The sequence below is a fragment of the Amycolatopsis sp. FBCC-B4732 genome (genome assembly GCF_023008405.1).
GTDB classification, from domain to species: Bacteria; Actinomycetota; Actinomycetes; order Mycobacteriales; family Pseudonocardiaceae; genus Amycolatopsis; species Amycolatopsis pretoriensis_A.
In genome coordinates, this window is the sequence record NZ_CP095376.1 from 3256817 (window position 1) to 3314072 (window position 57256).

The 57256-nt window shown below is 72.1% G+C and carries 50 protein-coding genes and 1 pseudogene (2 of these 51 cut by a window edge); 21 read left to right on the plus strand and 30 right to left on the minus strand.

The window, feature by feature from the left end:
- The 4 genes from MUY14_RS14000 to MUY14_RS14015 all read left to right on the plus strand — a co-directional run.
- Positions 1 to 557, plus strand: partial view of an amino acid permease gene (locus MUY14_RS14000; protein WP_247023426.1) — the 3' portion only. The gene continues 835 nt to the left of window position 1, outside the view; only the last 557 of its 1392 coding nucleotides appear in the window; the start codon falls outside the window, past its left edge; its stop codon occupies positions 555 to 557.
- A 31-nt stretch (positions 558 to 588) separates the two neighbouring features.
- Positions 589 to 1596, plus strand: a complete 1008-nt coding sequence (locus tag MUY14_RS14005) for a LacI family DNA-binding transcriptional regulator (protein WP_247023427.1) — start codon at positions 589 to 591, stop codon at positions 1594 to 1596.
- Between the two features lie 91 nt (positions 1597 to 1687).
- The gene (locus MUY14_RS14010; protein WP_247023428.1) at positions 1688 to 4534 is read left to right on the plus strand and encodes a glycoside hydrolase family 2 TIM barrel-domain containing protein; all 2847 of its coding nucleotides are present in this window, start codon (positions 1688 to 1690) and stop codon (positions 4532 to 4534) included.
- Between the two features lie 37 nt (positions 4535 to 4571).
- A complete protein-coding gene (locus tag MUY14_RS14015) occupies positions 4572 to 5165 on the plus strand; it encodes a hypothetical protein (protein WP_247023429.1) in 594 nt (197 codons plus the stop codon).
- A gap of 19 nt (positions 5166 to 5184) precedes the next feature.
- Here the strand turns inward: MUY14_RS14015 and MUY14_RS46865 are convergent, their stop codons facing one another.
- Positions 5185 to 5880, minus strand: a complete 696-nt coding sequence (locus tag MUY14_RS46865) for a TetR family transcriptional regulator (RefSeq protein WP_281506292.1) — start codon at positions 5878 to 5880, stop codon at positions 5185 to 5187.
- Positions 5881 to 5968: 88 nt separating this feature from the next.
- Here MUY14_RS46865 and MUY14_RS14035 point away from each other — a divergent pair, with 88 nt between their 5' ends.
- A complete protein-coding gene (locus MUY14_RS14035; RefSeq protein WP_247023430.1) occupies positions 5969 to 7105 on the plus strand; it encodes an FAD-dependent monooxygenase in 1137 nt (378 codons plus the stop codon).
- Positions 7106 to 7659: 554 nt separating this feature from the next.
- On the opposite strand, the gene MUY14_RS14040 is transcribed toward MUY14_RS14035, so the two are convergent.
- Positions 7660 to 8337 (minus strand): NUDIX domain-containing protein, encoded by a 678-nt coding sequence (locus MUY14_RS14040; protein WP_247023431.1) that lies wholly within the window; start codon positions 8335 to 8337, stop codon positions 7660 to 7662.
- A gap of 84 nt (positions 8338 to 8421) precedes the next feature.
- Between MUY14_RS14040 and MUY14_RS14045 the strand changes: the two genes are divergently transcribed.
- The 5 genes from MUY14_RS14045 (at position 8422) to MUY14_RS14065 (ending at position 12874) form a co-directional block, all read left to right on the plus strand.
- Positions 8422 to 9423, plus strand: coding sequence for an SPFH domain-containing protein (locus MUY14_RS14045; protein WP_247023432.1), 1002 nt, complete (start codon positions 8422 to 8424; stop codon positions 9421 to 9423).
- Complete coding sequence (locus MUY14_RS14050) at positions 9420 to 10289, plus strand: hypothetical protein (RefSeq protein ID WP_247023433.1); 870 nt, start codon at positions 9420 to 9422, stop codon at positions 10287 to 10289. Before MUY14_RS14045 ends, MUY14_RS14050 begins: the two co-directional genes overlap by 4 nt.
- A gap of 95 nt (positions 10290 to 10384) precedes the next feature.
- On the plus strand, positions 10385 to 10690 hold the full coding sequence (locus MUY14_RS14055; RefSeq protein WP_247023434.1) for a DUF6403 family protein: 306 nt from the start codon (positions 10385 to 10387) through the stop codon (positions 10688 to 10690).
- Entirely contained in the window at positions 10683 to 12008 is a 1326-nt protein-coding gene (locus MUY14_RS14060) for a hypothetical protein (RefSeq protein WP_247023435.1), read from the plus strand. The genes MUY14_RS14055 and MUY14_RS14060 overlap by 8 nt, the downstream gene beginning before the upstream one ends.
- Entirely contained in the window at positions 12005 to 12874 is an 870-nt protein-coding gene (locus MUY14_RS14065) for a hypothetical protein (RefSeq protein ID WP_247023436.1), read from the plus strand. Before MUY14_RS14060 ends, MUY14_RS14065 begins: the two co-directional genes overlap by 4 nt.
- Here the strand turns inward: MUY14_RS14065 and MUY14_RS14070 are convergent.
- Positions 12862 to 15084 (minus strand): glycoside hydrolase family 15 protein, encoded by a 2223-nt coding sequence (locus tag MUY14_RS14070; protein WP_247023437.1) that lies wholly within the window; start codon positions 15082 to 15084, stop codon positions 12862 to 12864. The two genes, MUY14_RS14065 and MUY14_RS14070, sit on opposite strands and share 13 nt — an antisense overlap.
- Before the next feature lie 162 nt (positions 15085 to 15246).
- On the opposite strand from MUY14_RS14070, the gene MUY14_RS14075 reads away from it, so the two are divergent.
- The gene (locus MUY14_RS14075; RefSeq protein ID WP_247023438.1) at positions 15247 to 15954 is read left to right on the plus strand and encodes a TetR/AcrR family transcriptional regulator; all 708 of its coding nucleotides are present in this window, start codon (positions 15247 to 15249) and stop codon (positions 15952 to 15954) included.
- A gap of 3 nt (positions 15955 to 15957) precedes the next feature.
- On the opposite strand, the gene MUY14_RS14080 is transcribed toward MUY14_RS14075, so the two are convergent.
- The 10 genes from MUY14_RS14080 to MUY14_RS14125 all read right to left on the minus strand — a co-directional run bounded on the left by MUY14_RS14080 (position 15958) and on the right by MUY14_RS14125 (position 26778).
- Entirely contained in the window at positions 15958 to 17052 is a 1095-nt protein-coding gene (locus MUY14_RS14080) for a glycerate kinase (RefSeq protein ID WP_247023439.1), read from the minus strand.
- Positions 17053 to 17111: 59 nt separating this feature from the next.
- Complete coding sequence (locus MUY14_RS14085) at positions 17112 to 17528, minus strand: gamma-glutamylcyclotransferase (RefSeq protein ID WP_247023440.1); 417 nt, start codon at positions 17526 to 17528, stop codon at positions 17112 to 17114.
- An 11-nt stretch (positions 17529 to 17539) separates the two neighbouring features.
- Entirely contained in the window at positions 17540 to 18991 is a 1452-nt protein-coding gene (locus tag MUY14_RS14090) for an NCS2 family permease (RefSeq protein WP_247023441.1), read from the minus strand.
- Between the two features lie 109 nt (positions 18992 to 19100).
- Positions 19101 to 19583, minus strand: a complete 483-nt coding sequence (locus tag MUY14_RS14095) for a nucleoside deaminase (protein WP_247023442.1) — start codon at positions 19581 to 19583, stop codon at positions 19101 to 19103.
- 1 nt (position 19584) lies between these two features.
- Positions 19585 to 21876: a xanthine dehydrogenase subunit D gene (gene pucD / locus MUY14_RS14100; protein ID WP_247023443.1), complete on the minus strand. Its 2292-nt coding sequence runs from the start codon at positions 21874 to 21876 to the stop codon at positions 19585 to 19587.
- On the minus strand, positions 21873 to 22343 hold the full coding sequence (locus tag MUY14_RS14105) for a (2Fe-2S)-binding protein (protein ID WP_247023444.1): 471 nt from the start codon (positions 22341 to 22343) through the stop codon (positions 21873 to 21875). Before MUY14_RS14105 ends, pucD begins: the two co-directional genes overlap by 4 nt.
- Positions 22334 to 23203: a xanthine dehydrogenase family protein subunit M gene (locus MUY14_RS14110; RefSeq protein WP_247023445.1), complete on the minus strand. Its 870-nt coding sequence runs from the start codon at positions 23201 to 23203 to the stop codon at positions 22334 to 22336. Before MUY14_RS14110 ends, MUY14_RS14105 begins: the two co-directional genes overlap by 10 nt.
- A 194-nt stretch (positions 23204 to 23397) precedes the next feature.
- Positions 23398 to 25086, minus strand: a complete 1689-nt coding sequence (gene gcl / locus MUY14_RS14115) for a glyoxylate carboligase (protein WP_281506293.1) — start codon at positions 25084 to 25086, stop codon at positions 23398 to 23400.
- Between the two features lies 1 nt (position 25087).
- On the minus strand, positions 25088 to 25975 hold the full coding sequence (locus tag MUY14_RS14120) for an NAD(P)-dependent oxidoreductase (RefSeq protein ID WP_247023446.1): 888 nt from the start codon (positions 25973 to 25975) through the stop codon (positions 25088 to 25090).
- A complete protein-coding gene (locus MUY14_RS14125; protein WP_247023447.1) occupies positions 25972 to 26778 on the minus strand; it encodes a hydroxypyruvate isomerase family protein in 807 nt (268 codons plus the stop codon). The genes MUY14_RS14120 and MUY14_RS14125 overlap by 4 nt, the downstream gene beginning before the upstream one ends.
- 130 nt (positions 26779 to 26908) lie before the next feature.
- Here MUY14_RS14125 and MUY14_RS14130 point away from each other — a divergent pair, with 130 nt between their 5' ends.
- On the plus strand, positions 26909 to 28144 hold the full coding sequence (locus MUY14_RS14130) for an SMI1/KNR4 family protein (RefSeq protein ID WP_247023448.1): 1236 nt from the start codon (positions 26909 to 26911) through the stop codon (positions 28142 to 28144).
- Here MUY14_RS14130 and MUY14_RS14135 read toward each other — a convergent pair.
- From MUY14_RS14135 to MUY14_RS14150, 4 genes are read right to left on the minus strand one after another with little or no spacing between them, the layout of a single operon-like run.
- Complete coding sequence (locus MUY14_RS14135) at positions 28141 to 28998, minus strand: 2Fe-2S iron-sulfur cluster-binding protein (protein ID WP_247023449.1); 858 nt, start codon at positions 28996 to 28998, stop codon at positions 28141 to 28143. The genes MUY14_RS14130 and MUY14_RS14135 overlap by 4 nt on opposite strands.
- The gene (locus MUY14_RS14140) at positions 28995 to 30740 is read right to left on the minus strand and encodes an NAD(P)H-dependent oxidoreductase subunit E (protein WP_247023450.1); all 1746 of its coding nucleotides are present in this window, start codon (positions 30738 to 30740) and stop codon (positions 28995 to 28997) included. The genes MUY14_RS14135 and MUY14_RS14140 overlap by 4 nt, the downstream gene beginning before the upstream one ends.
- A 1-nt stretch (position 30741) precedes the next feature.
- Positions 30742 to 32661 (minus strand): molybdopterin oxidoreductase family protein, encoded by a 1920-nt coding sequence (locus MUY14_RS14145; RefSeq protein WP_247023451.1) that lies wholly within the window; start codon positions 32659 to 32661, stop codon positions 30742 to 30744.
- Between the two features lie 14 nt (positions 32662 to 32675).
- Positions 32676 to 33671 carry a 2-dehydropantoate 2-reductase gene (locus MUY14_RS14150; protein WP_247023452.1) on the minus strand — a complete coding sequence of 332 codons (996 nt, stop codon included), beginning with the start codon at positions 33669 to 33671 and terminating at the stop codon, positions 32676 to 32678.
- A gap of 182 nt (positions 33672 to 33853) precedes the next feature.
- On the opposite strand from MUY14_RS14150, the gene MUY14_RS14155 reads away from it, so the two are divergent.
- Entirely contained in the window at positions 33854 to 34591 is a 738-nt protein-coding gene (locus MUY14_RS14155) for a GntR family transcriptional regulator (protein WP_281506294.1), read from the plus strand.
- A 31-nt stretch (positions 34592 to 34622) separates the two neighbouring features.
- On the opposite strand, the gene MUY14_RS14160 is transcribed toward MUY14_RS14155, so the two are convergent.
- Genes MUY14_RS14160 through MUY14_RS14175 form a run of 4 tightly spaced genes read right to left on the minus strand, consistent with a single transcriptional unit; the run spans position 34623 to position 41140 of the window.
- Entirely contained in the window at positions 34623 to 35999 is a 1377-nt protein-coding gene (locus MUY14_RS14160; protein ID WP_247023453.1) for an OFA family MFS transporter, read from the minus strand.
- Positions 36000 to 36014: 15 nt separating this feature from the next.
- Positions 36015 to 38159: an acetate--CoA ligase family protein gene (locus MUY14_RS14165; RefSeq protein WP_247023454.1), complete on the minus strand. Its 2145-nt coding sequence runs from the start codon at positions 38157 to 38159 to the stop codon at positions 36015 to 36017.
- Entirely contained in the window at positions 38160 to 39389 is a 1230-nt protein-coding gene (gene frc / locus MUY14_RS14170) for a formyl-CoA transferase (RefSeq protein ID WP_247023455.1), read from the minus strand.
- A 14-nt stretch (positions 39390 to 39403) separates the two neighbouring features.
- Positions 39404 to 41140, minus strand: coding sequence for a thiamine pyrophosphate-binding protein (locus MUY14_RS14175; protein WP_247023456.1), 1737 nt, complete (start codon positions 41138 to 41140; stop codon positions 39404 to 39406).
- A 285-nt stretch (positions 41141 to 41425) separates the two neighbouring features.
- Here MUY14_RS14175 and sucC point away from each other — a divergent pair, with 285 nt between their 5' ends.
- From sucC to MUY14_RS14190, 3 genes are read left to right on the plus strand one after another with little or no spacing between them, the layout of a single operon-like run.
- Entirely contained in the window at positions 41426 to 42571 is a 1146-nt protein-coding gene (gene sucC, locus MUY14_RS14180) for an ADP-forming succinate--CoA ligase subunit beta (protein ID WP_247023457.1), read from the plus strand.
- A gap of 3 nt (positions 42572 to 42574) precedes the next feature.
- Positions 42575 to 43453, plus strand: coding sequence for a succinate--CoA ligase subunit alpha (sucD, locus tag MUY14_RS14185; RefSeq protein WP_247023458.1), 879 nt, complete (start codon positions 42575 to 42577; stop codon positions 43451 to 43453).
- Positions 43453 to 44448 carry a LysR family transcriptional regulator gene (locus tag MUY14_RS14190; RefSeq protein WP_247023459.1) on the plus strand — a complete coding sequence of 332 codons (996 nt, stop codon included), beginning with the start codon at positions 43453 to 43455 and terminating at the stop codon, positions 44446 to 44448. Before sucD ends, MUY14_RS14190 begins: the two co-directional genes overlap by 1 nt.
- Here the strand turns inward: MUY14_RS14190 and fdhD are convergent.
- The 3 genes from fdhD to MUY14_RS14205 form a co-directional block, all read right to left on the minus strand.
- Positions 44436 to 45269 (minus strand): formate dehydrogenase accessory sulfurtransferase FdhD, encoded by an 834-nt coding sequence (gene fdhD, locus MUY14_RS14195; RefSeq protein WP_247023460.1) that lies wholly within the window; start codon positions 45267 to 45269, stop codon positions 44436 to 44438. The two genes, MUY14_RS14190 and fdhD, sit on opposite strands and share 13 nt — an antisense overlap.
- Position 45270: 1 nt before the next feature.
- Positions 45271 to 46581, minus strand: coding sequence for an OFA family MFS transporter (locus tag MUY14_RS14200; protein WP_247023461.1), 1311 nt, complete (start codon positions 46579 to 46581; stop codon positions 45271 to 45273).
- 377 nt (positions 46582 to 46958) lie between these two features.
- Positions 46959 to 47372: an Lsr2 family protein gene (locus MUY14_RS14205; protein ID WP_247023462.1), complete on the minus strand. Its 414-nt coding sequence runs from the start codon at positions 47370 to 47372 to the stop codon at positions 46959 to 46961.
- 95 nt (positions 47373 to 47467) lie between these two features.
- On the opposite strand from MUY14_RS14205, the pseudogene MUY14_RS47285 reads away from it, so the two are divergent.
- A pseudogene (locus tag MUY14_RS47285) lies at positions 47468 to 47926 on the plus strand (class I SAM-dependent methyltransferase); the annotation flags it as partial.
- Positions 47927 to 48214: 288 nt separating this feature from the next.
- Here MUY14_RS47285 and dinB read toward each other — a convergent pair.
- A complete protein-coding gene (gene dinB, locus MUY14_RS14215) occupies positions 48215 to 49405 on the minus strand; it encodes a DNA polymerase IV (protein WP_247023464.1) in 1191 nt (396 codons plus the stop codon).
- A gap of 154 nt (positions 49406 to 49559) precedes the next feature.
- On the opposite strand from dinB, the gene MUY14_RS14220 reads away from it, so the two are divergent.
- Positions 49560 to 49979 (plus strand): hypothetical protein, encoded by a 420-nt coding sequence (locus MUY14_RS14220; protein ID WP_247023465.1) that lies wholly within the window; start codon positions 49560 to 49562, stop codon positions 49977 to 49979.
- A 16-nt stretch (positions 49980 to 49995) separates the two neighbouring features.
- Positions 49996 to 50508: a 2'-5' RNA ligase family protein gene (locus MUY14_RS14225; protein WP_247023466.1), complete on the plus strand. Its 513-nt coding sequence runs from the start codon at positions 49996 to 49998 to the stop codon at positions 50506 to 50508.
- A gap of 4 nt (positions 50509 to 50512) precedes the next feature.
- On the opposite strand, the gene MUY14_RS14230 is transcribed toward MUY14_RS14225, so the two are convergent.
- The 4 genes from MUY14_RS14230 to MUY14_RS14245 all read right to left on the minus strand — a co-directional run bounded on the left by MUY14_RS14230 (position 50513) and on the right by MUY14_RS14245 (position 53816).
- Complete coding sequence (locus MUY14_RS14230; RefSeq protein WP_247023467.1) at positions 50513 to 51592, minus strand: hypothetical protein; 1080 nt, start codon at positions 51590 to 51592, stop codon at positions 50513 to 50515.
- A 9-nt stretch (positions 51593 to 51601) separates the two neighbouring features.
- Positions 51602 to 52192, minus strand: a complete 591-nt coding sequence (locus tag MUY14_RS14235) for a hypothetical protein (RefSeq protein WP_247023468.1) — start codon at positions 52190 to 52192, stop codon at positions 51602 to 51604.
- Between the two features lie 19 nt (positions 52193 to 52211).
- Positions 52212 to 52646 carry a helix-turn-helix domain-containing protein gene (locus MUY14_RS14240; RefSeq protein WP_247023469.1) on the minus strand — a complete coding sequence of 145 codons (435 nt, stop codon included), beginning with the start codon at positions 52644 to 52646 and terminating at the stop codon, positions 52212 to 52214.
- Positions 52647 to 53024: 378 nt separating this feature from the next.
- Positions 53025 to 53816 carry an AraC family transcriptional regulator gene (locus MUY14_RS14245; RefSeq protein WP_247023470.1) on the minus strand — a complete coding sequence of 264 codons (792 nt, stop codon included), beginning with the start codon at positions 53814 to 53816 and terminating at the stop codon, positions 53025 to 53027.
- A 110-nt stretch (positions 53817 to 53926) separates the two neighbouring features.
- Here MUY14_RS14245 and MUY14_RS14250 point away from each other — a divergent pair, with 110 nt between their 5' ends.
- Positions 53927 to 54277, plus strand: coding sequence for a VOC family protein (locus MUY14_RS14250; RefSeq protein WP_247023471.1), 351 nt, complete (start codon positions 53927 to 53929; stop codon positions 54275 to 54277).
- A gap of 42 nt (positions 54278 to 54319) precedes the next feature.
- Here MUY14_RS14250 and MUY14_RS14255 read toward each other — a convergent pair whose 3' ends face one another.
- Complete coding sequence (locus tag MUY14_RS14255; RefSeq protein ID WP_247023472.1) at positions 54320 to 56446, minus strand: discoidin domain-containing protein; 2127 nt, start codon at positions 56444 to 56446, stop codon at positions 54320 to 54322.
- Positions 56447 to 56672: 226 nt separating this feature from the next.
- On the opposite strand from MUY14_RS14255, the gene MUY14_RS14260 reads away from it, so the two are divergent.
- On the plus strand, positions 56673 to 57256 hold the 5' portion of the coding sequence (locus MUY14_RS14260) for a DUF1996 domain-containing protein (RefSeq protein WP_247023473.1). Its footprint extends 349 nt past the window's final position; 584 of the gene's 933 nt are visible here — the first part of the coding sequence; its start codon is at positions 56673 to 56675; its stop codon lies beyond the right edge, outside the window.

Genomic DNA, 57256 nt, shown 5'->3' on the forward strand with positions numbered 1-57256 from the left:
TCTTCAGCAGGCTCGGGATCCCGGGCATCGGCGACGTGATGAACGCGGTCGTGCTCACCGCGGCGCTGTCCAGCGTCAACTCCGGGCTCTACTCCACCGGCCGGATCCTGCGGTCGCTGGCCGAGAAGGGCGAGGCGCCGTCGTTCGTCAGCCGGATGAGCGGCCGCCACGTGCCCTACGGCGGCATCCTGTTCACCTCGGTCGCCTACCTGCTCGGCGTGGTGCTGAACTACCTGGTGCCGAAGGACGCGTTCGACATCGCCATCGCGATCGCCTCGCTCGGCGTGATCACGACGTGGGCCACGCTCGTCTTCTGCCAGCTGCGCCTGCGCCAGGCCGCGCTGCGCGGCGAGCTGGAACGGCCGTCGTACCGGATGCCGTGGGCGCCGTACTCGGGATGGGCGACGCTGGCGTTTCTCGTGCTGGTCGTCGTGCTGATGGGCTTCTCCGACGGCGCCGAGAAGATCGCGTTCTACTCGATCCCGGTGCTCGCGGTGGTGCTCGCGGTGGGCTGGCGGTTCGTCTCGAAGCGGCGCGAACGCACCCCGGCCGGGTAGCGGCCCGGCCGCGGGCGGGCATACTCGAGCGGTGTCCACGAGCAGCACCGAACCCCGGCGGGTGACGATCCACGACGTCGCCCGCTCGGCCGGGGTCTCCCGGCAGACGGTGTCGCGCGCGCTGAACGACAAGGCCGAGATCGACGGCTCGACCAAGCAGCGCGTCCTCGACGCCGCCCGGGAGCTCGGGTACCGCCCGAGCCGCTTCGCCCGCGGCCTGGTCCGGCAGGACACCACCACGATCGGCCTGGTCGTGCCGGACCTGCTCAACCCCTTCTTCACCGAGGTCGCCTCCGGCGCGCTCGAGGCCGCCCGCGCCCGCGGCTGGCACGTCGTCGTCTACGACACGGCCGGCGATGCCGAGCAGGAACTCGCCACGCTGCGGGTGATCGGCACGCAGGTGGACGCGGTGGTCGGCTACTTCAGCCGGTCCGACGCGGACCTCGACCGCTTCACCCCCGGCATCCCGGTGGTGCTGCTCGGCCGCGAGCCGCACGTCGCGCGGTTCAGCGGCATCGCGATCGACGGCGAGGACGGCGTCCGGGAAGCCGTCGCCCACCTGGTCGGGCGTGGGCACCGGCGGATCGGGATGCTCGACCACGACGGCCGCCCCGAGCCGAGCGTCCGCCAGCTCTGGTTCCGCCGCGCCGTCGCCGAGCACGGCATCGCGCCGGCGCCCGGGTGGATCGTGCGCACTCCCCAGAGCGTCGACGGCGGGGGTGCCGCGCTCGCCACCCTGCTCGCCGCGCACCCCGACGTCACCGCCGTGTTCGCCTTCAACGACGTCATCGCCATCGGTGCCCTGCGCGAGGCCCGCCGGTTCGGCCTGCGCGTGCCCGCCGACCTCGCGGTGATCGGCTTCGACGGGCTCGCGCTCGGCACGCTCGTCGAGCCGGAGCTCTCCAGCGTCGCCCTCGACACCCGCGCGCTCGGCGCCCTCGCCGTCGAGCAGGCCGCCCGGCTCGTGACCGGTGCCGCGCCCTTCGAACCCGGCGAGCTGATCGTCCGCGCCGCCCTCCACCTGCGCGAATCCGCCTGATCCCTTGACACGCCGACGCGGCGCCACGCACACTTCCGACCGTCCCGTGAACGTTCACGGGAGCGTTCACGGACCCGGTGCGAGGGGACTCATGTCGTACGTCGAAGACCCGGGCCCCGGCCGCGGGGCGGTCCCGCCGCGCGCGGCCTTCACCTCCGACGCGCCGTCGTTGCCGCTGAACGGCACCTGGCGGTTCCGGCTCTCGCCGAGCCTGGCGGCCGCTCCCCCGGACGTCGCCGATCCCGAGTTCGACGACGCCGCGTGGGACGAACTGCCGGTGCCGTCGCTGTGGCAGCTGCACGGCCACGGCGAGCCCGTCTACACGAACGTGCACTACCCGTTCCCGGTCGACCCGCCGCACGTCCCGTCGGACAACCCGACCGGCGACCACCGGCTGCGCTTCGACCTGCCGCACGCCTGGCCGGCCGGGCCCGCGCTGCTGCGCTTCGACGGGATCGACTCGTGCGGCCGGATCTGGCTCAACGGCACCGAACTCGGCGTCACGAAGGGCAGCCGGCTGACCTCGGAGTTCGAGGTCGGGCCGCTGCTGCGGCCGCGGGACAACGTCCTGGTGGTGCGCGTGCACCAGTGGTCGGCGGGCAGCTACCTCGAAGACCAGGACATGTGGTGGCTGTCCGGGATTTTCCGGGCGGTCACGCTGCTGTCGCGCCCGCCCGGCGGGATCGGCGACTTCTGGGTCCGCGCCGACTACGACCACACGACCGGGCTGGGCACCGTCCGGGTCGAGACCGGCGCCGACGTCGTGCTGGACATCCCGGCCCTCGGCGTCGCCGGGCACCCGGCCGCGGAGCCGCTGGAGCTGCCCGTCGAGCCGTGGAGCGCCGAGACGCCCCGGTTGTACGAGGGCACGTTGTCCACCGTGGCCGAACGGGTGCCGGTGCGGATCGGCTTCCGGACGGTGTCCGTCGAGGACGGACAGCTCAAGGTCAACGGACGGCGGCTGCTCCTGCGCGGGGTGAACCGGCACGAGCACGACCCCCGCACCGGACGGGTCGTCTCACCGGAGACGGCACTGGCCGACGTCCTGCTGATGAAGCGGCACAACGTGAACGCCGTCCGGACCAGCCACTACCCGCCGGACCCGGCGTTCCTCGAGCTGTGCGACGAGTACGGCCTGTGGGTGATCGACGAGTGCGACCTGGAGACCCACGGTTTCGGCCCGCTGGGCTGGGACCGCAACCCCGGCTCCGAGCCGATGTGGGCGGACGCGTGCCTCGACCGGATGCGGCGCACGGTGGAGCGGGACAAGAACCGGCCCAGCGTGATCCTCTGGTCGCTGGGCAACGAAAGCCACACCGGGGACAACCTGGCGCGGATGGCGGAGTGGGTGCGCCACCGCGACCCGACCCGGCCGGTGCACTACGAGGGCGACCACGAGTGCTCCTACGTGGACGTCCACAGCAGGATGTACGCGACACCCGGCGAAGTCGACCGGATCGGCCGCCGCGAAGACGACAACGCGCGGCGCCGGGACCTGCCGTTCCTCCTCTGCGAGTACGCGCACGCGATGGGGAACGGGCCGGGCGGGCTGCTGGAGTACCGCGAGCTGTTCGAGAAGTACCCGAACTGCCAGGGCGGCTTCGTCTGGGAGTGGATCGACCACGGCATCGCCGTCCCGGGCCACTTCGCCTACGGCGGCGACTTCGGCGAGCCGATCCACGACGGCAACTTCGTCATCGACGGCCTGCTCTTCCCGGACCGGACGCCGTCGCCGGGTCTGACGGAGTTCGCGAAGGTCATCGAGCCGGTACGCATCTCCGCCGATCCCGCCGGCATCCGCGTGGCGAACCACTACGACTTCGCCTCGACCGGGCACCTCGACTTCACGTGGCTCCTGGAAGAGGAGGGGACCGCCGTCGCGCAGGGAGTTCTCGCCGTGCCTACTGTCCTTTCCGGACAGACGACGTCGGTGCCGCTCCCCTCGCTGCCCGCCGCTTCCGGCGAGTCTTGGCTGACGGTCTCGGCAACGCTGGCTTCGGCGACGGCGTGGGCGCCGGCCGGGCACGTCGTCGGCTGGGGCCAGCTCCCGGTGTCGGCCGCCCCGGCCCGCCCGGCGCCGCCGGTGCGGGGGCCGGTGTTCCGCACGGCCGGGCAGCTCCTCCTCGGCGCCGGCGAGTTCGACGCCGTGACGGGCGTGCTGACCGCGCTCGGCGGGCACTCGCTCCACGGGCCGCGGCTCGACGTCTGGCGCGCGACCACCGACAACGACCGCGGTTCCGCACCCGGGCCGTCGGAAGCTTCGCGGTGGCTCGAGGCGGGGCTGCACCGGATGCAGCACCGGGTCATCGAGGTCGACGCCGACGGGGACGAACTCGTGGTGCGCACCCGGGTCGCCCCGCCGGCGCAGGCGTTCGGGCTGTTCGCGGACTACACGTGGACGGCGTTCGACGGCGGCCTGCGGCTGCGCGTGGACGTGACTCCCGACGGTCCCGTGCCGGCCACGCTCCCCCGGCTGGGCCTGGCGATGGCGCTCCCGGGCACGTTCGGCTCGGCGGAGTGGTTCGGCGGCGGCCCCGGCGAGGCGTACCCGGACAGCTGCCAGGCGGTGCGGATCGGGCGGTTTTCGAGCAGCGTCGACGGCCTGCAGACGCCGTACGTCTTCCCCCAGGAGAACGGCAACCGCACGGCGGTGCGCTGGGCGGGTTTCACGGCCCCGGACGGCACGGGCCTGCGCGTCGACGGCGAGCCGGAGTTCGGCTTCACGGCCCGCCGCTGGACGGCCGCGGCCCTGGAAGCGGCGCGGCACACCGACGAGCTGGCGTCCGGTTCACTGGTGCACCTGACGCTGGACGTGGCCCAGCACGGCCTCGGCACGGCGGCCTGCGGGCCCGGGGTCCTACCGCGGTACCGGCTCGAGCCGCGGAAGACGTCGTTCGCGCTGACGCTGCGGCCCGTGGCGGGTGGTGTCGCAAATTGAGACCCCGGGACGCGCCCGGATGCGGTGTCGTTGGAGGATGTCCGCTGCCACGACGACCCCTTCGAGCGCCCGCCGGCTGGCCACCCCGGGTGCGCTGGGCCTGGCCGACCTCGTCGCGATCTTCGACGACCTCCAGTTCACCCTCAAGTGCTGCGAACGGCTCGTCGCGGAACTGGCCCATCCCCGCGTCGATCCGGTGCTCGTCGAGGCGCTGTGGGTGTCGGCGCTCAACTCCTACGCCCGCTGCTTCCGCACCGGCGACCGCGGCATGGGCCTGACGGTGGCCGACGTCGAAGCCACGGAGGTGCCGGGCGAGACCGCCGAGTGGCACGCGCTGCTCGGCCGGATCCGGGACTTCTCGCTCGACGGGGCGGTCAACCCGCGCGAGACCTACTCGGTGGGCGTCTCACAATCCCCGGACGGAGCGGCGTCCGGCGTGGTCATCACGTCGGCCGCGCGGCCGCTGGTGGACGACGTCACGGTCCGCCAGACCGGGCGGCTGGCCTTCGAGCTGAGCCGGCTGGTGGACGAGCGGATCAAGGAACACCAGCGGAAAGTGTTCGAAGCGGCTTCGAAACTGACCTCCGCACAGCTCGCGGCGTTGCCCGCTATCGAGGTCACGTCTCAATAAGTCTCATTAATGCGTCTCATTATTCGGCGCCGGGCAGGTGCCGATAGATCGTCGCGCGGGAGACGCCCAGCGCCGTCGCGATGTCGGCCGGGGCGTGGCCGGCGTCGTACAGGCGCCGGGCCGCCTCGATCGTCTCCGGGCTCATCACCGTCGGCCGGCCGCGGCGGCCGCGGGGGCGGTCTTCGGGCCCGGCCGCCGCGTACAGCCGGTCGACGCCGTCGAGGACCGCGGCGCGCAGCTCGGCCACCGGGGCGTCGGCGAACAGCACCACCGGGTCGCTGAGCATCGCGATCGCCTGTGCGGCTCGGACCCGCCCCGCGAGGTCCGCGTCCGGGCCCGCCACCAGGTGGTTCGCCTTGAGCATCCCGTCGCGGAAGCGCTCGAACACCGTCTTCGACGCGGTCAGCCCGAGGTCGCGCAGGTTCATCCGCAGCAGGTAGCGGTGGCCGAGCCAGACGCCGAGGAGACCTTCGATCGCCGCCGCGCGCGGGTCGGCGGCGTCCGCGGCCTTCGCCATGGCCGCTTCGAGGCCGTCCAGGAGCGGTTCGGCGAGCGCCGTGACGATGTCGGCCTTGCCGGGGAAGTGGTACAGCACCGCGGTTTTGGTGACGCCGACGCGTTCGGCCAGCTCCCGCACCGACGTCGCGTGGAAGCCGCGCTCGGAGAACTCCTCGAGCGCGGCGCGCAGGATCCGGGCGCGGGTGTCGTCGGTCATCGCCCGAGCCTAGCTCCTTGCCTGACCGCCGGACAGGAGCGTACGGTCGGGACTGACCGATGGTCAGGACCTTGATGGGGGTAGCACCATGACCGAACAGACCGCACTGATCTCCGGCGCGGGCGTCGCCGGGCCGACGCTGGCGTACTGGCTGGCCCGCGCGGGCTTCCGGCCGACCGTGGTCGAGCGCGCCGCCGGGCTGCGCTCGAGCGGCAGCCCAGTGGACGTACGCGGGCTGGCGTCGCGCGTCGCCGAGCGGATGGGCATCACGGCGAAGCTGCGCGCGGCGAGCACCGACGCGACGGCGCTGACGTTCGTCGACGACGCGGGACGGCGCACCGGCCGCATCGCGCTGGGCGGCGACGGCGGCATCGAGTTGCCCCGCACCGACCTCGCGGCGATCCTGCACGAGGCCGCCGCCGAAGACGCCGAGTTCGTCTTCCACGACTCGATCACCGAACTGCGCCAGGACGGCGGCGGCGTGGACGTCACGTTCGAGCGGGGTGCGCCGCGGCGCTTCGACCTGGTGATCGGCGCGGACGGCCTCCACTCGAACGTGCGGCGGCTGGCGTTCGGGCCGGAGCACGCGTTCGTCGAGCACATGGGCGTCTACATCGCGACGCTGCCGCTGGCGGAGCCGCCGGCCGACCGGACGGAGCTGGTGATGTACAACTCGCCCGGCCGCGCGGTGGCGGTCCACCCGTCCCGCGGCCACGGCATCGCGGCCTTCATGTTCCGCGGTGACGCCGTGCCGGGGTTCGACCACCGGGATTCGGCGCTGCACAAGCGCATGCTCGCGGAGGCGTACGAGGGTGCCGGCTGGCGGGTGCCGGAGCTGCTGGAGCGCGTGCTCGAGGCGGACGACCTGTACCTGGACTCGGTGAGCCGGGTCCGGATGGACACCTGGGCAGCGGGCCGGATCGTCCTAGCGGGTGACGCGGCATCGTGCGTGTCGTTGTTCGGCGACGGTTCGACGTTGGCGATGGCGGGCGCGGACACGCTGGCCGAGGAGCTGGGCCGGACTCCGGGCGACGTCGTGTCGGCGTTCCGCCGGTACGAGACCGCGCACCGCAAGCTGGTGGAACCCAAGCAGCGCAACGTCTCCACGGCGGCAGCCCTGCTGATCCCGGCCACGCGGCGCGGCTTGGCGGCCCGCAACTTCGGCACGCGGCTGCTGCCCCTGGTCACGGCGGCCCGGAAGCTGGTGCCGGCCCGGGCGGCCTGAGCCCGACACCTCCGACGCCGGGCCGGCGGGCGCCGACCTGCCCGACACTGGATCAGCGACGTCGGCTCCGACGCCGGTCCGACAACCCCGCGGCCCACCCAACACCGGACCGGCAGCCCGCGGCCCACCCAACACTCAGCCCGCAGCCCGCAGCCCACCCAACACCGGTCCGACAGCACGCGGCCCACCCAACACTGGGCCGACAGCCTGCGGCCCAGCCCAACACTGGACCGACAGCCCGCGGCCCAGCCCAACACTGGACCGACAGCCCGCAGCCCACCCAACACCGGTCCGACAAGCCCGCGGCCCACCCAGCAGCGGACCGACAGCACGCGGGCCGGTCCACTCGCGGGCCATCGGACCGGCGGTCACCAGCCGGTCCGATGCCGGCCTCGCCCGCCCAACGCTGAGCCGGTGGCCCGTCACAGGTGCCCCGCCGGCCAGCGGCAGACGCGGGTTCAGCGTGGATCCGGTCTGCCGCACGGCCCGCACGGCGGCTGCCGGCCTGCTCCGGTTCCGGCGGAGCAGCCCAGCCTCAGCCGGCTCCATCCCGGTCAAGCCCGCAGCATCGGCGGGTACAGCAGCTCCGCCCTCCCCCGCCGGTACAGCTGCGCCGGCCGGCCACCGTCGCGGGTCGTCGTGCGGCCGGTCGGGGTCAGCAGACCCTCCGTCCCCGTCACCTTCCGGTGGAAGTTCCGCGGATCCAGCCGCGTGTCCCAGACCAGCTCGTACACCCGCCGCAGCTCGGCCACCGTGAACTCGGCAGCGCAGAAAGCCGTGCCCAGCGGGGAATACTCCAGCTTCGCCCGTGCCCGCTCGAGACCGTCCGCCAGGATGCGGTCGTGGTCGAACGCCAGCCGCTCGGCCGCCAGCGATCGGACCGGGGCCCACCGGGCCTCCGCCGCGTCCGTTCCGGCGAGCGGTGTCGGCAGGTCCGGCGCCAACGCCAGGTAAGCGATGGTGATCACGCGCATCCGCGGATCCCGGTCCGGTGCCCCGTACCCCGCCAGCTGTTCGATGTGGACGGTCCCCGCCGCCAGCCCCGTCTCCTCCGCCAGCTCCCGCCGCGCCGCGTCCGACAGGTCCTCGTCGGCGCGGACGAACCCGCCCGGCAACGCCCACTCCCCTTCGTACGGCGGGACTCCGCGGCGCACCACCAGCGCGCACAGCTCGTCCCCGGTCAGGGTGAGCACGACGAGGTCCACGGTGACGGCGAACGGAGGGTGACCCATGCCACCACCCTACCTCTTAATCGTCATCTTGACGATTACACTCGCCACCCCATATCGTCATCACGACGATAAGAGGAGGTCCCCATGGCCGACATCGACCGCCGCTTCGGGTTCCGGCACCTGCGGGGTGCGCCCACCGTGCACATCCGGCACTTCCGCCGCGGCCAGCTCGCGCACGACGGCGTCGGGCTGTCGTTCTGGTACCGGCCGCTCACCGCGGTCGTCTCGGAGGTGCCGGTCGACGACCGGGAGCTGCCGCTGCTGTTCCACGCCCGCACGGCCGACTACCAGGACGTCACCGTCCAGCTCGCGCTCACCTTCCGGATCGAAGACCCGACGCTCGCCGCGCAGCGGATCGACTTCTCCATCGACCCGGACACCGGCCGCTGGCGGGGCGATCCGCTCGCGCAGATCAGCGGGCTGCTCACCGAGAACGTCCAGCAGTACGCCGTCGAGGTCCTGACGCGCACGCCGCTGGAAACCGCGCTGGTCGACGGCGTCCAGGCGGTCCGCGACCGGATCCGCGCCGGGCTCGCCGAGGAGGACACCCGGCTCGCGCAGACCGGCTCGGCGGTCGTCGACGTCCGCGTCGTCGCCATCCGCGCCGAGCCGGAGGTCGAGAAGGCGCTGCAGACGACCGCGCGGGAGAAGGTGCAGCAGGAGGCCGACCGGGCGACCTACGAGCGGCGCGCCCTCGCCGTCGAACGCGAGCGCGCCATCGGCGAAAACGAGCTGCAGAACCAGATCGAGCTGGCCCGGCGTGAGGAGCAGCTGCTCGCCCAGCGCGGCGCGAACGCCCGCCGGCAGGCCGAAGAGGCCGCGGCGGCGAACCGGATCGAGACCGAGGCGCAGGCGTTGCGCCGGGAACGCCTGACGCAGGTCGAGGCCGACGGCAAGCGAGCGCTCGGCGAGGCCGAAGCCGCGGGTGAGGCCGCCCGGCTGGCGGCGTACCGCGACCTGCCGGAAGGCGTGCTCACCGGGCTGGCGCTCAAGGAGCTGGCCGGGAACCTGCCGAAGATCGACAGCCTCACGGTCACCCCGGACCTGCTCGCCCCGCTGCTGACCAAGCTCGGCGTGCGGTCGTGAGCCTCGCCCCGCGCGTCGTGCTCGTGCACCGGCGCACCGAACTCGACGAGCTGCTGGCCCGGCACGGCACGCGCGGCCAGGCGGAGTTCTTCCTGCGCACGCGCGGCCGCGACCTCGCCGAGGTGACCGAGGCGGACGCCGCCCTGCGCGCCGCGCTCAAGACGGCGTCGGCGGCCATCCCGCTGGACTGGCGGCGCGGCGAGGTCGAACGCGCGGACCTGGACCGGTTCCTGTTCACGCCGGAGGACGTCGTCGTGGTGGTCGGCCAGGACGGCCTGATCGCCAACGTGGCCAAGTACCTCGACGGGCAGCCGGTGATCGGGGTGACGCCGGGCCGGCCCGGTGTCCTCGTCAAGCACCCGCCGGCCGCCGTCGCGGAGCTCGTGCGCGCCACCGGCGACGTCGAGCACCGGACGATGGCCGAGCTCACCGCGGACGACGGCCAGCGGCTGCTGGCGCTCAACGAGATCTACCTCGGGCACGCCGGGCACCAGACGGCCCGCTACCGGCTGGGGGTCGGTGGCGGGCCGCTGGAACGCCAGGCGTCGTCGGGGATCCTCGTCGGGACCGGCACCGGGGCGACCGGCTGGTGCGGCTCGGTGTGGCGCGAACGCCACAGCGGGCTGCGCCTGCCCGGTCCCGGCGAGGCCCGGCTGGTCTGGTTCGTGCGCGAGGCGTGGCCGTCGCCGTCGACCGGCACCGAGCACACCGAAGGCGAGCTGACCAGGGCGCCGCTGACGGTCGAAGTCGAATCCGACCGCCTGGTCGCGTTCGGCGACGGCCTCGAAACCGACATGGTCGCCCTCACCCGCGGCCAGACCGCGACGTTCGTCCCGGCCGCGAAGACTGTCCACTTGGTCCGGTGACCGGCCGGGACACGATGCGGCAACGTTGTCACATTCCCGGGCTCCGGCCGTCAGAATGACGTCCTCGCCGAAGATCGAAGTGCGAAGGTGGCCGGATGACGTGGCTCGTGTGGGTGCTCGGCGCGGTGGTGCTCGCCGCCGCCGGGGCCGGGGTCGTCGCGCTGCCGTGGTGGCGGAACCGGGACCTGCGCCGGCGGACCGCCTGGTCGGCCGCGCGGGCGGCGATCGACGCCGCCGCCGTCAGCCGGGACGCGGCGGCCGTGCCCCATCCGGAAGCCGAGCAGCTGCTGACGCGAGCCGAGACGATCGCGGCCGCCCGCGGCGGCGAACGAGCGGCCCGGGCGGCCGAGGACCACGCGCGCCGCGCCGACGCGCTGTGGCGGGAGGCGGCCCGTGACTGACCGGATTCGCTGGGTCCTGCTCGCCGCGGCCGTCGCCGTGCTGGTGACGTTCCTCCTGGTGCAGAAGCAGAGCACCGACGTCAGCTACGGCCAGGCACCGGCGGCGAAGGACCCGATCCCCGAAGGCTCGGCGGGCGAGCTGAGCGGCGCGACCCTCCCGTCGGACGAACAGCTCACGGCGATGGTCGGCGCCGCCCCGGTCGTGCGGCTCCCGGGTGCGATCGCGACCTGGGACGACCAGGCCGTGCGGGCCGCGGCCGGCGGCACCGGCTACCGGATCCTCGTCGTGCCGCCCGGGCTGAAGAAGGCGGACGCGCAGCGGGTGCACGAGGTCGAAGCCGCGACCGTCCGCATCGTCGGCACCGAGGTCAGCGGCGGGATCTACCAGGCTTCGGCCGACCGCGCGAGCGAGTGGATCCACCAGTTCGCCACCGGGGACGTCACCGGGTCGCTGACCACCCTGATCGCCCGCCTGAACCACCGGCCCGAGCCGCCGGACCAGCCCGCCATCGCCCGGCGCGACCCGACGGCCGGGGAGCTCACCGCCGTCACCACGGCCCTGCGCGGCACCGGCCGGTACCTCGCCCCGGGCGCCACGCTGAACGACGCTCCCGCGACCACCTCCGCGTTCCCCGGCGCGCAGCCGCTGTACGTGGCGCTGCCGCGGCAGCCGGCCGGTCAGCCGCTCGTCCACTTCGGACCGGCGCTGGCGAAGGAGTTCCCCGGCCGGCCGATCGTCGCCGTGTACGGCCAGTGGATCGAGTACGACGGCCCGTCGGCCGCCGCGTTCTCCGAGGTCGTGACGGCCAGCTTCTACGGCCAGTTCGCCGACCGGCTCAGCGAGTACGCCTACCCGCAGCGCAACGTGCTGGGCGCGTGGCTCGACCGCGTCACGGCCATCCGCTACGCCGGGCTGTTCGACCGCCCGCTCCCCTACACCCCGTTCGACCCGCTCCGGGTCGCGCTGCCCGCGCTGCCGTGGCTGTTCGCCGCCTGCGCGGTCGGGTTCCTCGCGCTCTCGGCCCGCCGGGTGGTGCACCGGGACCGGCCGGCCACGACGGGCGTACCCGCGCGCCTGGCCGGGCTGACCGCGCTCGCCGTCGAGGTCTCCGGGCTCACCGACGGCGCCTCGGCGGCGGCACTGACCCGCGGGATCACCCAGCTGACGGCGGCCGGGGAAGCGTTCACCGAGAAGCTTCCGGACCGGCACGTGCACAGCCTGCTCGACGCGGCCGAGTCCGATTTGGACACCACCGCCGACCTCATCGGCCGCCCGGACTACCGGCCGGCGGCGTTCCTGCGGGGGAGGCTCGCGTGACCCGGTTCTTCCGTTCGGCGTTCGGGATCGCGGTGCTCGGCTGCCTCGTGCTCGCGGGGTGGGCGGTGTGGTCGGCGGGCGTGTTCGACGGCCCGGTCGCCCGGCAGCTGCGCGCGGCGTCGGTGTACGCCGCGCCCGGGGTCACCCTCGACCGGCCGGCCGCCGAGCGCGTGATCGGCAACCGGCGGCTGGTGGTCGCGTTCCTCGAACCGGGCGCGGACCTGAGCGACGCGTGCGACAGCCTGGGCAGCGCGGCCGACGGCACCCTCGCCGTGATGCTCGGCCGGGACGGCGACGACTACGAGAAGTACGGGTGCTCGCGGCTGCCCGGCCGCGACGACGAGAACTTCGGCAAGGCGTTCGTCGCGGAGTCGATGATCGGCAACGGCATCGACGCCTTCGCCGACCGGCCCGTCGAGGCGCTGAAGGTGCTGGTCATCAACTACGACCTGCTCGTGCGCTCCGGCGCGATCCCCGACGGCGGCCGCACGGTCAGCCCGTCGCTGCCGCGGTACCTGATCGCCGCCGCCGCGGCCGGGGCCGTGCTCCTGGGCTCGTCGGCGCTCTACCTCACCGCGCGCCGGGCCACCCGGACGGCGGTGGCGCGGCGCGAACGCCGGGACGCCGAAGCGGACGAGCGGACCGAACTGGCGGCGGCCGCGGCCGTGCTGGCCCAGGAGATCATCGACCTGGACGCCCGCTACGCCCGCCAGACCGGCAAGAGCAAGTTCGCGCGGAACTACCGGACCCTCGTCGCGGCCTACGCGAAGCTCCTGCCGGACCTCGGCCGGGACACCCCGGAGCTGCGGGCCCGGGTCGAGAAGCTGCTGACCCGGGCCCGCGAGCTGGCCGCTCAGGTGCCGTAGCGGGACTTGACGATCGACGGCGTGTCGAGGTTGCGGCCCGCGTCCATGTTCTGCGCCAGCCGGAGGTACTGGCCTTCGGCCCACATCAGCGGGCCCGCGCTGCCGGTCGGCCGGCCGAGCCCGAAGCACCCGGCGTCGCCGCGGTCCCAGACCTGTTCGGGCACGAAGTACCCGTCGTTGGCCGAGTCCGCCATGGACTTGAGGTACACCGCCGCCGAACGGCCGTTGGCGAGTTCGTACTGGCCCCGCTCCCCCGACAGCACCGGCCAAAGCCGTCCGAACCGCTGGTTTCCGCCCGCCGGCCAGCCACTGCAGTTCGCGGTGCTCTCGCCGTAGTTGTCGTGCGGGTAGCGGTGGAAGTAGACGTCGCCGTTGGGCAGCGTCACCTGCATCGGCGCGTTGCCGTCGGAGGCTGCCGCGGTCGGGGCGACCGAGTTCGCGATCGTGGCGTCGCCGGCCGGGCGGATGCCGAGGCGCACCAGGTCGAGGAAGCCGAAGTCGGTCACGTCGTGTTCGTAGAAGCAGCCTTCGTCGAAGCAGATCGTCGCGCCGTCGTTGGGGTTCCCGGCCCGGTCGAGGCGTTCGTAGTAGGTGTGGCCGCCCCAATAGCCGGACGTCGTCACCGTCCAGCCGACCAGTGAGTTGCGCCAGGAGTCCGCTGTGGACTCCCACGAGGTCGCGCTCGCGGTGTCGCCGTTGGCCCGGGCGATGGCGCCCGCGGCGATCAGGCCGGCGACCTCGGCCGCGATCGACGACGGCGACTTGCCGTACTGCTCCTCCCACCGCTCGGTGGTGTCGGGGCCGGTCGAGACGATGTGGTTCGCCGTCGTCTTGACCTTGGCGTAGGTCGAGCCGTCGGTGAGACCGGTCAGCCACGCGAGCAGGATCGCGTCGGCGTCCTGGTCGAGCTGTTCGCAGCAGCCGAGCTGCTGGGCGCTCGCGCCGGCGACCCCGGAGACCGGGCTGTAGCGCGGGAACGACCCCGCCGGGTAAGTCGTGCCGTCCCCGGCGGTCGGGCTGCCGATCCACTGGGAGTTCCAGAGGAACTGCGCCATCCGCTTGGCCTGGGCGCTGTCGCCGGCGGCCAGCAGACCGGTCGCCTGCTGGTAGAGGTCGCGGCCCCAGACGCGGTGGTAGCCGTCGTTGAGGTGGTCGCCGTTGGTGAAGTTGCCCCACGGCGTCGCCAGGCCGGCGACGCTCGCGCCCGGGTGCTGCTTGTCCTCGGCGGTCTTCAGTGCCATCGCGGCGACGTAGTAGGCGCGCCGCCGTTGCGTGTCACCGGAGACGCTGGCCGGGGCGGGTTTCAGGCTGCCGACGTAGGAGTTCCAGCCGCTGCGGTAGGACGCCGAGACGCCGGCGAACCCGCTGCTCAGCGACCCGCTCGCGGCCGAGGTCGCGGCCGCCGGGGTGGCACCGAAGCCGAGCGCGACGGTGAACGTCGTGTCGCTGCCGACCGGGATCTGCCCACATTGGACGACGTTGCCGGTGCCGGAGACGTTGTCGAACTGGTTGTTCAGGTTCTTGTCGGCGCGCAGGTCGGTCAGGCAGTCGCTGCCCGCACCGGTGTAGCCGTTGTCGTGCGCGGTGAAGCCGGTCGAGACGCGCAGGGCTTGGACGACCGTGGTGGCCGAGCCGCCGAACAGCGTCTCGGTGCCACTGGCGAGCAGGCCGCTGCCGTCCCACCAGGCGTTGTCGTTCGCGCCGCCGCCCGCCATCGACGGGTTGGCCAGCAGGTAGAGCCGGTAGCTGCCGCCGTCGAGGGACTGGAACCGGGTGTTCGTGACCAGGGTGGCGCGGGCCGGGTCGGTCACGTAGTCGGTGGTGATCCGGTACTTCCCGCTCTTGGCGGTGTTGGTGACGGTGTACTGCAGCGCCTTCTCGTCGGGCATCGTGACGACGTGGTTCGTGGCGTCGCGTTCCAGGTCGACGAAGGTCGAGCCGTCGGTGACGACGTACTGCACGTCCTGCGTGTTCGGGACGTCGGCGCGGGGGTAGAAGACCTCGGACGTGACGCCGTCGGCGACGGTGAACCACACCGGGCTGCCGGCGGTCGTCGAGGTGCCCAGCGCGGACTTGTTGCCGGTCGCCCAGGACGCCCCGCCGCCGCAGCAGTCGGTCGCGGTGCCGCTGGCCAGCGCCGTGCCCTGGGCGAGCCCGGCGAGCAGGACCCCTGCTCCGGCGCAGGCCAGGACCGCTTTCCACCTGATCATTTCCGACCTCCGACGGCGTTGTCGTCAATATGTTGCGAGCGGCAACATATTGAGCCACCAGCAGGTGACAAGCAATGTCCGATCGGGCTGAACCGATCCAGCCCTCCGCCGGACGGCCCAGCGTCGAACTAGTGCTACCCAAGATTTGTTACCATTGGAACCATGGTGACGAAGACTCCGGTCAGCCCGGCGGCGGAGACCCGCGAGCGAATCCTCAAGGCGGCGGCCGAGCTGCTGGTGGCGGAGGGCCGCGACGGGCTCTCGACCCGTGCGGTCAGCGCGGCCGCCGGTGTCCAGCCACCCGCGCTGTACCGGCTCTTCGGCGACAAGGACGGCCTGCTCGACGCGGTCGCCGCGTACGGGTTCGACGAGTACCTGACCAGCAAGCGCGCGCTGGGCTCGACCGGCGACCCGGTCGAGGACCTGCGGCGCGGCTGGGACCTGCACCAGGAGTTCGGGCTGTCCCGCCCGGAGTTCTACGTGCTCATGTACGGCGACGCCCGCCCGGGCCGCACGTCCCCCGCCGCGCGCGAAGCCGAAGGGATGCTGCGCGAGATCATCGAACGGGTCGCGGCGGCGGGCCGGCTGCGGGTGAGCGTCGACCGCGCGGCCCGGCTCGTGCACGCGACCGGCATGGGAGTCGTGCTCTCGCTGATCGCGACCCCGGAGGCGGACCGCGACCGCGAGCTTTCGGCGACGGCGCGGGAAACGGTGCTGAGCCGCATCCTCACCGACACCGCGGAACCGGCGTCGTCCGGCCTGCCCGAACGGGCGATCGCCCTGCGCGCCGGGCTCGGCGGCACCACCACGCTCACCGACGCCGAGCGGGTGCTGCTCGCCGAGTGGCTGGACCGCATCGCCGACGCCTGAGCCTCACCGGCCCAGGTGGTCCGCCCCCACCCGGCGGGCCAGGCGGCGCAGCAGCGGTCCCGCCTCCGCCATGCAGCGGGCCGGGTCCGGCTCCAGGTCCGTCAACGCGTACGCCGCCGCGATCCCGGCCCCCGCCAGCTCGGAGGCCGACAGCTTGCAGCGCCCGGAGACCGCGACGCACGGGATCCCCGCGGCAGCCGCGGCCCGTGCGACCCCGGCGGGAGCCTTGCCCGACAGCGTCTGATGGTCGAGTGACCCCTCACCGGTGATCACCAGCGAAGCTCCGGCCAACGCCGACTCGAAGCCCAGCAAGTCCAGCAGCAGCGAGATCCCCGGCCGCATCCGCGCGCCCAGCACCGCCATCGCGGCGAACCCCACTCCCCCGGCGGCTCCGGCACCGGGCCTCGAGGCGAACTCCGGACCCGCGATCGACGCCCAGTGCCGCAACGCCGAATCGAGCGCTTCGACGTCCGCGGGGGAAGCGCCTTTCTGGGGTCCGTAGACGAAAGCCGCGCCACTCGGCCCGTACAGCGGATTGTCCACATCGCTCGCCAGCTCGATGTCCACTTCGGACAGACCGGACAAGTCCAGTGAGGACAGCCGGGCCAACGCCGCGCCACCGAGAGGGAGTTCGCGGCCGGCGTCGTCCAGCAGCCGGGCGCCCAGCGCGGTCAGCAGGCCCGCGCCGCCGTCGGTGCACGCGCTGCCGCCGACGCCGAGCACGATCCGGCGGCAGCCCGCGGCCACCGCCGCCGCGATGACGTCCCCCGTTCCCGCGCTCGTCGCCGTGAGCGGCGCGGGCGCCCCGGGCAGCCGGTGCAGCCCGGACGCCTCGGCCAGCTCGACGACCGCGGTGTCCCCGCGGACCGCGTACGACGCCGTCAGCGGCGCCCCCGTCGGCCCGCGGGCCGGGACGCGCACCCGCTCGTACCCGGCGGCGACGGCGGCGTCGACCGTGCCGTCGCCGCCGTCCGCCACCGGCAGGGTCTCCACCGTGACCGACGGGTGGCCGTCGGCGAGGCCCGCCGCCACCGCCGACGCCACCTCGGCCGCGGTCAGCGAACCCTTGAACTTGTCCGGCGCGACGAGGACTTTCACGCGCTCGCCTTGTACCAATCTGGCCGAAAGTAGGCGGACACGGCCCGGAGTCGACCGGCTCACTGGCACGCGTTCCGCCGTGGCTGCCGGTCAGATTGGTACTTTTCGACACAGTAGGCCCGCCAGTCGCCTACCTCGGTGATGTCCCGCAGGGCGACGTGCGAGGTGTACGGCCGCCGCAGCAGCATCGCGAACGCCGAACTGCCGTCGGTCAGCTCCACCACGCCGAGCTCCAGCTCGTGCGGTTCGGACGGCAGCACCTTGTCGCGCAGGTCGTCGAGCGAAACGTCGTAGACCTCGCCGACCACCTCCGCACCGCCGTGCGACACCGGGTACAGCGCCGGGCACTGCTCGCCGACGGCGTAGAACCGGTACTTCGCCGCGGTCCGCGCGGTGTCCACGAACGGTGAGCCGTCCAGGAGGTGGTGCAGCGGTTCGCCGCGCATGGCGCCGCCGTTGAAGAACATCAGGGCCACGGGATTTCTCCTTAGCGGAAGAGGGCTTCGACGCCGTCGACGGCGAAGTACACCGCGAACACCAGCGCCAGCACGGAAAGCAGCCAGCCGGCCTCGCGCCACTTGCCACGGCCGATCTTGATGAGCACGAACGCGATCAGGCCGGCGCCGACGCCGTTGGTGATCGAGTAGGTGAACGGGATCAGGGCCGCGGTCAGGAACACCGGGATCGTGTAGTCGGGGTCGTTCCACGGGATGGTGCGGCACTGCGCGACCATCATGCCGCCGATGACCACCAGCGCGGGCGCCGCGGCCTGCGCCGGCACCACGCCGGCGAGCGGGGTGAACAGCAGCGTCCCGGCGAACAGCAGCCCGGTGACGACGCTCGCCAGCCCGGTGCGGGCGCCTTCGCCGACGCCGGCCGCGGACTCCAGGAACACCGTGTTCGGCGACGAGCCGGTGACGCCGCCCGCGATCGCGCCCGCGCCGTCGACCAGCAGGATCCGGCCCATCCGCGGGACCTTGCCGTTCTTCGACAGCCCGGCCTCGTCCGAGACGCTGGTGATCGTGCCCATGGCGTCGAAGAACCCGGACAGCACCAGCGTGAACAGGAACACCGTGGCCGCGAGCGCGCCCGCCGAGGCGAACCCGCCGAACAGGTCGATGTGGCCGAAGAGCCCGAAGTCCGGTGCGGCGACGACGTGGGCGGGCAGCGCCGGGGTGGTGAGGCCCCAGCCGCCGACGCCGAACCCCTCGTGCAGCACGACGGCGAGCACGGTGGACACCCCGATGCTGATCAGCACCGCGCCGGGGACCTTGCGGGCCATCAGCACGATCATCAGCAGCAGGCCGAAGCAGAACACGACGATCGGCCAGCCGTGCAGGTGCCCGCTCGCCCCGAGGCGCACCGGGACCGTGGTCTGGGCCGCGTCCGGCACCCGGGTCACGAACCCGGCGCTGACCAGCCCGACCAGGGCGATGTAGAGCCCGATCCCGACGGTGATCGCCATCTTGAGCGGCCTGGGAATGGCGTTCATGATCCGTTCGCGGACGCCGCTGACCGCCATCAGCACGATGCACACGCCTTCGAGCACGACCAGCCCGAACGCCTGCGCCCACGTCATCGACGGCGCCATCTGGAAGGCGACGATGCCGTTGATGCCCAGCCCGGCGGCCAGCGCGAGGGGCGCGTTGCCGATGAGTCCCATGAGGACGGTCATCACGGCGGCGGCCAGCGCCGTCGCGGTGGTCACCTGCGCGGCGGAGAGCCGGGCGCCGGTGATGTCGGCGGAGGCGCCGAGGATGAGCGGGTTGAGCAGCACGATGTAGGCCATCGCGACGAACGTCGTGACGCCGCCGCGGACTTCACGGCCGAGGGTGCTCTGCCGGGCCCGCAGCTCGAACAGCCTGTCGAGCAGGGATCGGCGCTGCGGTGGTTCGGGTACTCCGTCGACCACTGGTGCGGTGACTTCGGTCTGGGTCATGCGTCCTGCCCTTGCCGGTGGGTGTGCTCGGCCAGGCCGAGGCACAGCGCCGTGCCTGGGCGAGCGGGACGTTCGATTCGGTTGTGCTCCGGTCAGCTGGCCTTGTGGGTCAGTAGTCGGTGCGGTCGGCCTTGTCGAGCCAAGCCGCGAAGGGGGCGAAACCGTCCTTTGCGGACAGTCGCGTGACGGGGACCGTCCAGGTGTCGCGGGGACGGTCGAAGAGTTCGTAGAAGGCGCGGTCGTCGAAGCCGGCCTTGGCCGCGTCGTCGCGGTCGGCGGCGAAGAGGACCTTGCCGACGCGCGCCCACAGCGCCGAGGACAGGCACATCGGGCACGGCTCGCAGCTGGACACGAGCACGCAGCCGTCGAGCTTGAAGGTACCGAGTGCCTGGCAGGCCGCCCGGATCGCGACCACCTCGGCGTGCGCGGTCGGGTCGAGGTTGGCGGTGACGCGGTTGACGCCGGTCGAGACGATCTCGCCGTCTTTCACGATCAGCGCGCCGAAGGGGCCGCCGCCGTTCGCGACGTTGGTCTCCGCGATGCGGATGGCCTGGTCGAGCCACTCCTGCTCGACGGAAAGCGACGTGGTCATCTCAAACTCCTGTGATGTGCTCGGGGCGGATCGGGACGCGCGGCAGCTCGAGGCCGGTGGCCGCGCGGATGGCGTTGGCGATCGCGGGGGTCGCCGAGATGGTGGGCGGTTCGCCGACGCCGCGGACGCCGTAGGGCGCGTGCGGGTCGGGGCGTTCGAGGACGTCGACGCGCATCGGCGGCATGTCGAGGATCGTGGGAATGAGGTAGTCGGTGAACGACGGGTTCCGCACCTTCCCGTCCTTGACCAGGATCTCCTCCATCACGGCGAGGCCGAGGCCCTGGGCCGAGCCGCCCTGGATCTGGGCGACGACGGCGTCGGGGTTCATCGCCTTGCCGACGTCCTGGGCGCAGTCCAGCTGCACGACCTTGACCAGGCCGAGATCGAGGTCGACGTCGACCACCGCGCGGTGGGCCGAGAAGCCGTATTGCACGTGCGCGTCACCCTGCCCGGTCTCCGGGTCCAGCGGGTAGGTCGGGCGGTGGTGGAACTCGCGGGTCTCCTCGATCGCGGTGTCGCCGAGCAGTTCGGCCAGGTCCGCGACGACTTCGCCGTCGGCCGCGACGACCTTCCCGCCCACCAGGGACATCCCTTCGGCGGGCACCCCGAGCCGGGCGTACACCGCTTCGGCGACCGCGCGGCAGGCGTTGCGGACCGCGCCGCCGGTGACGTAGGTCTGGCGTGACGCCGAGCTGGACCCGGCGTCACCGACGCTCGTGTCGGCCGGGTGCACGCTGACCCGCGTCAGGCCCAGCTCGGTGCGCGCGATCTGCTGCTGCAGGGTGACGAGTCCCTGGCCGACCTCGGCCGCGGCGGTGTGCACCATCGCGACCGCTTCGCCGCCGAGCACCTCCAGGCGGACGCGGGCGGTCGAGTAGTCGTCGAGCCCCTCGGCGTAGGAGATGTTCTTGATCGTGACGCCGTAGCCGACCCCGCGGACGACGCCTTCGCCGTGCGTGGTGTTGGACGCGCCGCCGGGCAGCTCGCGGATGTCGCGTTCGCCGGCCGGCTCGGGCGGCAGCGGCAGGTCCCGCACCCGCTGGACCAGCTCGGCGACCGGCGCCGGGAAGTCCACCACCTGACCGGTGACCACAGTGGACCCTTCGCTCAGCGCGTTGCGGATCCGCAGTTCCGCCGGGTCCAGGTCCAAAGCGGACGCCAGTTTGTCCATCTGGGACTCGTAGGCGTAGGTCGGCTGGACCGCGCCGAGACCGCGCATCGCGCCGCAGGTCGGGTTGTTGGTGTAGACGCCCCAGCCCTCGATGTGCGCGTTCGGCACGTCGTAGGGACCGACGCTCAGGGTGGTGCCGTTGCCGACCACCACCGGGGTCTTGGACGCATACGCGCCGCCGTCGAAGTACATCCGCGCCCGGACGTAGACGAGCTTGCCGTCGCGGGTGGCGCCGTGCTCGTAGTACATCTTCGCCGGGTGGCGGTGGACGTGCCCGAAGAACGACTCCAGGCGGTTGTAGCTCATCTTCACCGGACGCCCGGTGCGCAGCGCGAGCATGCACGAGTGGATCTGCATGGACAGGTCCTCGCGGCCGCCGAACGCGCCGCCGACGCCCGACAGCGTCAGCCGCACCTTCTCCAGCGGGAGACCCAGGGCCTTGGCCGTCTGGCGCTGGTCGACGTGCAGCCACTGGGTGGCCAGGTAGAGGTCGACGCCGCCGTCCTCGGCCGGCACGGCGAGCCCGGACTCCGGGCCGAGGAACGCCTGGTCCTGCATGCCGATTTCGTACACGCCGGAGACCACGACGTCCGCGGTCGCGGCCGGGTCGCCCTTGACGATCCGCTGGTGGCGGACCAGGTTCCCGTCCGGGTGCAGCTTCGGCAGGGTGTCGTCGTGCGCGGCCCGCTCGGGGTCGGTGATCGGCTCGAGGACGTCGTACTCGACGACGATCTCCTTGAGCGCCTGCCGCGCGATCTCCGGGTGGTCGGCGGCCAGGATCGCGATCGGCTCGCCCTGGTAGCGCACCAGGTCCGCGGCCAGCGCCGGCGTGTCCTGGTACTTGAGGCCGTAGACGTTCTCCCCCGGTACGTCCTCGTGCGTGAGCACCGCGTGCACGCCGGGCTGGGCGAGCGCGCGGGAGACGTCGAGGCGGACGATCCGGGCGTGCGGGTGCGGGCTGCGCAGCGTGGCGCCCCACAGCATGTCCTCGTGCCACAGGTCCGAGGAGTAGGCGAACTCGCCGCGGACCTTGAGCGTGCCGTCCGGGCGCAGCGGGCTCTCGCCGATGCCACCGGCGATCGTGTCGTGCAGCTCCTGCGGGGAGCGGGCCGGCGCGCTCATCGGACGGCCTTCTTCGCGGCCGCGTCGCGGACGGCGTCGAGGATCTTCTCGTAACCCGTGCAGCGGCAGAGGTTCCCGGCGAGGGCCTCGCGGATCTCGACGTCGCTCGGGTCCGGGACCCGCTCGATCAGGTCGTGCGCCGCGACCAGCAGGCCGGGCGTGCAGAACCCGCACTGGACCGCGCCGCGCTCGACGAACGACTCCTGCACCGGGTCGAGCTCGTCGCCCTCGGCCAGGCCCTCGACAGTGACGACGTCGCGGCCCTCGGCCTGCCCGGCCGCGACCAGGCACGCGCACGCCGGGACACCGTCGAGGTAGACCGTGCACGAACCGCATTCCCCCTGTTCACAGGCGTTCTTCGAGCCGGGAAGGCCGAGCCGCTCGCGCAGCACGTAGAGCAGGCTCTCGCCTTCCCAGACGTTGTCCGCCCGGCGGTGCTCGCCGTTGACGGTGACATTCACGCGCACTTCGCGCTCCCTTCGCAGTATTCGGTCCAGGCCCAGGTCAGCGTCCGCCGCGCCATGACCCCCAGTGCGTGGCGCCGGTAGGCCGCGCTGCCCCGGACGTCGTCGATCGGCGAGGCGGCCCCGGCGACCAGGTCGCCGAAGCGGCGCTTGACCGAGTCGTTCAGCGCCTTCGGGGCGTCCCAGTCCAGCTCGCCGGCCAGGAACTCCTCGGCTTCGACGGCCCGGCGCGGAGTGGGCGCGGCCGAGCCGACGCCGGTGCCGACCCGCCGTTCGGCCGGGTGCAGGGCCAGCCCGAACGCGGCGACCGCGATGACCATCGCGTTGCGCGTGCCGATCTTGCTGAACTGCTGGGGCCCGGTGGCCGGCTCCAGCAGCACCGCGGTGATCAGCTCGTCTTCGGCCAGGACGTTGCGCTTGACCCCCAGGTAGAAGTCCTTCGCCGCGACGACCCGGGTGCCGCGGACCGAGGCGATTTCGACCTCGGCGCCGGCCGCCAGCAACGCCGGGTGGGCATCACCCGCGGGCGAAGCCGCGCCCAGATTGCCGCCCACGGAACCGCGGTTGCGGATCTGCGGCGACCCCACGGTCCGCGCGGCCATCGCCAGGCCGGGCAGCTGCGTGCCCAGTTCGGCGATGATCCGGGTGTAGGGCACTGCCGCACCGATGCGGATCCGGCCGCCGTCGGTGCCGTGCTCGTGGAGCTCGGCGACGCGGCCGAGGTCGAGCAGGGCGCCGGGACGGCGGTGGTCGAAGTTGATCTCGACCATCACGTCCGTGCCGCCGGCGATCGGGACCGCACCGGGGTTCGCGGCACGCGCGGCGAGCGCGTCGGCCAGCGAGGCGGGTCGGAGGAATTCCACTGTGGACGTCCTTTCGGGGCTGCTTCGTCAAGAAGTACACACGCTCGGGTGTGGCCGGGACCACGGCAAAACCCCTGAAAGGCGGGTGAATTTACCGCCCGCGTTTGTACTTTCCGACAACCGCCTGACCCAGGGCGCGGAAAGGCCGCCGCACGAGGTCAGGGTCTCGCGCGGCGGCCGTGGTCACGCGGGTGTTACGTGGGTTCGAACTCGCGGACGGCGTCGAGGGCGGCACCCATGGCGGCGTTGCCCTCGCGTTCGATCATGATCTCCACCAGGACCGGGCGGCTGGTGCGCTCGGCCTCCTTGCGCGCCCACTCCAGCGACGTCCGGATCTCTCCCGGCTCGTGCACGCGGGTGCCGGAGCAGCCGTAGGCCTCCATGATCTTGACGTTGTCCGTGCCGTTCGCGTCGTAGTGGATGTCGACCTCGAAGTTCATGTCGTACCCGGTCTCGGCCTGGCGGATCAGGCCGAGGTACTCGTTGTTGAGCATGATCAGCACGAACCCGACGTCGTACTGGGCCGCCACCGCCAGCTCCTCGACGAGGAACTGGAACGAGTAGTCGCCGACCACGCCGACGACCTCGGCTCCGGGCCGCGCCTTCTTCACGCCGATCGCGGCGGGGATCTCCCAGCCGAGCGGGCCGGCCTGGCCGCACACCTGGTAGTGGCGCGGCTTGTGCGCCTGCTGGAACTGGCCCGACCAGATCTGGTAGAGCCCGATCGCGGTGACGAAGTACGTGTCCTCGCCGAAGGTTTCGTTGATCTCCTTGAAGACCCGCGGCGCCTTGATCGGCAGGGCGTCGAAGTCGTCGCGGCGGGGAAGCGCTTCCTTGAGCTCCGCGATCCGGCCGACCCACGCACGCCTCTGCGAGACTTCCCGCTTCTCCAGCGCCGCCAGCAGCGCGTCGAGGAACTCCCGCGTGTCCGAAACGATCCCGAGGTCGGGCCCGAACACCTTGCCCAGCTGCGTCGGCTCGATGTCGACGTGGATGAACTTCCGCTCACCCCGGTACACCGACAGCTCACCGGTGTGCCGGTCGCCGAACCGAGCGCCCAGCGCCAGCACCAGGTCCGACTCCAGGAAGGCCGCGTTCGCCCAGCGCTGCGACGTCTGGATGCCCGCCATCCCGGCGAACAGCTCGTGGTTCTCGGGGAAGCTGCCCTTGCCCATCAGCGTCACCTGCACCGGCACGTCCAGGCGCTCGGCCGCGGCGCGCAGCTGCTCGCTCGCCTCGCCGAGGACGACGCCGCCACCGGCCAGGATGATCGGGCGTTCGGCGGCCAGGAGCATTTCGAGGGCCCGCTCGACCCGCGCGGCCGCGGGCTTCACGGCGGTCACCGGCAGCGGCGAGTCGATCGACGAGTCCCACTCGATGTCCTGCTTCTGGACGTCGATCGGCAGGTCGATGAGCACCGGACCGGGCCGGCCGGACCGCGCGACCCGGAATGCCTCGCGGAAGATCCACGGCAGCTGCGCGGCTTCCTTGACCTGCACCGCCCACTTGGTGACCGGCTTGGCGATCTCGACGATGTCGACCGCCTGGAAGGCTTCCTGGTGCAGCTTCGTCGTGGCCGCCTGGCCGGTGATGCAGATCATCGGGATCGAGTCCGCGTGCGCGGTGTAGAGCCCGGTGATCATGTTGGTCCCGGCCGGGCCGGACGTGCCGATGGCGACGCCGACGTTGCCGTTCGTCCTCGCCCAGCCGTCGGCCATGTGCGTCGCGCCCTCTTCGTGGCGGACGATCAAGTGCTCGATCGCCCGTCCTTGCAGGGCGTTGTACAGCGGGAGGATCGCGGCGCCGGGGCAGCCGAAGACGGTGTCGACGCCTTCGCTCTCCAGGACGTCGACGACCGCCTGCATCGCGGGGATTCTGGGCATGTCACACCTCCGCCGGGACGCGGCCCGACAACTGTTCGGCGACCTTCAGCAAGGCCGAGTGGTCCAGGGAGCCGTACCCCATGGCGCGGCCGGCGGCGACGAGCTGGGCGACCAGCCCGGTGAGCGGGAGCGCGACGTCGGCCTGCCGGGCGGCGGCCAGCGCGATCCCCATGTCCTTGTGGTGCAGGTCGATCCGGAACCCCGGCGCGAACTGACGGTCCACCATGGACCTGCGCTTGAGCTCGAGGATCCGGCTGCCCGCCAGTCCCCCGGCGAGCACGTCGAGGCCGGTGGCGGCGTCCACACCGGACGCTTCGAGCAGCACGATCGCTTCGGCGACGAGCCCGTAGATCCCGCCGACGACGAGCTGGTTCGCGGCCTTGACGACCTGGCCGGCGCCGTGCGGGCCGACGTGCACGACGGTCTTGCCGACGGCGTCGAGCACCGGCTTGGCGGCCTCGAAGTCCTCCTCGGAGCCACCGACCATGATGGACAGCGACGCCTGCTCGGCGCCCGCCTGGCCACCCGACACGGGAGCGTCGAGCACGCGGATCTTCCTGTCCCGCGCGGCTTCGGCGACCGCGATCGACGTCTCGGGCCGGATGGTGCTCATGTCGATCAGCAGCGCGCCGGGCTCGGCGGCGTCGAGGACGCCACCGGCGGCCAGCACGACCTCCTCGACCTGCGGGTGGTTCGGCAGCATCGTGATCACGACGGCCGCGCCGGCCACCGCGTCGGCGACACCGGTCGCGGCGCGCCCGCCGGCGGCCGCGAGCTTCTCCCCCGCCGCCGCGTGGACGTCGTAGCCGGCGACGTCGTGCCCGGCCGCGACCAGGTGCGCGGCCATCGGGGCGCCCATCACGCCCAGTCCGATGAATCCCAGTTTCATGCTCGTCCCCTTCGGGTGATCGGCAGCCAGTCCAGCGACGCGAGGGTGTCGGGCTCCGGGACGTACTCGATCCCGACGAACCCGTCGTAGCCGGCGTCCTGCAGCTTCGCGAGGTGTCCCTCGATGTCCAGCGAGCCGGTGCCGGGCTGGTGGCGCCCGGGCGCGTCGGCGATCTGCACGTGCCCGATCCGGGCGATGTGCGTCGTCGGCAGCGCGTCCAGGTCGTCGCCGTTGACTGCCAGGTGGTACAGGTCGGCCAGCAGCCGCACGTTGTCGCGCCCGAGGTCGTCGAGCACGGCCACGGCGTCCGCGGCGGTCTTGAGCGGGTAGCGGTCCGCACCGGAGAGCGGTTCGAGGACCAGCTGCGCACCGATCTTCGCGGCGGCTTCCGCGGCGGTGGCGAGGTGCACCAGCGCCAGGTCGTCCTGCTTGACGGGGTCTTCGCCGTCGAGCCGGTTGCCGTAGAGCGCGTTGAAGCTGCGGCACCCGGTGCGCTCGGCGATGTCCAGCGCGACGACGAGGCTGTCGGCGAACTCGGCTTCGCGCCCGATCCAGGACACCAGGCCCCGCTCCCCCGCGGCCATGTCCCCGGCGTAGAAGTTCAGCCCGCGCAGCCGGACACCGTCCAGGCTCCGCACGAAGGCGTCCACCTCGTCCCGCCCGGGCACGGCGGACTCGAACGGCCACCAGTACTCGACGTCGCTGAAGCCCGCCGCCCGCGCGGCCGCCGCGCGCTCGAGGAGGGGAACTTCCTTGAACAGCAGCGACAGGTTGACGACGTACGGCAGGGAGTGCTCGGGCATCGCTACCTCAAATTTCGCTATCCGGAATTTTTCTTTCGCATATCGAGAATAGCTGCCGGACAGGCCCAAGGTCAACGCTCGCGTCGGCGACCGCTCGTTACGCTGGCGCCGAACCACGGGGGGAAAGACCATGACCGGAACGCGTGCCGCGGTCGTCGAGAAACTCGAGCGGGCGGCCGCCGATCCGCGGCTGCGCGACTCGTTCGGCGCCGGCCACCACCGCTACCGGCTGAACGCGGTTCTGCCCGAGCACGAGGTCGCGGCGTTCGAGGCGGCGCACGGCATCCGCTTGCCCGAGAGCTACCGCGCGTTCCTGCTCGAGGTCGGCAACGGTGGTGCGGGCCCGGGTTACGGGCTGCTCCGGCTCGCCGACGCATACGCGGAGGTGTCCGACTCGTTCCCCGGCCACCTCCGCGCACCGAGCCCGTTCCGGCCGGGCCAGTGGTACGAGAACGAGTGGTGGGACGCCTTCTGGGGGCCGGACGACCGGCCCGACCCGGTCCAGGGCACGCTCGCGCTCGTCCACCACGGCTGCACCGGGTACACGCACCTCGTCGTGTCCGGCCCGGGCCGCGGGCGGCTGGTCAACCTCGACCTCAACGGTGTGCCCGCCCCGTACGTCCTGGAGGACGAGAGCTTCCTCGCGTGGTACCACCGCTGGCTCGACGAGTTGCTGGCCGGGTGCTCCGTGTCGGCGTTCGGCCACAAGCTCCCCGGTGGCGAAGCCGCCCTGCTCACCGTCCTCACCGGGGATCCGGACCCGCGACGGCGAGCCAAGGCCGCGTATTCGGTGGCCTGCTTGCCCTCGACCGGCCACGAGGCGGCCGTGGCGTTCGCCGCCGCATCCGCCGATCCGGATGCCCGGGTGCGCGTGGCGGCACTGGCGGCCGCCCGGGCGGCGAAGGCGGCGGTGGCGCCCGCTGCCCGCGCCGCGCTGACCGACTCCGACCCCGCCGTACGGGCCGAAGCGATCCACGTCCTCGCCGCACTGGGCGTCCCGGATCTCGCTGCCCGGGCCCGGGCGCTCCTCGCCGACCCCGACCCCGGCGTGGCCTGGCAGACGATGCGGGCGTTGACCGCTTCCGGCGAACTCCTCGTCACGGACCTGGCACCCCTGCTCGCCCGGCCCGATCCGGGCACCCGCGCGTCCGCCGTCTGGCACCTCATCGATGCCGGCGGGGACGCGACAGTGCTGCTGGAGTCGGCGCTGGACGACGAGGACGCCCACGTGCGGATCCAGGCCGTGCAGACCGTGGACCGCCGGAACGAACGTTCCCTCCTCCGGGCGTTGCGCCGCCGCAAGGCCGTCGAGCGGCACCCCACCGTGCTCCTCAACCTCGACCGCGTGACTTCGGCGTGGTCCTAACGGTTCTGGACGTGCTGCCAGCCGAACCGGCCCTTGATGCAGAGGTTGCCGTGCGTCACCGAGCTCTCGTGTGGTGAAGTCACCTTCACGATCTCGTTGTCCTGGACGTGCAGCGTCAGGTTGCAGCCGACGCCGCAGAACGTGCAGACCGTCGTCGTCGCCGACTGGCGGGACTCGTCCCAGGTGCCGTCCGCGCGCTTGTCGTACTCGCGCTTGAAGCTGAGTGCCCCGGTCGGGCACACCTCCACGCAGTTGCCGCAGTAGACGCACGCGCTCTCGGGGAGCGGGTTCGAGAACTCCGTCGAGATCCGCGCGTCGAAACCCCGGCCCGCCACGGTGATCGCGAACGAGTTCTGCCACTGCTCGCCGCACGCGTCGACGCACTTGTAGCAGAGGACGCACTTCCCGTAGTCCCGCACGTACAGCTCGTTGTCCACAATGGCCGGCTGGGCGACCGTCGCCGCGTCCGGGCCGAAGCGGTCCGGGTCCGCACCCGTTTCCGCCAGCCACTCCGCGACGCCGGGCGTGGTCGAGAGGTCGGTCGCGGAGGCCAGCAGTTCGAGGACGACCTTGCGGCTGGTGCGCGTCCGCTCGGAGCCGGTGTGCACGACCATGCCCGGCTCGGCCTTGCGGGAGCACGACGGCACCAGCGTCCGCGAGCCCTCGACCTCCACCATGCAGACGCGGCAGGCGTTCGCCGGTTCCAGGGTGTCGCCGTAGCACAACGTCGGGATGTCCGTGCCCGTCGCCGTACACGCGTCGAGGATCGTCAAGCCCTCGGGCACGCGGACGGTCTCACCGTCCACAGTGAACTCGACGAGCCGTCGCGGGATCCCGATGTCCACGATGGTCATCCCAGTGCCCCCAGCCGGTCGATCGCGGATTCGATGGCGTTCCACGCGGTCTGGCCCAGACCGCAGATCGACGAGTCCCGCATCACCCCGCCCACTTCGCGCAGCAGCGCCCGTTCGTCCGAGCCCGCCGCCAGGTAGCGGTGGATCGCCTCCTCCTGCCGGACCGTCCCGATCCGGCACGGGACGCACTGCCCGCACGACTCGTCGCGGAAGAACTCCGCGATCCGCAGCAGGAAGCCACCGAGGTCGGCCAGGTCGTCGAGGACCAGGACGACGCCCGAGCCGAGCGTCGTCTTCGCCGCCCGCGCGTCCTCCATGGTCAGCGGCAGGTCCAGCTCGTCGGGCCGGACGAACCCGCCCGCCGCGCCGCCGAGCAGGATCGCGCGCAGCGACCGGCCTTCGGGCACGCCCCCGGCCAGGGCGAGCAGCTCCCGCAGGGTCGTGCCGAACGGCACTTCGTAGACGCCGGGCCGTTCGACGTTGCCGGACAGGCAGAACAGCTTCGGCCCCGCCGATGCCTCGGTGCCGATCGCCCGGTAGGCGGCCGCGCCCCCAGTGAGGATCAGCGGCACGTTCACCAGGGTCTCGACATTGTTGACGACCGTCGGCTTGCCGAAGAGCCCCTTCTCGACGGGGAACGGCGGCTTCGTGCGGGGCTCGCCGCGGAAGCCCTCGATGGAGTTGAAGATCGCCGTCTCTTCGCCGCAGATGTACGCGCCGGCGCCGCGGCGGATCTCGATGTCGAACGAGAACCCGGGGTGCCCCATGATGTCCGTGCCGAGGAGGCCGCGTTCCCGGCAGACCGCCACTGCGTTGCGCAGCAGCCGCAGCGCTCGCGGGTATTCGCCGCGCAGGTACACGTAGCCCTGCCGGGCGCCGATCGTGAACGCGGCGATCGTCATCGCCTCCACCAGCGCGAACGGGTCGCCTTCGAGCAGCACCCGGTCCTTGAACGTGCCGGGTTCGCTCTCGTCGGCGTTGCACACCAGGTAGTGCGGCCCGGCGGGCTGCGCGGCCGTGGCGGCCCACTTGCGCCCGGTCGGGAACGCCGCCCCGCCGCGGCCGAGCAGGCCGGCGTCGGTGACCTCGCGCAGCACCGCGGCCTCCCCCATCCGCAGGGCGTTCCGCAGTGCCGCGTAGCCCCCGGTCGCGCGGTAGCCGTCCAAAGTGGACGGATCGACGACGCCGACGCGGCGCAGCAGCCGGAGGCCGTCCTTCTGGTGGATCAGCGGCGGCGAACCGTCCGAAGGGGACGGTTCGCGCTGGGCGGCCAGCACGGCCGACGCCCCGGTGGCCGGGGCGACCAGCTCGGTGGTGGCCGGGTCGCCGGCCTGGAACGTCAGCGCCGCGGGGGCCCGTTCGCACACGCCGAGGCACGGGCCGCGCAGCCACGTGACCCCGCCGCGCGCCTTCCCCGCGGCGCCGACGTGCTCGGTGAGTACCTCGCACACGGTTTCCGCGCCCTTGACCCGGCAGGCCAGGTCGGTGCACACGTGCACGACCCGCTCCGGGCGTTCTTCGAGCGCGAACAGCGAGTAGAAGCTGGCCACGCCGTACGCGTCGGCGGGCGGCACGTGCAGCGTCTCGCAGATCAGGTTCAGCGCGCCCTGGCTGAGCCAGCCGACCCGGTCGTTGACCGCGTGCAGCGCGGGCAGCAGCTGGTCGCGGCCGCCGCCCGCGAACCCGGCGACCGCCTCCTCCTCTTCACGCGACGCCACGGCGTCCAGGAGCTTGAGGTCCACTTCAGACCTCCACCGTGAGCTTGTCGACGCGGATGGCCGCGGCCTTGTACTCCGCGGTCCCGGCGATCGGGCAGGTCGCCTCGATGGTGATGACGTTGACGTCGACCTCGTCCGGGAAGTGGAAGGTCATGAACGCCAGCCCCGGCTTCAGGCCCTTGTCGAGCCGGACGGGCGCGACGATTTCCCCGCGCCGCGAGGAGATCCGGACCAGCTCGTCGGGTTCGACCCCGAGTGATCGCGCGTCCTCCGGGCACAGGTCGAGGGTCTCGCCCTGACGCAGCGGCGACGGGAACCCGCCCGACTGGACACCGGTGTTGTAGGAGTCCAGCCGCCGCCCGGTGGTGAGCCGGATCGGGAATTCCTCGGACAGCAGGTCGACCGGCGGGCTGTGCTCGAGCACCGTGAACGGCGCCGGCCGCCCGCGCTCGGCCGGGTCCTCGGCCCACAGCCGCCCGTGCAGGAACGTCGGTTCCAGGGTGTCCTCGGAGAAGCACGGCCACTGGATCCCGCCGAGTTCTTCGAGGCGTGCGTAGGACATCCCGGCGTGCATCGGCGAGAGTGAACGCAGCTCGTCCCAGACCTCTTCGCCGCCGGTGTAGTGCCAGTCGTGGCCGAGCCGGCGGGCCAGCTCCGACAGCAGCTCGATGTCGTCGCGCGCGCCTTCCGGCGGTTCGAGGGCCTTGCGGACGCGCTGGACCCGCCGTTCGGAGTTGGTGAACGTGCCGTCGCTTTCGCACCAGGCCGCCGACGCCGGCAGCACGACGTCGGCCAGCTGCGCGGTCTTGGTGAGGAAGATGTCCTGCACCACGAGGTGATCGACGTTGGCCAGCCGCTTGATCGTGTGCTCGCAGTCCGCTTCGGACTGGACCGGGTTCTCGCCGATGATGTACACGCAGGTCAGGTCGCCGCGTTCCCTCGCGTCGAGCATCTGCGTGAGGTTGAGGCCCTGGTGCGGCGGGATGGCCGAGCCCCACGCCGCGTCGAACTTCGCCCGGACGCCGGCGTCGAGGACGTCCTGGAAGCCGGGCAGCCGGTCCGGGATGGCGCCCATGTCGCCGCCGCCCTGGACGTTGTTCTGCCCGCGCAACGGGTTCAGCCCGGCCCCGTAGCGGCCCACGTGACCGGCCAGCAGGGACAGGTTGATCAGCGACAGGACGTTGTCGGTGCCGTTGTGGTGCTCGGTGATCCCGAGCGTCCACGACAGCTGGCCGCGATCGGCGCGGGCGTAGGTGTGGGCGAGCTCCTCGATCAGCTCGGCCGGCACGCCGGTGGTCTTCTCGGCGACCTCCAGGGTCCACGGCTCGACCGACGCGGCGAATTCTTCGAACCCTTCGGTGGCCCGCTCGATGAACGCACGATTCGCCAGTCCGGAGTGGATGATCTCCCGCGCGATCGCGTGCGCGAGCGGGATGTCGGTGCCGACCTCCAGCTGCAGCTGCCGGTGCGCCCAGCTCGCGGTGCTCGTCCGGCGCGGGTCGACGACGAATAGCTTCGCTCCCTTGTGGACGGCCTTGAGCACGTGCTGGAAGAAGATCGGGTGCGCCTCGCGCGGGTTGCCGCCCCAGATCACGATGACGTCGGCGTCCTCGATCTCCTGGTACGACGACGTCCCGCCGCCGCTGTCGAACACCCGCGCCAGGCCGGCCACGCTCGGCGCGTGACACGTGCGGTTGCACGAATCGACGTTGTTCGTGCCGATCACCGCGCGGGTGAACTTCTGCGCGACGAAGTTCATCTCGTTGGTCGCGCGGGCGCACGAGAACATCCCGAACGCCTCGGGCCCCTTGGCTTCGAGGGTCCGGCGGATCCCGGCGGCGGCCCGGTCGAGGGCCTCCTCCCAGGTCGCCGGCCGCAGGACGCCGGAGTCTCGCACGAGTGGCCGGGTGAGCCGGACGTACGGCTCGGTGTTCTTGCGCTTCACGGGGTACCTCCGGTTCAGTGCGACCCGACGGGGACGGGCGTCGTGCTGGTGTGGCCGAGCAGGCCGATGGCGGCGTGGACGTGGCGCAGCGCCGGCGCGGGGACGCCGGTCAGCGCCGCCAGCTCGACGACGGCGCCGATGATCGCGTCGGTCTCGAGCGGCTTGCCGGCTTCGAGGTCCTGCAGCATCGACGTCTTGTGGTGGCCGACGCGCCAGGCGCCGTCGATGCGCTTCTCGACCGAGACCTGCGGGTCGCTGCCCGCGGCGCGGGCGATGGCGAGGGTTTCGGTCATCATCGTGGCGACGAGCGCGCGTGTGTCGTCGTGCTCGCACATCTGCGCCATGGTCGCCCGGGTCAGTGCGGACAGGGGGTTGAAGGCGACGTTGCCCATCAGCTTGACCCAGATGTCGGTGCGCAGGTCGGGTTCGACCGGCGCCTTGAGCCCGCCGGCGATCATCGCCGCGCTGAGCACCTTGCAGCGCGCGGAGATCTCGCCGTCCGGCTCGCCGAGGGAGAACCGGGTGCCTTCGAGGTGCCGGATCACGCCCGGCTCCTCGATGACCGTCGAGCAGTAGACGACGCAGCCGATGGCGCGACGCAGCTCGAGCACCTCGGTCACCGAGCCGCCGGGGTCGACGGTCTCGACCCGCCGTCCTTCGAGCGGGTGGCCGGTGAGGCCGTGGAAGTACCACCACGGGATGCCGTTCTGCGCGGCCACGATCGCCGTCTCGGGACCGAGCAGCGGTGCGAGCAGCGGCCCGCACGAGGCGTAGGAGTTGGCCTTGAGGCCCAGGAAGACGAAGTCGACTTCGCCGACTTCGGCCGGGTCGTCCGTGACGTGGGGGTGCGCGGTGAAGTCGCCGCGCGGGCTGAGCACGCGGACGCCGTGCTCGCGCATCGCCGCGAGGTGGGCACGCCGGGCGATCAGGTGCACCTCGGTCCCGCCGCGGTGCAGCGCGGCCCCGACGTAGGCACCGATCGCCCCGGCCCCGAGAACAGCCACCTTCATGATGTGCCTCCCGCTTCGGTCGAGCACGTGATTGCATACAGTATCCTGGATCCACAGCGCTGAACAGGCTTTGTGCTCCTCGCGGTGAAAACTCCCGAGCGGGTGAGAGTCTGGGATTTTGCATACCAAAACCTGTATCCTGATCGCAGAAGATCGCTTTCCTCTCCCCTTCGAGGTGTCCCGTGAGCCAGCCCGCATCCCCGCTTCCAGAGCGCGGCCCGTCCGGCCGCCGCACGGCCAAGGGCTCGCTCAGCTCGACCGCCGCCAAGCGCGTCGAACGGCCCGCGCCCCTGCGGCAGGTCGTCTACGAAGCCCTCGCCGAGCTGATCATCAACCGCACCCTCGAACCCGGGCAGCACCTGGTCGAAGCCGACCTGGCGGAGTACCTGGGCGTCAGCAGGCAGCCCGTCCGCGAAGCCCTGCAGCGGTTGCAGAGCGAGGGCTGGGTGGACCTCCGCCCGGCGCAGGGTGCGTTCGTGCACCTGCCGACCGACGAGGAGGCCGACCAGCTGCTGAGCGTCCGCAGCGTGCTGGAGACGCACTCCGCGAAGCTCGCCGCCGGCAACGCGACCCCGCAGGACGTCCGGCGCCTGTGGGACCTGCAGCAGGTCGGCGTCCAGGCCCTGCACGCCGACGACACCGAAGGCCTGGTCGCGGCCAACGCCGCCCTCCACGCGTTCATCACGCAGCTGTCGGGGAACGCCGTGCTGGCGGAACTGATCGGCCTGGTCGACCGCCGGGTCCGCTGGTACTACACGCCGATCGCCCGGCCCCGCGGCCGCGACGCGTGGAACGAGCACGACGAGCTGATCCACGCGATCTCCGACGGGGACACCGAAGCCGCGGAGCAGATCATGGCCAAGCACACCGAACGGACGCGCCAGGCCTACCACGAACGCCCGGAGGCTCCCCGGTCCTGATGGCCGCGGGACCGGGGAGCGAACCGGGTGCTCAGCCGCTGGCGGCGGCTGAAGGCCGCGCCACCAGCTCGGTTTCGGCGAGCTGGTGGCGCGGCCGGCCGGGCTGGCGCAGGAAGAGGGTCAGCACCGCCGAAAGGAGCGCGATGCACCCGGCGAGGACGTACGCACCCGTGTAGCCCCACGCGCTGATGACGCCCGCGGCGAGTCCGCCGCCGCCGACGCCGCCCACGAGCTTCGCGCTGTAGACCAGGCCGTAGTTCGACGCGTTGTTGTTCTCGCCGAAGTAGTCCGGCACGAGCGCCGCGAACAGCGGGTAGAACGCCCCGCCGCCGAACCCGGTCAGGAACGCGAACACCATGAACAAGAACAGGTTGTGCGTGTTCCCGGCGTACAGCACGCCGAACTGCGCGCCGGCCGCGATGACCAGCACCACGGAGAGCGTCTGCCGCCGCCCCATCTTGTCCGACGCCCAGCCGACGACCGCGCGGCCGGTGCCGTTCACGATCGCCAGCACGCCGGCCGAGGAAGCCGCGACGAACGCGCCGAAGTGGCTTTCCCTCGCGAAGGGCACCTGGAAGTTGATACCGAACAGCGAGACCCCGCCGATGATCACCAGGCACACCCACATCAGCGGGAGCATGCCGGTCCGGATCGCCTCGACCGGGGTGAACTGCCGGACCGCCGGCGGGTTCTTGGCGAGGCTCTTCACCCCGGACTTGTTCTTCGCCCAGGTGAGCGGGTCGATCTCCTTCGGCCACCAGCTCTTCGGCGGGTCCTTGAACAGGAACCCGCAGACGCCGACGACGATCAGCATGTAGAGACCGATCCCGTCCAGCACCCCGGTGACGTTCTCGTGCCCGAGGAACGCGCTGAACAGGTAGATGAACGGCACCGAACCGTAGGCGAAGCCGCCGTTGACGAACCCGGTCCGCGCGCCGCGCTTCTCCGGGTACCACTTGCCGACCATGTTGATGCAGGTCGCGTACACGAGCCCGGCGCCGGTGCCGCCGAGCACCGAGTAGCCGATGAACGCCACCGTCAGGTTCCCGCTGTGCGCGATGGTGAAGTAGCCGATGCCGCTGCACACCGCGCCGGCCAGCATGGCCGTCTTCGCCGAGACGATGTTCTTCTCCCGGAGCCGTCCGGCCGGGAACGCCACCCCGGCCTGGAACACCGCCCAGATGCTCGCCAGCCAGAACGCGTCCGACAGCGTCCAGCCGTACTTCTCCTCCAGGGTGCCTTCGACTGCCCCCCAGCCGTACTCGAACACGCTGACCGCCATCATGGCGATCCAGGGCAGCCAGACCATGAAGCCCCGGGAGCGCCCCATGATGTCGTGCGGTGACTCCCCTATCCGGTAGGTTCTGCCGTTCTCGTCAACTATCTCCCGGTAAGTGGCTGCAGTCATGAAAGTTCTCCTTCGTCATCGTCGACTCAGGTTCGAAAGCAGGCCCGCGGCCCGTGCCCAGCGGTACTTCGCGCCGAGCACCGCCACCGGCTTCTCGGTCGTGTACGGATACGCCACGATGCCGCGGTCGTACAGATGATCGCTCGCCTCCTCGACTTCGACGTCCCCCGACAGCGACGCGACGACGGGCTTGTGGATGCCCTTCGCCCGGTACTCCCCGACCACTTCGGACACCAGTTCGGCGAACACCATCGGCGGGGTGACGATGGTGTGCCAGTAGCCGAGGATCAACGCGTGGATCCGGTCGTCCGCCAGGCCCAGCGCGATCGTGTCGCGGTAGGTCGAGGGCGGTTCGCCGCCGGTGATGTCCACCGGGTTGCCCGCGGCGCCGAACGGCGGGATGAACTCGCGGAACGCCGTGTCGAGGTCCGGCGGGATCGTCATCAGCTGCAGCCCGTTGTCGACGCAGGCGTCCGACAGCAGCACGCCCGAACCGCCGGCCCCGGTGATGATGACGACGTTCTCGCCCTTCGGCGTCGGCAGCAGCGGGATGCCGCGGGCGTACTCGAGCATGTCGTTGAGGCCGGGCGCCCGCACCACGCCGCTCTGGCGCAGGATGTCGTCGTAGACCTTGTCGTCGCCGGCCAGCGCGCCGGTGTGCGAACTGGCCGCCTTGGCGCCTTCCGACGTCCGGCCGGCCTTGAGCACGACGACCGGCTTGCGGCGCGAGACCCGCTTCGCCGTCTCCGCGAACGCCCGCCCGTCCTTGAGGTCCTCCAGGTGCATGGCGATGAGCTCGGTGTTCTCGTCGTGCTCGAAGAACGTGAGCAGGTCGTCCTCGTCGATGTCGGCCTTGTTGCCCACGCCGACGATCGAGGAGACGCCCATCTTCGCCGAGCGGCTGAAGCCGAGGATCGCCATCCCGATGCCGCCGCTCTGGGATGACAGCGCCACACCGCCCTTGACGTCGTACGGGGTGCAGAACGTCGCCGACAGGTTCTCCGGCGTGTAGTAGTAACCGTAGATGTTGGGACCGAGGACGCGCACGCCGTGCTTGCGCGCGATCGCGACGACCTGGTCCTGCAGCTCGATGTTGCCGGTCTCGCCGAAGCCGGACGGGATGAGGATCGCGCCGGCGACACCTTTCTTGCCGGCTTCTTCCAGCGCCGCGGGGACGAACTTGGCCGGGATGGCGAAGACCGCGACGTCGACGTCGCCGGGTACGTCGGCGATGCCGGCGTAGGCCTTGCGGTCGAGGATCTCGGCGGCCTTCGGGTTGATCGGGTGGATCTCCCCCGCGTAGCCGCCGCCGACCAGGTTCTTCATCACCGAGTTGCCGATCTTCCCGGCCTCGGCGGACGCGCCGATCACCGCGATCGACGCCGGCTTCATGATCCGGGTCATCGACGCCAGGATCTCCTCCTGGGTGAACCGCTGCGGCTCCTTCGCCGCGTCCGGGTCGACCAGGATGCGGACGTCGACCGCGGTCGCCCCGCGCGCGGTGGCCAGCACCGGGTTGAGGTCCACTTCGGACAGCTGGGGGAAGTCGGTGACGAGCTCGCCGAGCCCGGTGATCACGGCGGCGAGGGCGGCACGGTCGACAGGATCCGAACCGCGCACGCCCCGCAGGATCTCGGCCGCTTGGATACCGTCGACCATCGACAGCGCTTCCTCGGCCGTCGTCGGCGCGAGCCGGAAGGTGACGTCCTTGAGCACCTCCACCAGCACGCCGCCGAGGCCGAACGCGACGACCTTCCCGAAGGTCCGGTCGGTGACCGAGCCGACGATCACCTCCTGGCCCTCGGTGAGCATCTGCTGCACCTGGACGCCGACGATCCGCGCGCCGGCGTCGTACGCCTTCGCGTTCTCGACGATCTTCTCGAAACCCGCCTTCACCGCTTCGGCGTCCTGCAGGCCGACGAGCACCCCGCCGGCCTCGGTCTTGTGCAGGATGTCCGGGGAGACGATCTTGAGCACCACCGGCAGCCCGATCTCCTCGGCTTGCGAGACGGCTTCGGCCGCCGTAGCCGCCAGCCGCTCGGCCGGGGTCGGGATACCGTATGCGTCGCAGACCGCACGCCCCTCGGGCGCGGTCAGCGCGGACCGCCCTTCGGCCGCCACCTGGTCGAGGATCTTTTCGACCGCCACGCGATCCGCCACTCAGATCACCCCCGCGGCGCGGAACTTCTCGAGCTCCGCTTCGCCGTAACCGAGCTCCGCCAGCACCTCGACGTTGTGCTCGCCGAGCAGCGGCGACCGTTCGATCTCGACCGGCGAGTCGGACAGCTTCAGCGGGCAGCCGACGGTCTTGAAGGCGCCGCGTTCCGGGTGCGGCACCTCGACGACCGAGCCGAGCTCGGCCAGCGTCTCGTCCTCGATCAGCTCCTTAGTGGACAGGATCGGGCCGCACGGGATGTTGCAGGCGTTGAGCTTCTCCATCACCTCCCACTTGCTGTGCTTCTCGGTCCACTCCTCGACGAGCGCGAACATCTTGTCCAGTTTGGACAGCCGGACCTCGGGGGTGGCCCACGCCGGGTCCTCGGCCAGCTCGCCCTTGCCGATCAGCCGGGCGAGCGGGGCCCAGCCGGGCGGCTGGACGATCACGTAGATGTAGTCGTTCGGGCCGCCGGGCGCGCACTTCACCGCCCAGCCGGGCTGGCCGCCGCCGGAAGCGTTGCCCGAGCGCGGGACCTCGTCACCGAAGTTCTCGTTCGGGTACTCCCCGAGCGGCCCGTGGGTGAGCCGCTGCTGGTCGCGCAGCTTGACCCGGCACAGGTTGAGCACGGCGTCCTGCATGGCGACCTGGACGCGCTGGCCGCGGCCGGTGGAGGTCCGCTGGTACAGCGCGGCGAGGATGGCGGCCACCAGGTGGATGCCGGTGCCGGAGTCGCCGATCTGCGCGCCGGTCGCGGTCGGCGGGCCCGCTTCGAAGCCGGTGGTGCTCATCGCGCCGCCCATGGCCTGCGCGATCACCTCGTAGGCCTTGAAGTTGGCGTAGCGGCCGGGTCCGAACCCCTTGATGGAGGCGTAGACCAGCCGCGGGTTGAGCGAGGACAGCTTCGCCCACGGGTAGCCGAACCGGTCGACGACGCCGGGGCCGAAGTTCTCGACCAGGACGTCCACCCCGGACACGAGCTTCTCGAAGATCTCCTTGCCCTCGTCGCTTTTCATGTTGAGCGTGATGCTGCGCTTGTTGGCGTTCAGCATCGTGAAGTAGAGGCTGTCCACCCCGGGCAGGTCGCGCAGCTGCCCGCGGGTGATGTCGCCGCGGCCGGGGGTTTCGAGCTTGATCACGTCCGCGCCGAGCCAGGCGAGCAGCTGCGTCGACGACGGACCGGACTGCACGTGCGTCATGTCGAGGACGCGCACGCCCTCCAGTGCCTTACCCATGCCTTGGCCTCCGCTCACTTGTACATGGTCTGGTTCATGGTTCCGGGGGCGTACACGTCGGGATCGACCCAGACGTTGATCAGCGACGGCTTGCCGGACTCCCGCGCCCGCAGCAGCGCCGGCCCGATGTCGGCGGGGTCGCGGACCTCTTCGCCGTGGCCGCCCAGCATCCGGGCGAACTCGTCGTAGCGGACGTCGCCGAGGGTGTTGCCGACGCGCTCGCGCCCCACGCCGTACTTCGCGGCCTGGCCGTAGCGGATCTGGTTCATCGACGAGTTGTTGCCGACGATCCCGACGAACGGCAGGTCGAACCGCACGAGCGTTTCGAAGTCCCAGCCGGTGAGGCTGAAGGCGCCGTCCCCGAACAGGGCGACCACCTCCTTGTCCGGGCGGGCGTGCTTGGCGGCCAGGACGAAGGGGATGCCGACGCCGAGCGTCCCGAGTGGACCGGGGTCCATCCAGTGCCCGGGCGACTTCGGCTGGACGACCTGGCCGGAGAAGGTGACGATGTCGCCGCCGTCGCCGATGTAGATCGAGTCCTCGGTGAGGAACTCGTTGATCTCGTGGACGAGCCGGTACGGGTGGATCGGGCTCGCGTCGGAGTGCTGCAGCGGCAGCCGCTTCCGCTTCGCCTTGTCTTCCACGGCGTGCAGTTCTTCGAGCCACGCCTTGCGGCCGGCGGCGCCGTTGTCGGTGCGGCCGGACGCGGCCTCGGCCACCGCGGCCAGCACCTGGCCGGCGTCGCCGACGATGCCGAGGTCGACGTCGCGGTTCTTGCCGACCGTGCGGTAGTCCAGGTCGATCTGGACGACGGTGGCGTCCTTCGAAAGCCGCTTCCCGTAGCCCATCCGGAAGTCGAACGGGGTGCCGACGATGATGATGACGTCGGCGTTGTCGAAGGCGTACCGGCGGGACAACTGGAAGTGGTGCGGGTCGCCCGGGGGCAGCGTGCCGCGGCCGGCGCCGTTCATGTACGCCGGGATGTTCAGCGTGCGCACGAGGCCGGTCGCCGGGCCGGTCGCCCGCGTGGTCCAGACCTGGCTGCCGAGCAGGATGGCCGGCTTCTTGGCGTGCACCAGCAGGTCCGCGAGCTTCTCGATGTCGGCGGGGTCGCCGGCGTTCTTCGTCGACGCGCGGTAGCGGCCCGCTTCGGGGATCCGGGCCTGGTCGAGCGGCACCCGCGCGTCGAGGACGTCGCGCGGGATCTCGAGGAACGACGGGCCCGGCGCACCGGCGTAGGCCTCGCGGAAGGCCATCGAGACGAGGTCGGCGACGCGGGCGGTGTGCGGCACGGTCGCGGCGAACTTGGTGATCGGCGCCATCATGTCCACGTGCGGGAGGTCCTGCAGGGACCCCATCTTGTGCTGGGTCAGCGCACCCTGGCCGCCGATGAGCAGCATCGGGCTTTCCGCGCGCAGCGCGTTCGCGACCCCGGTGACGGCGTCGGTGGTGCCCGGACCGGCGGTGACGACCGCGCAGCCGGGCTTGCCGGTGATCCGCGCGTAGCCGTCCGCGGCGTGCGCGGCGACCTGCTCGTGCCGGACGTCGATGACCTCGATGCCTTCGTCGACGCAGCCGTCGTAGATGTCGATGATGTGGCCGCCGCACAGCGTGAAGATCGTGTCGACCCCTTCGGCCTTCAGGGCTTTCGCCACCAGGTGCCCGCCGGAGATTTCGGCCGGCGCGGGCTCGGCGCCGTTCGTCGCACGGGCACTCTCCCCCGCGGTCGTGCCGGTCGTGGTCAGCGCCATCGCTCAACTCCTCTGGTCCGCCACCGGATCTCTCTTGTCCGGCGGTCCGTTTCCGGGTCCGCTCGCGCCGCTGCCGGCGTCCTTCGAGGTCAGCGGCCTCTTCGCGGCAGACTGTAGATTGCATACCGTATGGGGTAGGCATATAGTCACCTCTCAAGCAGCCCGTGTCCAGGGCTATCCGCAGGGTTTTTCCCGGGCCTCGATCCCGCCCCCGCGGACCGTCACCGCACGCCCGGACACGGCGGACCTCCTTGCCCTGCCCCGCCGTGGAAAGGAAGCCCCCGCATGGATCTCTTCGAACACGAAGCCCGCGATCTCTTCGAGAAGCACGGCGTCCCCGTCCCCCGCGGCCGCGTCGTCGCCGAGCCGGCCGAAGCCCGGTCCGCGGCCGCGGCCATCGGCGGATCCGTCGTCGTCAAGGCCCAGGTGAAGACCGGCGGCCGCGGCAAGGCGGGCGGCGTCCGCGTGGTGCACACAGCCGACGACGCCGAGCAGGCCGCCGACGACATCCTCGGGATGGACATCAAGGGCCACACCGTCCACCGCGTCCTCGTCACCGAAGCCGGTGAGATCGCCGAGGAGTACTACGTCTCCTTCCTGCTCGACCGCGCCGGGCGGACGTTCCTGGCGATGGCGTCCGTGCACGGCGGGATGGAGATCGAAGAGGTGGCCGCCACCGACCCCGCGGCACTCCGGCGCGTCCCGGTCGACCCGCTGACCGGCGTCGACGCGGCCGAGGTCGCGGCCGCGTTCCCCGCCGACGTCCGGGCCGAAGTGGCCGGGGTCGTGGAGAAGCTGTGGGCGGTGTTCGTCGCCGAGGACTGCACGCTGGTCGAAGTCAACCCGCTGGCCAGGACGTCGGCCGGGATCGTCGCGCTGGACGGGAAGATCACCCTGGACGACAACGCGGACTTCCGGCGCTCCGATTCGTTCGACGACTCCGCGGACGGCGATCCCCTCGAACGGGAGGCGCACGCGAAGGGCCTCAACTACGTCAAGCTGGACGGCGACATCGGCGTGATCGGCAACGGCGCCGGCCTGGTCATGTCCACATTGGACGTCGTCGCCTCGGCCGCGGCGGAGGCGGGCGCGCGCGGCCCGGCGAACTTCCTCGACATCGGCGGCGGCGCCTCGGCCGAAGTCATGGTCAACGGGCTGACCGTGATCCTCGGCGACCCGCAGGTCCGCAGCGTGTTCGTCAACGTCTTCGGCGGGATCACCGCGTGCGACGCCGTCGCGACCGGGATCGTGCGCTCGCTGGAGGTCCTGGGTTCGCGCGCGACCAAGCCGCTGGTGGTGCGGCTCGACGGGAACAACGTCACCGAAGGCAGGCGGATCCTCGCCGACGCCGCCCATCCCCTGGTCACCGTGGTGGCCACCATGGACGACGCCGCCCGCGAGGCGGCGAAGCTCGCGATCGCGGAGGTCTGACCCGTGGCCATCTTCCTGGACGAGACCAGCCGGATCGTCGTCTCCGGTATCACCGGCTCCGAAGGCGCCAAGCACACCCGGCGGATGCTGGCCGCCGGGACGAACGTCGTCGGCGGGGTGAACCCGCGCAAGGCCGGGCAGACGGTGGAGCTCGCCGGCCGTTCGCTGCCGGTGTTCGGCAGCGTCGCGGAGTCGATGGCTTCGGCCGCCGCCGACGTGTGCGTGCTGTTCGTGCCGCCGCCGTTCGTCGCCGGCGCGGTGATCGAAGCGGTGGACGCCGGCATCGGCCTCGCGGTGGTGATCACCGAAGGCGTCCCGGTGCACGACTCCGCGCGGTTGTGGGCACACGCCGTCGCCGCGGGCGGGCGGACGCGGATCATCGGCCCGAACTGCCCGGGCATCATCTCCCCCGGCCGCTCCAACGCGGGCATCATCCCGGCCGACATCACCGGCCGGGGCCGGATCGGCCTGGTGTCGAAGTCCGGCACGCTGACCTACCAGCTCATGCACGAGCTGCGCGACGTCGGCTTCTCGACGTGCGTCGGCATCGGCGGCGACCCGATCATCGGGACGACGCACATCGACGCGGTCGAAGCGTTCGAAAAGGACCCGGAGACCGACGTCATCGTCCTGATCGGCGAAATCGGCGGCGACGCGGAGGAACGGGCGGCGGACTTCGTGAAGGCGAACGTGGCGAAGCCGGTGGTCGGCTACGTCGCGGGATTCACCGCCCCCGAAGGCAAGACGATGGGCCACGCGGGCGCGATCGTCTCCGGCTCGTCAGGCACGGCGGCGGCGAAGAAGACAGCGCTGGAGGCGGCCGGCATCCGCGTGGGCCGGACCCCGAGCGAGACGGCAGCGCTGGTCCGCGAGGTGCTGTGATGGACCTCCGCCAGCTGGCGGTGGCGGTGGCGGTCGCCGAGGAGGGCGGTTTCACGGCGGCGGCCCAGCGTCTGCGGACGGTGCAGTCGACGGTGTCCACTGTGGTGCGCGCGCTGGAGCGGGACCTGGGCACGCCGCTGTTCCACCGGACAACGCACCGGGTGGTTTTGACGCCCGCCGGCGAGGCTTTCGTGCCCGCCGCGCGGGCGGCGCTGGAGGCGGCGGAGCGAGCCCGCGCGGCGGTCTCCCCGCTGGGCGGGTGCGTACGGGTGGGGATGTGCCCCGGCTTGCTGGCGGACCTGCACCGGCTACTGGCGAAGCTGCGGCACGCGCACCCGGGTTTGGGGGTGGAGGTCCGCCAGCTGCCGCCCGGGGAGGCGAGGTGCGCGGTGGCGGAGTCCACAGTGGACCTGCTGCTGACCGCGCTACCCGGCCCGCTGGGCACGGCACCAGCCGGCGAACCGGCCGGCTCCGGGAGCCACCGCGCCTTCTCCGGCCCGCTCGGCACGGTGGCGGATGCCACCTCCAGCGCGCCGCCTCCAGCCAACGGCAGCGCAACCTCCGGCAAGCCCGCCCCCGCGGTCTCCGACACCCCCGGCGCCGCGCCGGCCGGCCGCCGCGGTGCCGGGCTCGTCACCACCGCGCTCCCGGCCGAAGAGCTCGTTCTCGCCACCGCTCCCGGCGGGGCACGCTCCGCTCACGCGGACGTCTCCGGCCTCACGCTCGTCGGCTTCCCGCTCGGCTGGGCGATCCGCGAAGCCGTCGACCGCGCGTTCCCCGGCCGGCGGCCGCCCCTGGAAGTCGACGATCTCGCCGCCGCCGCGAGGATCGTGCAGGCCGGGCTCGCCGCCTGCGTCCTGCCCGTCTCCGTCGTCACCCGGTTTCCCGAGCTCACCGTCCGGCGGTTCGACCGGCCTCCCCCGTGGCAGCTCGCCGCCGTGCACCGGTCACCCGAAGACGCCGCGGTCGGGGCGGTGCTCGGTCAGCTCGGCTGAAGGCCCAGGCGGTCCGGTCGGGTGTAGACGTTCATCGACGTCCCCCGCAGGAACCCCACCAGCGTCAGCCCCAGCTCCGCGGCCAGGTCCACGGCCAGCGACGACGGTGCCGAAACCGCGGCCAGCAACGGGATTCCCGCCATCACCGCCTTCTGCACCAGCTCGAACGACGCCCGGCCGCTCACCATCAGCGCCGTGCCCGGGAGGGGCAGCTTGCCGTCGCGGGTGGCCCAGCCGACGACCTTGTCCACCGCGTTGTGCCGGCCGACGTCCTCGCGCAGGCACAGCAGCTCGCCGTTGCCGTCGAACAAGCCCGCCGCGTGGAGGCCACCCGTGCGGTCGAAGACCCGTTGTGCCGCGCGGAGTTCGTCCGGAAAGGCGGCCAGCGTCGCCGGGTCCGTCGTGAACGGGTCCGCGGCGACCGGCCACGGCACCGTCGTGCGGACGGCGTCCAGGCTCGCCTTGCCGCAGAGGCCGCACGACGACGTCGTGTAGAAGGTGCGCTCGACCGACGCGTCCGGCGGTGCTACGCCGTCGGCGAGTGTCACGTCGAGGACGTTGTAGGTGTTGCCGCCGTCGGCCGTCGCGCCGGCGCAGTAGCGGATCGCCCGGATGTCGGTGGCCGCGCGGACCACGCCTTCGCCGACGAGGAAGCCCGCGGCGAGGTCGAAGTCGTCGCCCGGCGTGCGCATCGTGATCGACAGGGCCTTGCCGCCGACCCGGATTTCGAGGGGTTCCTCGACGGTGAGCGTGTCCGGCCGGGTGGTGTGCGCGCCGTCGCGGACGCGTACCACCGGGCGCCTGCTGGTCATCCGCCCCACGTCAGGCCGCCGGCAGCAACGACTCGGGGCGGCCCGGCTGGGTCAGCCGCCCGGACAGCACCCCGGCCGCGAGGCTCAGCACACCGGCCACGGCGAACGCGCCGGCAAACCCGTGCGACGCCACGACGAGCGCGGCCAGCCCGGTCCCGACCACCGCGCCGACCGCCTTCGCGCTGTAAAGTATCCCGAAGTTCTGCGCGACCGACTCCTCGCCGAAGTACTCGCGCACCAGGCCGACGAGCAGCGTGTAGCAGCACCCGTTGCCGAGGCCGGCGAGCGCGGCACCCAGCAGCAGGCCGACGGCGTGCCGGTGCTCGCCCGAGGAGAACAGCACGAACTGCGCGAGCCCGCCCGCGACGAGCGCGAAGCGCAGGATCCGGTGGCGGCCGAGCCGGTCGGCGAGCCGTCCGACGAGGACACGCCCACTGCCCGTCGCCGTGGCGAGCAACGCAACCGCGGCCCCGGCGAGCCCGGGCCCGCTGCGTTCGGCGACGAACGTCGCCAGGTAAGCCAGATCGAACAACAGCACCGCGGCGGCGAGCACGACCACGAGGTACAGCGTCCGTGTCGTCGCGCACCGGAGGAGCTCCGCCGGCCGGTAGTGCCGGACGGCCGGCCGCCGGTTGTGCGCCCGGTCCAATGCCCAGGCACGCGGTTCCGGAGTGGCGGGCCACCAGTGCCGCGGCGGGTAGCGCAGCACCGCGCCGCAGCCGGCGATCACGACGAGCACGAGAGCGGCGGACACGTCCAAGAGCACTGCTCTCGCTTCCGGCAACGCTGCGGCGAGGACGACGAACGGCACACTGCCGAAGGCGAACGCCCCGCTCACGACGCCCGCGCGCGAGCCGGTGCGGTCCGGGAACCACGCGAGCACCGCGCCGATGCACGTGGCGTACACCAGACCGGTGCCGAGCCCGCCGAGCACGGAGTAGCCGAGGAACACGGTGAGCAGGCTGCTCGCGTGGCCGAGCGTCACGAGCCCGGCGGCGCACAGCACCGCGCCGGCGGCCATCGCGGCCGGCGCGGGGAACACCCCGCGGTCACGCAGCCACGCCGCCGGGAACGCCACCCCGGCCTGGCAGATCGCCCAGACGGCGAAGGACAGCGCGATCCCGCCGAACGTCCAGCCGTGCGCCCGGCCCAGCGCCGGGACGATCGCGCCGAAGCCGTACTGCTGCACCCCGGCGGCGAGCATGGCCGCGGCGGCCAGCCAGGTGATCCACGTCCGGGGCCTGCCGAGCAGCTCCCGGTCGGACTCCCCGACGCGGTAGCGCCGGCCGTAGACGTCTCGGAGCTCGCGGATCTCGGCCATGGCGACCGCCTCCTCGCAGACTGCAGATTGTATGCAGTATGCGGTAGGCTGCGGTTCGAGGCAAGAAGGCGGCCCGGTGGCCATCGAGGGAGGAGGCGGCCACCGGGCCGGTGCTCCGCCGCGGTACCGGCCGCGCGGAGCACTGCCAGTCTGGCCATCGAAGGCACCGTCGACAAGCTTTGACACCCGTCGAACCGCGTCCGGCGTCCACAACGAACACCTACGGACGCACAAAAGCGCCCCGAAGTGACGTCGGGTGCGGCATTCGCACTCGACGGCACTTCGGGGCGCTCGGGCCGGAATCCCTGGGGCGGGCCGGGCGGTGCGCACGCACCGCGACGAACCCGTTACCCGTCAGGAAGTTTCGCCGCTCCGGTTCAAGACTTCTTGCGCGGGGCTCGCTTGCGCGCCGGCTTGACGTCGACGGGCTCGGCCGCCGCGGCCTGGTCGGCCTCGAAGCCCGCGATGATCTCGCTGGAAAGGCGGCCGCGCTCGGCGACCTCGTAGCCGTTGGCCTGCGCCCACTCGCGGATCTGCCGGTTGCGCTCACGGTCGGTCCCCGAGCCGCCGCCCGAGCCGGACAGCGACTGACCGGTCGCGAGGCGCACCTTGCGGCCGCCGATGCGACGCGCGGCGCCGACGTAGCGCGCGAGTTCGTCCCGCAGCGCGGAGGCGTTGTCCTCGGACAGGTCGATTTCGTAGGTCACGCCGTCGAGACTGAAGGGGACGGTCTGCGAAGCCTCGCTCCCGTCGAGGTCGTCCACCATCTGGACCTGCACCCGTTGCGCCATGGTTCGTCGTTCCTCATCTTCTCCAGAACACGGTCGGACAGACCCTAACCTGTCGAATCACGTCCGGCACGCGCGACACCCGTCAAGCGTCCACAATGGCCGCCCGGGCGAGCGGGTCGCCCGCGTCCAGAGTGACCGCAACGGCGCCGGAATGGGCCGCGCCTTGGCCGAAAATCAATTTCGTGATAGGCTCGAAATCAAATCGGTACCGTGACGGCGTGACCAACCCCGAGTTTCCCGGTAATGCGAGCCGCACCGCCTTCACCGCGGCTGCCGCGCGGGCGGCACATTTGCTCGACGACACCGAACCCTACATCTTCGCGAGCTCCTTCGCCGCTCCTCTGCTCGGCGAGCACGCGGAGGAACTCTTGGCGTACCACCGGCTCCACGGCACTCACCCGGTCCTCTGCGGTGCCCGCGCCGAGGCGGTGCGCCGCCGACGGTTCACCGAAGAGCAGCTCTCCCATTCCGGTATAGACCAGTATCCGATTTTGGGCGCCGGTCACGATTCGTTCGCGTATCGGGCCGTCTCCGGACGTTTCCGGGTGTTCGAGGTCCACCACCCGGCGACACAGGTGGTCGAACGGGAACTGCTCGCCGCCGCCGGGTCGCCGAACGGCTCGTCCAGAGTGGACTGGACCTGTTTCGCCCCGTGTCCGCGAGCTGGCTCGGCGTCACCACGGACCTGGCACGAGGCGATTGCCGCCACATTGACGGATCCAAGCGGTTTCGCACCGGGATCGGAAATCGTGGCGGATCACCTGGTTCCCGCGGAACTGCGCGACGCGACCGGAAACAGTTGCGCGGAAGCGGTGTGCTGCCGCGGCGGACGACCGGGTCGCTCAGTCGGGCAGCATCGGTACTTCGAGGTCGTCGGGCCGGCCGAGCAGGACCGCGCGCGTCACCGCCGCCTTGCCGAACCTGTCGCGCACCGCGTCCAGTGCCGTGTCCAGCTCCGTCGCTCGCTGGCGCTCGAAGGGCAGGGTCAGCTGGAACGGGTCGTCGTCGGCCAGGTTGGACAACGCGGCGCCCAGCAGCGTGATCCCGCGGTCGGCGATCAACGGCAGCGCGGCGACGAGCAATTCGCGCGCCGCCGTGAGCAGCACGCCGGTGCCGGCCGTCGGCTCGGTCAGCGTGTGCGAACGAGTGGCCCGCTCGAAGTCGGCGAAGCGCAGGCGGATCGTCACCGTCCGGCAGACGCGGTGGGCGGCCCTCAAGCGGCGGGCGATGCGGTCGATCAGGGCCACCAGCACCACGTCGAGCTCGGCCGGGGTCCGTCTGGCGCGGCCCAGGGACCGCTGGGCGCCGATCGAGCGGCGGCGGACGCCCACCTCGACGCGGCGGGGGTCGCGGTTGTGGGCCAGGGCGTGCAGGTGGCGGCCGGGGCCCCGGCCGAGCAAGCCGTCGAGGTCCACCTGCTCGGACGTCGCGAGCTCGCCGACCGTCCGGATCCCGCGTGCGTGCAGCTTCTCCGTCGTGACCTTGCCGACGCCCCACAGCGCCGAAACCGGCAGCGGATGCAGGAACTCCAGCTCGCCGTCGTGCGGCACCACCAGCAGGCCGTCCGGTTTCGCCACCCGGCTGGCGACCTTGGCCAGGAACTTCGTGCGCGCCACCCCGACCGTGATCGGCAGCCCGGCCCGCTCGGCGACCGCGACGCGCAGCCGTTCGGCGATGTGGCTCGGCCGTCCGCCGATCCTCGCCAGGCCGCTGACGTCGAGGAACGCTTCGTCGATCGAGATGCCCTCCACCCACGGCGTCGTGTCGTGGAAGACCTCGAACACCGCGCGGCTGGCGGCCAGGTACGCCGACATCCGCGGTGGCACGACGACCGCCTGCGGGCACAGCCTGCGGGCCTGCGCGCCGCCCATCGCGGTGCGGACGCCGTAGGCCTTGGCCTCGTAACTCGCCGCCAGCACGACCCCGCCGCCGACGATCACCGGGCGTCCTTTCAACGCCGGATCGTCGCGCTGCTCGACCGACGCGTAGAACGAGTCGAGATCGGCGTGCAGGATGGGCCCCTCGTCGGTCATAGAACATATGTTCGCATAACCGAGCGCCGAAGTCCGCTCACCCGTCCGTCGCGAGTGGCGTGCCGCCGGTCGACACTGAGCGCTTTTCCGGTTGTCCGGCGTCCGTGGCCGCGCTCACACTCGAAGCATCGAACGACCCGACCCTGGGGGCTCCATGACCGAGAAGTGCCGGTGCGGCGACCACCACGCGTGGGCCGCGCCCAACCCCGAAGACCGGCCCGCCGCCGCGCGGCAGCCGCTGCTGGCTTCGACTCTGGCGCGCGAAGACCGCGTGGAGGACGACGGCGGGCTCGACCCGACCGACCGCGTCACCTGCCGGACGCACCGCCGCTGGCTGCACGAATGCGTGTCGTCGCCGGTGCACACGAACCCGGCGATCGGCTACCGCTGGTGCCGCCGCTGCGACCACCAGGCGCTGGTCGCGGTGGACGAGCTGGCCGGCGAGGTGACCATCCGCTGCGGGCTCTGCGGGCACGTCCCGCGCAGCCGCGCCAACGAAGAGCTGGTCCAGCTGTGCATGCGCAGCCTCGCACTGGCCCGCGCGGGCCGGTTCCCGGCGGCCGCCGTCGCCTGACTGCCATGATGCGGGGGTGCCCGAACCCGGAACCACCGCACTGGTGATCCTGCTGCCCGCCGCCGAGCCGGTGCTGGCAGCGGCCCGCCGCGTCGACCCCGCCCTGGTCCGCCCCGGCCTGCCCGCCCACGTGACGGCGCTCTACCCCTTCCTGCCGGCTGCCGAAGTGAGCGACGCCGTCCTCGACGCGGTCCGCGCGCTCGCCGCGACGTTCTCGCCGACCGAAGTGCCGCTCACGGAGTTCGTCACGGCACCCGGTTTCGCCGCGATCCCGGCGCCCGCGCTCCAGCCGGTCACCGACGCCGTCTGCGCGCGCTGGCCCGAAGTCCGGCCGTACGGCGGGCGGTTCGGTCCCCGCCCGGGCGCCCACGTGACGGTGGCGATGGGTGGCGAGGCGGACGTCCTCGAGCGGGTGGCCGCCGAGGTCCGGCCGCTGCTTCCGCTGACGGATCAGGCGGCGGAACTGCAGCTCGTCGCGCTCACCGACCGGGGCTGGGAACCGCGGCTGTCCGCGCGCTTCGGCGGCTGAGCGCTCAGCGGCGGCTCGGCGCGGCGGCCGGGGTGCCCGCCAGCTGCCGGTAGGCGCGGGCGATCGCGCGGAGCCGGGCCACGTCGGCGGCGAACGGTTCGCCGGCCGCGGTGGGTGGCGGGGTCTCGCGGGGTTCGTCCGGGAGGTCGCGGACCAGGCGCGCCACCGCAGGCGGCGGGAGGTCCGGGGTCGCGCCGGCCAGGATGAGGCCGTCGTTGGTCTCGCTCATCGCCGTCAGCAGGCGTTCGCGCCGCGACGGGCCGCCCGGGTCGATGCGGACGATCTCCGGGTAGCGCCGCGTCAGGTGCGCGCGCAGCGGACGCAGCAGGCGCAGCGTCCGAGCGTCGCGGCGGGCCGCCGCCAGGCCCGGGACCGCCGGGATCGTCAGGCCCAGCACGATCAGCAGCACCGAGACGGCCGGGAACCCGACGTCGAGCGCGCACGGCACCGTCGAGAAGGGCCCGCGGCACAACGCTTTCACCGGGTGCTCGGCCTGCAGCGCGTGGATCGTCCCGACGACCTTCCCGGCCAGGTACGCGAGCGCGAACGCCGACGCCAGCAGCAGCAACACCAGCCCGGCGCGCAGCGCCCCGCCGCTCGCGCGGATCGTCACGGCCGCCACGATCCCGATGTCGATGACCGCGAGCCCCAGGTAGACGGTGTAGGCGAAGACGTAGACGACCAGCGTCGGGTGGGTGCGGTAGAGCTCGTCGAACACGCCGACCCCGCGGGGCAGCCCCTGCGTGCTGAAGAACGTGACGAGCAGCAGCGTCAGCGCGACGCCGAGCGCGACCAGCCGGGTGCGGCGGCCGCGGTCGCGGGTGCCGCTGATCTCCGCGACGGTCAGCCCGATCCCGTACGCGGCGACCATCGTCGCGAGGTTCGACAGCAGGCGCCCGAGGCTGGGGTAGAGCTCGCTCTCGAACTGCTGCGCGCGGTTCGAGAGGAAGCAGAACGCGGCGCCCAGCGCGATGAGCGAGACGGCCAGGCCGGCGCCCGCACCGGTGCGCCGGGCGCGCACGGCCCGCCAGATGCCGACGACGAGCGCGAAGGCCCCGACCCCGAGGAACAGAATGTCGATCACGGGACGCGACTATCCCAGGAGCGCCGCCAGCCGCCTAGCCTGGTCGGCCGCCCGGCCGGACGCTCCCGGCTGAACGGCGGGCGGCTCACTGGTCGCGGCGCTCATCAGCAGGACGGCGATCAGTTCGGCCTCGTATTCCTCGGTGCCGCTCGTGACGCGCGTGAGCAGGTGCGACAACGCCGCGGGCGCGAGGTCCGGGGCGAGCTGGGCGGCGTCGGACTCGGCCATCAGGCAGGTGCCGGTGTGCGCGCAGAGCATGTGGGCGAGCTCGTGGGCGATGATGTGGTCCTGGTGCAGCGCCGACGTGTGCTCGGTGTAGGCGATCAGGTCGTAGTCCGGGCGCGCCTGCCAGGCCCCGGAGGGCTGCCCGGGCCGGTAGGCGATCGGGACGAGGTCGATTTCGCGCCCACGCCAGGCCTCGAGGCGGTCCACCCAGCCGTTCATCGACCACGGCCGCGGCAGCGGGACGGCGGCGAGCACCGCCCGGACGCGCTCCCGCGCCTGGTCACGGAGGTCCGGCAGACCGCGCTCGTCGATGGGTCCTCCCCGCTCATCGGGCGCCAGCCGGCTGCACCGGGGCGCGATCACGGACGAGGTCATCGTAGCCGACCGGCGCGGCTCACTCGGGCTTCCGGCGCCGGCCTTCGCGGCGCCGGGTCTCGTCGTAGCTGCCGAGCTGGTCGAGCAGCGCGGTGACGGTTTCGCGGTCGCGCGGGGAGAGCCGCATCGCCCGCTGCGCCAGGGTGCGCGCCTCGGTGTCCCGCCACGCCACGACGTCCTCGACCTGGCTGTCGATCCGGCCCGCGACCTCGTCGTCGAAGAAGTAGGTGACGGGCACGCCGAAGAACTGCGCGAGCGCCTGGATGTGCGAGCGCTTGGGGTCCTTGCGCGCGCCGACGGCCAGCTGCTGCACGTGCGTCGCGGACATCGAGACCCCGGTCCGGTCGGCGACGCCGGTCGCGATCTCCCGGTAGGAGTACGGCTTGCGGTCCGGCGGGTGCACGGTCGCGATCAAGTGCGCCAGCCGTTCGGCGAAACTGCGCCCTTCGCTCACCACACACCACCCTCAGCCAAGAAACGTGACAACCGTCAGCGTAGCTGTCCCGAAAACTTGACACAGCCCGTCCCGGAAAGACTACGATACTCCCGTTCGGTGTTTCGGAAACATGACACGGAACCCGGGGTGGCGCAGCGGCCGCGGGGTGACTCACGTGGCCGCTGGGGGTGGCCACGCGGCTGACTCCGTGCCCGCCGCGCGATCCTTGCGAACGGGAGTCGGGGGTTAGCGGGTTTCGGCCCTGGTGGTTTTGCGCGCGCTGGCGGGTCGTGCGGGCGTGGTGGGACTCGAGGGCCGGCCCGCGTGGACCGTTCCCCCGCGCCGCCGAGCACTTCCGTCCTAGTGCGCGTGTACCACCGGGCTTCGTCGCCTCCGTCAGTTCGCCAGCAGCCGGCGCATCACCCCCGGCGTCGTTCCGGCGTGCTCGCGGACCGTGCGCGTCAGGTGGGCCTGGTCGGAGAACCCCAGATCCGCCGCCAGGGCCGCCAGCTCCCGCTCCCCCGCCTCCAGCCGGTCGAGTGCGCGGCCGACCCGGACGCGGTTGCGGTACCTCGTCACCGAGACGCCCAGCTCGCGCGGGAACGCGCGGCTCAACCGGTACGGCGACACCCCCAGCGCCTCGGCCAGCGTGAACAGCCCGCGCGCCGCCGGCTCGTCGGCCCCGATCGCTTCCCGGGCCCGCGCGACCAGCTCGCGGTCGTCCGCGCGCACCGGACCCGCCGGCGTCGAGGCAGCAGCCTGGGTGATCGCCCGGCCGACCAGCACCAGCAACTCCTCCGCCAGCGCGTAGTCCGGGTCGGCCACCGACGCGACGGCTCGGCGGTGGGCCAGCTCCAGCGCGCCGTCGACGAACACCGTCGGCCCCGCGGGCCGGTCGCCCGCCAAGTGGGACCACAGCCCGGGACCGAAACGCACCGAGGTGCACGTGTCGCCGCCCGCCGGGTGGGCGAAGCACTCCTCGTCGCCGGGAGCCGCGAGGTAGGCCACCGTCCGGTCGGCGTCCGCCACCACTCCCCCGGCGCGGCGGCGGAAGCGGCCGCGGCGGACGAGCACGATCCGGTGCGCCGACGACACTTCGGCCGGCGACCACCCGGTGTGGTCGTCGGCGCACTCCACCACGCTCACCGCGTACCCGGGGCGGGCCACGACTTCGACTGCTTCACGCACGAACCGGACCGTACGCCGGGGGTACGACGATCCCGGCCCGCAAGGATCTTCAAGACCGCACCCCCGGACCGCGGGCAGGCTGCCGCATGACGAAAGAAAGGAGCAACTCCATGCCCGCGGAACTCACCACCATCGTCCTCGACTGCGCCGACCCCGCCGCGCTCGCCGCCTTCTACGCCAAGGCGCTCGGCTGGGAAGTGACGCACCAGGACGCGGACTCCGCCCAGCTCGGCAGGGGCCCGGTCGGGCTCGGCTTCCAGCGCGTCGAGGGCTACCGCGGTCCCGGCTGGCCGGACGCCGCCAAGCACGCGCACTTCGACCTCACCGTCGGCGACCTCGACGCCGCCGTCGCCGAATTCGAAGGGCTCGGTGCCACCCAACCGGACTTCCAGCCCGGGGGCACCGACTGGGTGGTGCTCGCCGATCCCGAAGGGCACCTCTTCTGCCTGATCCCGGCCTGACGCACGGGGTGGCCCCACACCCGAGGGGCCACCCCGGCTCGGTCAGGAGCGGTAGACGCCGAACTCGTAGAGCGAATAGCCGTACGCGGTGCCGCGCTGGGTGGCGTTCACCCGGACGTACCGCGCGGTGGCCGAGACCGCGATGTCGTCGGCGCCGCCGTCCCCGGACGTCGTCCCGTACACGCTGCGCCAGTTCGCGGCGTCGTCGCTGACCTGGATTTCGTAGGCCTTCCCGAACGCCGACTCCCAGACCAGCTGCACGTGGTCGAACGCCTGGCTGCGGCCGAGGTCGACCTGCAGCCACTGCGGGTCGGCCCAGGCACTCGCCCAGCGGGTCGCGGTGTTCCCGTCGGTCGCGGCCTGCGGCGGGTACGGCGCGCCCGGGCCGTCAGCCTGGTACGTCGAGGCCGTGGTCGCGGCGCCGCGGGCCAGGTTCGTGCCCGGCACCGGCGGCGCGACCACGCGCAGCGAACGCGTCTCGATGCCGACGTTGCCGTGGCCGTCCCGGGCGTAGAGGTAGATCTTCCAGACGCCCAGCTGCTGCGGTGCGGTGACGGTGAACGTTCCGTTCCCGGTGAACTGCGCCGGGATCAGCCCGGCCGCGTTGTTGATGTACTTGCTGTTGTACCCCATGGTGTAGGTGATCGGGTCACCGTCCGGATCGGACACCGCGGCGGTCAGGGTGAACGTGCCGCCCGCGGGGACGTCGGTGGTGCGGCTCAGGTTCATCGACGAGATCACCGGCGGCGTGTTGCCCGCCGTCTGTCCACTGTAGATCCTGCGCACGGCGTACCAGGACAGCCGCTTCTCGTTGCCGGTGGTGATGTTGAACCAGACGCCGCCGAAGTCGCCTTCCGTGCCGTAGTGGAAGAGCGTCGCGCCGAGCGCCACGCCCGGGTGGGCCAGCACGCAGTTCCAGGCGTTGACGTAACCGTCGCGCTTCTGCTGGTCCGTCGGCTCGGCGGGGACGCCGTTGGCGTCGTTCGGCACCTCCCATTCGCCGGCCGGCCCGGTCTCGGTGATGATGTAGGGCTTCGTGTAGCCGCCGGCCAGCCAGTCCTGCTTGACCTGGCACACCTGGGCGTAGGAGTTCACGGAGTACAGGTCGAGGTTCGGCGCGTACGCCTTGTAGTACGGCCAGGCACCGGTCCAGGCGTCGGTCGAGGTGACCGGGTGGTTCGCGTCGATCGCGTGGATGGCCTGCGCCGCCTGGTCGACGAACCGCGTGTAGGCGATCCGGTTCTGCTCCAGCTGCGTGCCGGAGTAGCAGTTCTGCATCCCGAGGATCGACTCGTTGCCGACGTTCCACATCAGCACGCCCGGGTGTGCTTTGTAGGCGGTGACCCACTTCTGGATTTCGGCGAGCATCGTGTTCTTGTAGTTCGTGTCGGTGGTGTAGTCGACGCACCCGCCGCTGCCCGGGCCGCCGCCCGGTTGCAGCCAGAAGCCGCTGACCACCTTGATGCCGTTGGCCGCGGCGGCGTCGAGCAACGGCTGCGAAGTGCCGTCGGTGCCCCAGGTCCGGACGGTGTTGACGCCGATCGCGTGCAGTTCCGGCATCCGCGTCGCCGCTTCGCCGACCGGCGGTCCCCAGGTCAGTCCCTTCACGGTCCACGGGATACCGTCGACTGTCAGCTGCCAGTTCCCCTGCGCGCCGGTCACCCGCGTGACGCCTGGACCGCTCTGCGCTCCCGGGGTGCCGCTGACCTGGAACTCCCACAGCGAATAGCCGTAGCCGCCGACGCGGTGCGTGCCGTAGAGGCGGACGTACCGGCCGTGCCCGGTGACCGCGAGATTTTGAATACCGCCGACCGCCGTGGTCGTACTGTATACAGTCTGCCAATTCGCGGCGTTGTCGGAAATCCGGATTTCGTATGCAGTCGCGTAGGCGGCCTCCCAGTTCAGGGTGACCTGGCTGATGTCGGCGGACGCGCCGAGGTCGACCTGCAGCCACTGCGGGTCGCTCCAGGCGCTCGCCCAGCGCGTGCCAGGGTCGCCGTCGACGGCCGCCGACGCCGGGGTGCCCGCGCCTTCGGTGCTGGACGCGGTCACCGGTCTGCCTTGGGAAAGGACGGTGGCGGCGTGCGCCGGGGACGGGCCGGCGAGCAACCCCAGCACCAGCAGGGCCACCAGCGCCGGGACGGCACGGAGGAGCGACGGTCGGTCCACGATGACTCCCGTACGACTACAGCGAGGACGAGGGACGGAGGTTGGAGAGCGCTCTCCAGCGCGACCGATGGTTCGTCACCGCGCCCCGCGTTGTCAAGGATCTCGTCCCGAACCGGACAATGCCTTCCCGCCGCGGTATCCGGGTGCTCCTTGACACGGCGGCACCCCGGTGCGCATGCTCTTGGAGAGCGCTCTCCCATCCTTGGCACCTCACCGTGGAGGACCCTTGGCAACGAAAGCCGCGCTCCTCGCCTGCACCGCCGCCACCGTGCTGGCAGGCGCCTTCCTGACCGCGGCCACCTGGTCGCCCGCCGGAGCCGACGACCTGGTGACCCACCACGAGTTCCAGGTCAACTGCTCCCCCAGCCACCACCAGCCGGACGACCCGATCGTCTTCCCCGGGCTGCCCGGCGCCTCGCACGACCACACGTTCATCGGCAACAAGACGACGAACGCGGCCACGACCCTGCAGTCGCTGCAGGCCGCGGGCGTCGGCAACACGACCTGCCTGGCCCCGGACGACCTGTCCGCGTACTGGTTCCCGACCGTGCTCAACGGGAACCAGGTGGTGCTGCCGAACTTCGCGCAGGTCGTCTACTACAAGTCGGGCATCCTCGACTACACGAAGGTGGTGCCGTTCCCGCCCGGGCTGCGGTACGTCGCCGGCAGCGTCACCGCGACGCAGGACGAGTTCCAGCACGCCCCCGGCGCGATCGAAGGCTGGGAGTGCGGGGACAGCTTCCACAACTGGGACATCCCGGTGAACTGCGTCGCCGGCAGCCAGCTCAACATCCGCTACCAGGCACCGAG

Bases quoted from the DNA above. Each gene is read 5' to 3' on its own strand.
- MUY14_RS14010 (WP_247023428.1), top strand. From the start codon at position 1,688: ATGTCGTACGTCGAAGACCCGGGCCCCGGCCGCGGGGCGGTCCCGCCG.
- MUY14_RS14015 (WP_247023429.1), top strand. From the start codon at position 4,572: ATGTCCGCTGCCACGACGACCCCTTCGAGCGCCCGCCGGCTGGCCACC.
- MUY14_RS46865 (WP_281506292.1), bottom strand. From the start codon at position 5,880: ATGACCGACGACACCCGCGCCCGGATCCTGCGCGCCGCGCTCGAGGAG.
- MUY14_RS14035 (WP_247023430.1), top strand. From the start codon at position 5,969: ATGACCGAACAGACCGCACTGATCTCCGGCGCGGGCGTCGCCGGGCCG.
- MUY14_RS14040 (WP_247023431.1), bottom strand. From the start codon at position 8,337: ATGGGTCACCCTCCGTTCGCCGTCACCGTGGACCTCGTCGTGCTCACC.
- MUY14_RS14045 (WP_247023432.1), top strand. From the start codon at position 8,422: ATGGCCGACATCGACCGCCGCTTCGGGTTCCGGCACCTGCGGGGTGCG.
- MUY14_RS14055 (WP_247023434.1), top strand. From the start codon at position 10,385: ATGACGTGGCTCGTGTGGGTGCTCGGCGCGGTGGTGCTCGCCGCCGCC.
- MUY14_RS14070 (WP_247023437.1), bottom strand. From the start codon at position 15,084: ATGATCAGGTGGAAAGCGGTCCTGGCCTGCGCCGGAGCAGGGGTCCTG.
- MUY14_RS14075 (WP_247023438.1), top strand. From the start codon at position 15,247: ATGGTGACGAAGACTCCGGTCAGCCCGGCGGCGGAGACCCGCGAGCGA.
- MUY14_RS14090 (WP_247023441.1), bottom strand. From the start codon at position 18,991: ATGACCCAGACCGAAGTCACCGCACCAGTGGTCGACGGAGTACCCGAA.
- MUY14_RS14095 (WP_247023442.1), bottom strand. From the start codon at position 19,583: ATGACCACGTCGCTTTCCGTCGAGCAGGAGTGGCTCGACCAGGCCATC.
- pucD (WP_247023443.1), bottom strand. From the start codon at position 21,876: ATGAGCGCGCCGGCCCGCTCCCCGCAGGAGCTGCACGACACGATCGCC.
- gcl (WP_281506293.1), bottom strand. From the start codon at position 25,086: ATGCCCAGAATCCCCGCGATGCAGGCGGTCGTCGACGTCCTGGAGAGC.
- MUY14_RS14120 (WP_247023446.1), bottom strand. From the start codon at position 25,975: ATGAAACTGGGATTCATCGGACTGGGCGTGATGGGCGCCCCGATGGCC.
- MUY14_RS14125 (WP_247023447.1), bottom strand. From the start codon at position 26,778: ATGCCCGAGCACTCCCTGCCGTACGTCGTCAACCTGTCGCTGCTGTTC.
- MUY14_RS14130 (WP_247023448.1), top strand. From the start codon at position 26,909: ATGACCGGAACGCGTGCCGCGGTCGTCGAGAAACTCGAGCGGGCGGCC.
- MUY14_RS14135 (WP_247023449.1), bottom strand. From the start codon at position 28,998: ATGACCATCGTGGACATCGGGATCCCGCGACGGCTCGTCGAGTTCACT.
- MUY14_RS14150 (WP_247023452.1), bottom strand. From the start codon at position 33,671: ATGAAGGTGGCTGTTCTCGGGGCCGGGGCGATCGGTGCCTACGTCGGG.
- MUY14_RS14160 (WP_247023453.1), bottom strand. From the start codon at position 35,999: ATGACTGCAGCCACTTACCGGGAGATAGTTGACGAGAACGGCAGAACC.
- frc (WP_247023455.1), bottom strand. From the start codon at position 39,389: ATGGGTAAGGCACTGGAGGGCGTGCGCGTCCTCGACATGACGCACGTG.
- MUY14_RS14175 (WP_247023456.1), bottom strand. From the start codon at position 41,140: ATGGCGCTGACCACGACCGGCACGACCGCGGGGGAGAGTGCCCGTGCG.
- sucC (WP_247023457.1), top strand. From the start codon at position 41,426: ATGGATCTCTTCGAACACGAAGCCCGCGATCTCTTCGAGAAGCACGGC.
- MUY14_RS14190 (WP_247023459.1), top strand. From the start codon at position 43,453: ATGGACCTCCGCCAGCTGGCGGTGGCGGTGGCGGTCGCCGAGGAGGGC.
- MUY14_RS14200 (WP_247023461.1), bottom strand. From the start codon at position 46,581: ATGGCCGAGATCCGCGAGCTCCGAGACGTCTACGGCCGGCGCTACCGC.
- MUY14_RS14205 (WP_247023462.1), bottom strand. From the start codon at position 47,372: ATGGCGCAACGGGTGCAGGTCCAGATGGTGGACGACCTCGACGGGAGC.
- dinB (WP_247023464.1), bottom strand. From the start codon at position 49,405: ATGACCGACGAGGGGCCCATCCTGCACGCCGATCTCGACTCGTTCTAC.
- MUY14_RS14220 (WP_247023465.1), top strand. From the start codon at position 49,560: ATGACCGAGAAGTGCCGGTGCGGCGACCACCACGCGTGGGCCGCGCCC.
- MUY14_RS14235 (WP_247023468.1), bottom strand. From the start codon at position 52,192: ATGACCTCGTCCGTGATCGCGCCCCGGTGCAGCCGGCTGGCGCCCGAT.
- MUY14_RS14250 (WP_247023471.1), top strand. From the start codon at position 53,927: ATGCCCGCGGAACTCACCACCATCGTCCTCGACTGCGCCGACCCCGCC.